Source organism: Microvirga sp. BSC39, assembly GCF_000739015.1.
Classification (GTDB): Bacteria; Pseudomonadota; Alphaproteobacteria; order Rhizobiales; family Beijerinckiaceae; genus Microvirga.
Genome location: NZ_JPUG01000073.1, coordinates 113,290 through 170,960 on the forward strand (window position 1 = coordinate 113,290; position 57,671 = coordinate 170,960).

46 protein-coding genes (2 of these 46 only partly in view) are annotated in these 57,671 nt (G+C 64.3%); 27 read left to right on the forward strand and 19 right to left on the reverse strand.

Going from position 1 to position 57,671, the window contains the following annotated elements:
* The 3 genes in view from MA07_RS20025 to MA07_RS20035 are tightly spaced (each overlapping or abutting the next) and all read right to left on the reverse strand, a layout consistent with a single transcriptional unit that may run on beyond the window.
* On the reverse strand, window positions 1–966 hold the 5' portion of the coding sequence (locus tag MA07_RS20025) for an HlyD family type I secretion periplasmic adaptor subunit (RefSeq protein ID WP_036355749.1). The gene continues 489 nt to the left of window position 1, outside the view; the window shows 966 of its 1,455 coding nt (coding positions 1–966); the start codon lies at window positions 964–966; the stop codon falls past the left edge of the window.
* Window positions 966–3,149, reverse strand: coding sequence for an ATP-binding cassette domain-containing protein (locus tag MA07_RS20030; RefSeq protein ID WP_052003357.1), 2,184 nt, complete (start codon window positions 3,147–3,149; stop codon window positions 966–968). Before MA07_RS20030 ends, MA07_RS20025 begins: the two co-directional genes overlap by 1 nt.
* On the reverse strand, window positions 3,146–4,843 hold the full coding sequence (locus MA07_RS20035) for an ATP-binding cassette domain-containing protein (RefSeq protein WP_160195462.1): 1,698 nt from the start codon (window positions 4,841–4,843) through the stop codon (window positions 3,146–3,148). The genes MA07_RS20030 and MA07_RS20035 overlap by 4 nt, the downstream gene beginning before the upstream one ends.
* A gap of 492 nt (window positions 4,844–5,335) precedes the next feature.
* On the opposite strand from MA07_RS20035, the gene MA07_RS20040 reads away from it, so the two are divergent.
* Window positions 5,336–6,226, forward strand: coding sequence for a LysR family transcriptional regulator (locus tag MA07_RS20040; RefSeq protein WP_036355752.1), 891 nt, complete (start codon window positions 5,336–5,338; stop codon window positions 6,224–6,226).
* Window positions 6,227–6,364: 138 nt separating this feature from the next.
* Window positions 6,365–6,565 (forward strand): hypothetical protein, encoded by a 201-nt coding sequence (locus MA07_RS20045; protein WP_036355753.1) that lies wholly within the window; start codon window positions 6,365–6,367, stop codon window positions 6,563–6,565.
* Window positions 6,566–6,664: 99 nt separating this feature from the next.
* Here the strand turns inward: MA07_RS20045 and MA07_RS20050 are convergent, their stop codons facing one another.
* From MA07_RS20050 to MA07_RS20070, 5 genes are all read right to left on the reverse strand, one after another.
* Entirely contained in the window at window positions 6,665–6,880 is a 216-nt protein-coding gene (locus MA07_RS20050) for a hypothetical protein (RefSeq protein ID WP_036355756.1), read from the reverse strand.
* Window positions 6,881–7,131: 251 nt separating this feature from the next.
* Entirely contained in the window at window positions 7,132–7,893 is a 762-nt protein-coding gene (locus MA07_RS30970; protein ID WP_036355758.1) for a response regulator transcription factor, read from the reverse strand.
* Window positions 7,894–8,167: 274 nt separating this feature from the next.
* The gene (locus tag MA07_RS20060; RefSeq protein WP_052003359.1) at window positions 8,168–10,462 is read right to left on the reverse strand and encodes an EAL domain-containing protein; all 2,295 of its coding nucleotides are present in this window, start codon (window positions 10,460–10,462) and stop codon (window positions 8,168–8,170) included.
* 371 nt (window positions 10,463–10,833) lie between these two features.
* A complete protein-coding gene (locus tag MA07_RS20065) occupies window positions 10,834–11,124 on the reverse strand; it encodes a hypothetical protein (protein WP_036355761.1) in 291 nt (96 codons plus the stop codon).
* Window positions 11,125–11,283: 159 nt separating this feature from the next.
* Window positions 11,284–11,703: a DoxX family protein gene (locus tag MA07_RS20070; protein ID WP_036355994.1), complete on the reverse strand. Its 420-nt coding sequence runs from the start codon at window positions 11,701–11,703 to the stop codon at window positions 11,284–11,286.
* Window positions 11,704–11,937: 234 nt separating this feature from the next.
* On the opposite strand from MA07_RS20070, the gene MA07_RS20075 reads away from it, so the two are divergent.
* Window positions 11,938–12,732: a DUF1194 domain-containing protein gene (locus MA07_RS20075; protein ID WP_036355765.1), complete on the forward strand. Its 795-nt coding sequence runs from the start codon at window positions 11,938–11,940 to the stop codon at window positions 12,730–12,732.
* A 25-nt stretch (window positions 12,733–12,757) separates the two neighbouring features.
* On the opposite strand, the gene MA07_RS20080 is transcribed toward MA07_RS20075, so the two are convergent.
* Window positions 12,758–13,744 carry a tripartite tricarboxylate transporter substrate binding protein gene (locus MA07_RS20080; protein ID WP_036355769.1) on the reverse strand — a complete coding sequence of 329 codons (987 nt, stop codon included), beginning with the start codon at window positions 13,742–13,744 and terminating at the stop codon, window positions 12,758–12,760.
* Window positions 13,745–13,949: 205 nt separating this feature from the next.
* Here MA07_RS20080 and MA07_RS20085 point away from each other — a divergent pair, with 205 nt between their 5' ends.
* On the forward strand, window positions 13,950–14,207 hold the full coding sequence (locus MA07_RS20085; protein WP_036355773.1) for a hypothetical protein: 258 nt from the start codon (window positions 13,950–13,952) through the stop codon (window positions 14,205–14,207).
* A 79-nt stretch (window positions 14,208–14,286) separates the two neighbouring features.
* Here the strand turns inward: MA07_RS20085 and MA07_RS20090 are convergent, their stop codons facing one another.
* Window positions 14,287–15,141 carry a cyanophycinase gene (locus MA07_RS20090; RefSeq protein ID WP_036355776.1) on the reverse strand — a complete coding sequence of 285 codons (855 nt, stop codon included), beginning with the start codon at window positions 15,139–15,141 and terminating at the stop codon, window positions 14,287–14,289.
* 78 nt (window positions 15,142–15,219) lie between these two features.
* On the reverse strand, window positions 15,220–18,096 hold the full coding sequence (cphA, locus tag MA07_RS20095; RefSeq protein ID WP_244445306.1) for a cyanophycin synthetase: 2,877 nt from the start codon (window positions 18,094–18,096) through the stop codon (window positions 15,220–15,222).
* 467 nt (window positions 18,097–18,563) lie between these two features.
* On the opposite strand from cphA, the gene MA07_RS20100 reads away from it, so the two are divergent.
* The gene (locus MA07_RS20100; protein ID WP_036355778.1) at window positions 18,564–20,195 is read left to right on the forward strand and encodes an alpha-D-glucose phosphate-specific phosphoglucomutase; all 1,632 of its coding nucleotides are present in this window, start codon (window positions 18,564–18,566) and stop codon (window positions 20,193–20,195) included.
* Between the two features lie 25 nt (window positions 20,196–20,220).
* Here MA07_RS20100 and MA07_RS20105 read toward each other — a convergent pair whose 3' ends face one another.
* Complete coding sequence (locus MA07_RS20105) at window positions 20,221–20,634, reverse strand: VOC family protein (protein WP_036355781.1); 414 nt, start codon at window positions 20,632–20,634, stop codon at window positions 20,221–20,223.
* 364 nt (window positions 20,635–20,998) lie between these two features.
* Here MA07_RS20105 and MA07_RS20110 point away from each other — a divergent pair, with 364 nt between their 5' ends.
* Window positions 20,999–21,385 carry a hypothetical protein gene (locus MA07_RS20110; protein ID WP_036355783.1) on the forward strand — a complete coding sequence of 129 codons (387 nt, stop codon included), beginning with the start codon at window positions 20,999–21,001 and terminating at the stop codon, window positions 21,383–21,385.
* Here MA07_RS20110 and MA07_RS20115 read toward each other — a convergent pair.
* Window positions 21,382–22,443: a LacI family DNA-binding transcriptional regulator gene (locus tag MA07_RS20115; protein ID WP_052003360.1), complete on the reverse strand. Its 1,062-nt coding sequence runs from the start codon at window positions 22,441–22,443 to the stop codon at window positions 21,382–21,384. The genes MA07_RS20110 and MA07_RS20115 overlap by 4 nt on opposite strands.
* Before the next feature lie 257 nt (window positions 22,444–22,700).
* Between MA07_RS20115 and MA07_RS20120 the strand changes: the two genes are divergently transcribed.
* The 7 genes from MA07_RS20120 to MA07_RS20150 all read left to right on the forward strand — a co-directional run bounded on the left by MA07_RS20120 (window position 22,701) and on the right by MA07_RS20150 (window position 29,798).
* Window positions 22,701–24,221, forward strand: coding sequence for a sugar ABC transporter ATP-binding protein (locus tag MA07_RS20120; RefSeq protein ID WP_036356002.1), 1,521 nt, complete (start codon window positions 22,701–22,703; stop codon window positions 24,219–24,221).
* Entirely contained in the window at window positions 24,218–25,216 is a 999-nt protein-coding gene (locus MA07_RS20125) for an ABC transporter permease (RefSeq protein WP_036355786.1), read from the forward strand. Before MA07_RS20120 ends, MA07_RS20125 begins: the two co-directional genes overlap by 4 nt.
* A gap of 64 nt (window positions 25,217–25,280) precedes the next feature.
* A complete protein-coding gene (locus tag MA07_RS20130; protein WP_036355788.1) occupies window positions 25,281–26,231 on the forward strand; it encodes a substrate-binding domain-containing protein in 951 nt (316 codons plus the stop codon).
* A gap of 123 nt (window positions 26,232–26,354) precedes the next feature.
* Entirely contained in the window at window positions 26,355–27,416 is a 1,062-nt protein-coding gene (locus tag MA07_RS20135) for a sugar phosphate isomerase/epimerase (RefSeq protein WP_036355791.1), read from the forward strand.
* Between the two features lie 18 nt (window positions 27,417–27,434).
* Window positions 27,435–28,610, forward strand: coding sequence for a Gfo/Idh/MocA family oxidoreductase (locus MA07_RS20140; RefSeq protein ID WP_036355794.1), 1,176 nt, complete (start codon window positions 27,435–27,437; stop codon window positions 28,608–28,610).
* Between the two features lie 127 nt (window positions 28,611–28,737).
* On the forward strand, window positions 28,738–29,148 hold the full coding sequence (locus MA07_RS20145) for a Fur family transcriptional regulator (RefSeq protein WP_036355796.1): 411 nt from the start codon (window positions 28,738–28,740) through the stop codon (window positions 29,146–29,148).
* A gap of 197 nt (window positions 29,149–29,345) precedes the next feature.
* Window positions 29,346–29,798, forward strand: a complete 453-nt coding sequence (locus tag MA07_RS20150; protein WP_052003362.1) for a Fur family transcriptional regulator — start codon at window positions 29,346–29,348, stop codon at window positions 29,796–29,798.
* Between the two features lie 81 nt (window positions 29,799–29,879).
* On the opposite strand, the gene MA07_RS20155 is transcribed toward MA07_RS20150, so the two are convergent.
* Together MA07_RS20155 and MA07_RS20160 are read right to left on the reverse strand one after the other, a co-directional pair.
* The gene (locus tag MA07_RS20155) at window positions 29,880–32,975 is read right to left on the reverse strand and encodes an efflux RND transporter permease subunit (protein ID WP_036355799.1); all 3,096 of its coding nucleotides are present in this window, start codon (window positions 32,973–32,975) and stop codon (window positions 29,880–29,882) included.
* A gap of 9 nt (window positions 32,976–32,984) precedes the next feature.
* Complete coding sequence (locus tag MA07_RS20160) at window positions 32,985–34,118, reverse strand: efflux RND transporter periplasmic adaptor subunit (RefSeq protein ID WP_036355801.1); 1,134 nt, start codon at window positions 34,116–34,118, stop codon at window positions 32,985–32,987.
* Between the two features lie 163 nt (window positions 34,119–34,281).
* On the opposite strand from MA07_RS20160, the gene MA07_RS20165 reads away from it, so the two are divergent.
* Window positions 34,282–34,854 carry a TetR/AcrR family transcriptional regulator gene (locus MA07_RS20165; RefSeq protein WP_081929075.1) on the forward strand — a complete coding sequence of 191 codons (573 nt, stop codon included), beginning with the start codon at window positions 34,282–34,284 and terminating at the stop codon, window positions 34,852–34,854.
* Window positions 34,855–34,866: 12 nt separating this feature from the next.
* On the opposite strand, the gene MA07_RS20170 is transcribed toward MA07_RS20165, so the two are convergent.
* From MA07_RS20170 to MA07_RS20180, 3 genes are read right to left on the reverse strand one after another with little or no spacing between them, the layout of a single operon-like run.
* Window positions 34,867–36,039 carry a CaiB/BaiF CoA-transferase family protein gene (locus tag MA07_RS20170; RefSeq protein ID WP_036355806.1) on the reverse strand — a complete coding sequence of 391 codons (1,173 nt, stop codon included), beginning with the start codon at window positions 36,037–36,039 and terminating at the stop codon, window positions 34,867–34,869.
* 5 nt (window positions 36,040–36,044) lie between these two features.
* The gene (gene dapB / locus MA07_RS20175; RefSeq protein WP_036355808.1) at window positions 36,045–36,851 is read right to left on the reverse strand and encodes a 4-hydroxy-tetrahydrodipicolinate reductase; all 807 of its coding nucleotides are present in this window, start codon (window positions 36,849–36,851) and stop codon (window positions 36,045–36,047) included.
* 14 nt (window positions 36,852–36,865) lie between these two features.
* The gene (locus MA07_RS20180) at window positions 36,866–38,065 is read right to left on the reverse strand and encodes an acyl-CoA dehydrogenase (RefSeq protein WP_152568945.1); all 1,200 of its coding nucleotides are present in this window, start codon (window positions 38,063–38,065) and stop codon (window positions 36,866–36,868) included.
* Between the two features lie 144 nt (window positions 38,066–38,209).
* Between MA07_RS20180 and MA07_RS20185 the strand changes: the two genes are divergently transcribed.
* Window positions 38,210–39,106: a LysR family transcriptional regulator gene (locus MA07_RS20185; protein ID WP_036355814.1), complete on the forward strand. Its 897-nt coding sequence runs from the start codon at window positions 38,210–38,212 to the stop codon at window positions 39,104–39,106.
* Here MA07_RS20185 and MA07_RS20190 read toward each other — a convergent pair.
* Window positions 39,097–40,284, reverse strand: coding sequence for a multidrug effflux MFS transporter (locus MA07_RS20190; RefSeq protein WP_036355817.1), 1,188 nt, complete (start codon window positions 40,282–40,284; stop codon window positions 39,097–39,099). The two genes, MA07_RS20185 and MA07_RS20190, sit on opposite strands and share 10 nt — an antisense overlap.
* Before the next feature lie 346 nt (window positions 40,285–40,630).
* Between MA07_RS20190 and bcsN the strand changes: the two genes are divergently transcribed.
* The 12 genes from bcsN to MA07_RS20250 form a co-directional block, all read left to right on the forward strand.
* Entirely contained in the window at window positions 40,631–41,605 is a 975-nt protein-coding gene (bcsN, locus tag MA07_RS20195; RefSeq protein ID WP_052003363.1) for a cellulose biosynthesis protein BcsN, read from the forward strand.
* Window positions 41,606–41,768: 163 nt separating this feature from the next.
* Window positions 41,769–43,964: a UDP-forming cellulose synthase catalytic subunit gene (gene bcsA / locus MA07_RS20200; RefSeq protein ID WP_036355820.1), complete on the forward strand. Its 2,196-nt coding sequence runs from the start codon at window positions 41,769–41,771 to the stop codon at window positions 43,962–43,964.
* Window positions 43,965–43,973: 9 nt separating this feature from the next.
* A complete protein-coding gene (locus MA07_RS20205; RefSeq protein ID WP_081929076.1) occupies window positions 43,974–46,529 on the forward strand; it encodes a cellulose biosynthesis cyclic di-GMP-binding regulatory protein BcsB in 2,556 nt (851 codons plus the stop codon).
* The gene (locus MA07_RS20210) at window positions 46,526–47,638 is read left to right on the forward strand and encodes a glycosyl hydrolase family 8 (RefSeq protein WP_052003364.1); all 1,113 of its coding nucleotides are present in this window, start codon (window positions 46,526–46,528) and stop codon (window positions 47,636–47,638) included. Before MA07_RS20205 ends, MA07_RS20210 begins: the two co-directional genes overlap by 4 nt.
* Window positions 47,614–49,707, forward strand: a complete 2,094-nt coding sequence (locus MA07_RS20215; RefSeq protein ID WP_052003365.1) for a tetratricopeptide repeat protein — start codon at window positions 47,614–47,616, stop codon at window positions 49,705–49,707. Before MA07_RS20210 ends, MA07_RS20215 begins: the two co-directional genes overlap by 25 nt.
* A gap of 94 nt (window positions 49,708–49,801) precedes the next feature.
* Entirely contained in the window at window positions 49,802–50,308 is a 507-nt protein-coding gene (locus MA07_RS20220; protein WP_036355829.1) for a chemotaxis protein CheW, read from the forward strand.
* A complete protein-coding gene (locus MA07_RS20225; protein WP_036356012.1) occupies window positions 50,308–51,750 on the forward strand; it encodes a protein-glutamate O-methyltransferase CheR in 1,443 nt (480 codons plus the stop codon). The genes MA07_RS20220 and MA07_RS20225 overlap by 1 nt, the downstream gene beginning before the upstream one ends.
* Window positions 51,747–52,352, forward strand: a complete 606-nt coding sequence (locus tag MA07_RS20230) for a chemotaxis protein CheW (protein ID WP_052003366.1) — start codon at window positions 51,747–51,749, stop codon at window positions 52,350–52,352. Before MA07_RS20225 ends, MA07_RS20230 begins: the two co-directional genes overlap by 4 nt.
* 1 nt (window position 52,353) lies before the next feature.
* On the forward strand, window positions 52,354–54,027 hold the full coding sequence (locus MA07_RS20235) for a methyl-accepting chemotaxis protein (protein ID WP_036355831.1): 1,674 nt from the start codon (window positions 52,354–52,356) through the stop codon (window positions 54,025–54,027).
* A 27-nt stretch (window positions 54,028–54,054) separates the two neighbouring features.
* Entirely contained in the window at window positions 54,055–56,271 is a 2,217-nt protein-coding gene (locus MA07_RS20240; RefSeq protein ID WP_036355835.1) for a response regulator, read from the forward strand.
* Window positions 56,272–56,281: 10 nt separating this feature from the next.
* Window positions 56,282–57,349: a chemotaxis-specific protein-glutamate methyltransferase CheB gene (gene cheB, locus MA07_RS20245; protein WP_036355838.1), complete on the forward strand. Its 1,068-nt coding sequence runs from the start codon at window positions 56,282–56,284 to the stop codon at window positions 57,347–57,349.
* On the forward strand, window positions 57,346–57,671 hold the start of the coding sequence (locus MA07_RS20250; protein ID WP_036355841.1) for a response regulator. 1,399 nt of this gene lie beyond the right edge of the window; 326 of the gene's 1,725 nt are visible here — the first part of the coding sequence; its start codon is at window positions 57,346–57,348; the stop codon falls past the right edge of the window. The genes cheB and MA07_RS20250 overlap by 4 nt, the downstream gene beginning before the upstream one ends.

Here is a 57,671-nt window from a genome sequence, read left to right on the forward strand (position 1 = left end):
TTCCGCCGTTTCGGCAATGTCCAGCGCCACGCGGGCGGCCTCCTGCCGGGCCTCGTCCACGGCGGCCGACTGCATCTCCGAAATGCGGGCCTCGGCCTCGGCGAGGCTGCGCAGGGCCGTGGCGTGCTGGCCGTTCAGCCGCTCATGCTCGGCCTTCGCGCTCATCAGCAGACGCTGCGCCTCCAGAACTGCGAGCCGCGTGGTCAGTCCGTTGCGGGCGAGCTCCTCGCGGATGCCGAGTTCCTTGGAATGCAGCGCCATCTGCTCCCGCACGGCGGAGATCTGTCCGGACAGGGTCGCCAGTTCGCTGCGCCGCTGCGCCACCTGTTCGTGCAGCACGGCGATCCGGTCGCTCAAGGACCGCAGGCGTGCATCCAGCGCCGCGCGCTGAGGTCCAACAAACAGACTGGTGGTCAGGGACGGCATGGCGCTGCCCTCCCCGCTCGCATCGGCAACGGCAATGCTCCCGGTGCCGTCGCGACCGCGCAGTTGCACCGCCGTGATGTTGCCCTCGGCCGCTGCCGTCAGGCGCTGAGACTGCAGCTGGAGCGACTCAAGGCGGAACCGCGCCTGGGACAGTTCGGCCTGGGCGGCCGCATCGTTCATGCGCAGCAAGGGCTGGCCCGCCTCGACCACGTCGCCTTCGTGAACCAGCACCTCCGTGACGATGCCGCCTTCGAAATGCTGCACGGGCGCCGGCGCGACCGTCGGCGCAAGATCACCGACGCCGATGGCCACCTCGGGCACATGGGTGAGCGCAGCCCAGGCGAGCGTCGTCGCCACCAGCAGGCCGGTTCCCAGAACGACGGCGCGCTCCAGACCGTAGATGCGCAGTTCCTCCAGCGCGAGCACATGGCTGTCGGGGCGCGGCTGACGGCTGGCGCGGGGCAGAGGCGCCATCGTGTGCCGATTGGTGGCCAGCGGCGGGCTCTCGACCTCGGGGGCGTGTTTTACGGCAGTGCTCATCAACCAACTCTGGGGCTGTTAGCGGCAGAAAGATTTGCGAAAGCCGCATTCGCCAGCGGCACGCCTACAGGCGTGCGTGTCGGACGTGGACCGGAGGGAGCAGGCTGATCAACCTCCTCGACCTGCCCGTCCCGCAGACGAAGGATGCGGTCGGAGAGCCGAATGTGGCTCGGCCTGTGCGTTGCCATGAGGATCGTGCAGCGCCCCCTTCGGGAGGCGATGACGTCCGTGAACGCCTTGGCGCAGGCATCGTCCAGCCCGGCGACGGGCTCATCGAGGAGCAGGATGGGCGCATCGCGCAGCAGGGCGCTGGCGAGCGCGATCCGCTGCAGGATGCTGCGCGGCAGGCGGCCGCTGTGATTGTCGCCGACCCGTGTATCGAAGCCGCGCGGCAGCGCTTCGATCGCTTCCAGCACGCCGGCCTCTTCGGCAGCCGCGCGCAGTTGCGCATCGGAGGCACTGGGCCGCGCCAGACGCAGGTTCTGGGCAATCGTGCCGTAGAGCAATCCCGGCGATTGCGGCACCCAGCCGATGCTGCGCCGGAGAACGGCAGGGTTGAAGGAACGCACATCGTGCCCGTCGATGCGCACGAGGCCGCCCTGCGGCCTGTACAGGCCCGCGGTGAGCAGCAGCAGGGTCGACTTGCCCGTGCCCTCCGCACCGGTGACGGCCACAACCTGGCCGGGCTGAATGGCGAAACTGGCGCCCGCCAGCACGGGCTCGGACTGCGGCAGATAGCGCAGGGTCACCCGGTGGAACACGATCGCGCCCTGCTCCGGCGGCGCCATGCGCGCCTCGAGCGGTGGCGGACGCTCCGTCTCGAGCGCCATCAATCCGTCCACCTGCCGGATGGAGGCCTGGGTTTGCTCCCAGCGCGAGAGCATGACGAAGCATGTCTGCATCGGGCCTAGAACGCGCCAGATCAGCATCATGCCGGCGATCAGCGCGCCTGCGGTCATCGCACCGGACAGGACCGAGAGGACGCCCAGGACCACTGCGGCCAGACCCGACAGAGTGACGAGCGCCTGGCTTGCGGCGAGCACCGAACCCGTCAAGGTGCCGACCCGTGCCGAGGCCACAGCGGCAGCAGCCGCAGCAGCCGCATAGCGGTCGATCCAGCGCTCTTCGGCTCCCCCGAGCTTCAGCGTGCGCACCGTTTCCAGCGCCTCGACGGCCAGGGCTTCCCGCGCCTGGTTGGCGCGGGCGGCCTGATCGATGGCCAGCCGCATGGACCCGCGGGAGATCCAGAACAGGAGAACGAAGCCGATGGCGGTCCCCACCGGCACGAGCGCGATCCATCCGCCGAGAACCACCATCAGCACCACGACGAGGATGGTGAACGGCAAGTCCAGAAGGGCAACGGCGAAACTGCCGGTGAGAAACTCGCGGATCGCCGCGAAATCCCGCAGGCGGGACACCTGTGACGCGGTGCCGGCCCGCTCCACGAGCGCGGTCGGCAAGGACAGCAGCTGGGTGAAGACGGCGCTCGGAACCAGCCGATCCAGGCGCTCCGCGATGCGCAGCAGAGCACGCTGGCGGATGACGCGGAAGAGGACCTCCAGCACCACCGCGGCGGCAACGCCGATGATGAGCATGGGCAGCGTTTCCGGGCTGTAACCGGCCACCACCGTGTCGAAAACCGCCATGGTGAAGATCGGGACCGCGAGCCCGAGTACGGCCATCAACCCGCTGATCGCGAGCAAGGGCGTCAGGGATCCCCGGAACCGTCGTGCGATGCCGCTGAACCAGTTCTGACGGGATGATCCGACATTCGCATCAGTGGTCAGGATCAAGGTGCCGCGCAGCTTCTCCGGCGCGCAGGGCTTCACATCGCCTGTGGCGCCGTCGAACACCAGAACCTGTCCAGCCTCGTCGCGGTAGACGACCGCGGCAGCCTTTCCCAGTGGCAGCAGGATCGCCGGCAGGCACCGCAGGTCGAGACCTCCCCGCTTCAGCCCCTGCATCCTGGTCGGGTAACCGAGAACGGCCAGCGTGTTGCGCAGATCCGTGAGATCGATGTCGGGCTTCGCGTGGGGAAGTGCCGAGAGCAGATCATCCGCGCTGCCCGACCACTCCATCAGCCATAGAAGAACCGGCAGGCAGCGGGCCAGATCGGAAGGAGTCAGAAGGTCTTCCGACACATGCACCGGAGCCGGAGGGCAACCATCCATCACGAGGCTCATGACACAGGCTCCAGTCTGCTGTCACGGATCGCGAAGACCCGGTCGGCGATCCCGAGCGTCGAGGGACGGTGCGTGACGATGATGACCGTGACCTTGCCGCGCAGACTGGCGAGGAGTTGGGCCAACCGCGCATCGCTGTCGCCGTCGATCTGGGACGTGATGTCGTCGAGCAGGAGGATGCGCGGCTCCTCGATCAGGGCGCGCACCACGCCGATGCGCTGCGCTGCGCCACGCGGCAGGGGCGTGGCCGCAACGCCGACGGGCGTATGCCAGTCACCCGGCAACGCGCTGGCTACCTGATCCAAACCCAGTTTCGTCGCCAGGCGCAGAGCCGCCGCCTCAAGGTGCGGCTGATGCATCGTGAGATTCTGCAGGAGCGTGCCGCGCACCAGGGCCGGATCCGGCGGCACCAGAGAAACGTGTCGGCGCGCCGGTCCCATCTCGACCTGTGCGAGGTCCTGTCCATCGATGGTGACCCTGCCTTCGGTGGGCTGCAGGTCGCCGGCGATCAGACGCAGCATGGCCGAACGCCCGGAGCCATTGGCGCCGGTGACGCCGATGATCTCGCCGGGCTTAATGTCCAGGGTCAAGCCGTCGAACAGCCAATCCGTGTGAGGAGGATTGCGCAGCCGAACGCTGTCGAGGACCACATGACCTTCTGAAACTTCGAGTGCCGGCCTGTCGAGATGCCGCTCCTGCGGGAGCAGGGCGATCTCCGCCACCCGCCGCCGGCTCTCCGCGAGCGACTGAAGACGCGACCAGAGAGCGACGCCGCCGAGCAACGGCTGCATCGTGCGCCCCACCAGCATGGTGCAGGCACCCAGGCCGCCGACGCTGAGTTGCCCGTTCAGCACCATATGACAGCCGAAGGCCGCCACGCCGATGGTGGCGGCCTGGGCCAGCAACTGCCCGCCCTCCTGCCCGGCCGAAATGGCTTGCGCCAGGGTCCGGCGCATCTGCGCGGAGCCGCCCTGCAGGCGCTCGTAGCGACGCTCGAGCAGGGGCTCGGCGCCGAGAACCTTCATGGGATGGATGCAGCTCAGGGTATCGAACAGAAAGTTGAACCGGCGCTCCTCGGCAAGCGCGAGGTTATGCGCCGCGCGGCGCACGCGCCGGCCCGTCAACGCCGCGAGCAGAGCGACACCGATCAGCAGGGCCAGCGGCACCAGCACGAGCGGGCCGGCAAGATACCAGATCCCGACGAGATAAAGCAGGGCGAAAGGCAGATCGAGCATCGCCTGCAGGGCCGGGCCCGACCAGGCCTCGCGCAGGGTGCCGATGGCGGAAAGGCGCTCCGCGTAATAGCCGTTGCCGTTGGCTTCCAGGGCCGAGAGAGGAGCATGAAGCAGGCACTGCATGGCCTGACGATGCGCCTGCGCCTCGGAGGTCGCCGCCATGCGGGCCAGAAGCCTGCCCCGCACGTGCCGAAGCAGCGCCTCCAGCATAATGGCCAGAGCCACCGTGATGGCGAGAACCACCAGGGTGCCGGTGGCCTTGTTCGGCAGGATCCGGTCGTAGACCTGCAGCAGGGCAGCGGGCAGCGCCAACGCCAGCAGGGTTATCAGCAGGGTCGCCTCGAGCACCGGCATGAAGAAGGCGATGCCGAAGCGGCCGATCAATCCCCTGAAGGGGCGTGTCAGCCATGGGCCCGAGGATGCCGCCAAGGCCTCGGATGCGGCAGCAGACCTGTTCATAGCGCGACCTTTGGCCATTCGGCCGTGGGGGTGCAAAAGCTTGGATTTTGGGGGAGCATACCGGGCTCTCACCGGTATGGCGGGGCGGCATCATGCCTTTGGACACGCATCGCTTAAGGTGCGCCGGCCAACCCGCCATGTCTGTGACGTATCGCTAGGTTGAATTTCCGCAATACGGCCGGGGAAGTCAATGAATGCCTTCGCTTGGCTCGAACTACCCTTGGGTAAAGTTAACGGAATATGCGTCCTTCTATTACCCGGACCTCATGAAATACCATGGCAGCATGAACCGCTCACCAACGGACACCGTCGCCTTTATTTGGAGAGGGCGCGATCGCCTTTCCTGTGGCGGGCACTGCCGATCTGGAATAATCCTTCGTGAGGCGCAGGAACGGATCGTATTTTGGAAGCGAAGCACTTGACCTGCTGCGCGCGCCGCCTTCCCATCTGACATCGGACACGGTGAACGCGCTTCCGTTTTGAGGATCTGTCTTGGACTGGGACAAAATCAGATTGTTCTACGAGGTGGTCGACGCCGGGAACTTCACCCGCGCCGGCGAGAAGCTCGGGGTCAACCAGTCATCAGTGAGCCGCCAGATCAGCGCCCTCGAGCACGACCTGAAGGTTCCTCTCTTTCATCGTCATCCCCGGGGCCTCATCCTGACCGAGCATGGAGAGGTGCTGTTCCGTGCCGCCCAGGACATCCGCCTGCGCCTGGACGAGACCCGTCAACGCCTCACGGAGACCAGCGAACGGCCGGCCGGCGACCTGAGGGTCACCGCGACGGTCGGCATCGGGGGGATCTGGCTCGCGCGGCGCATCAAGGAGTTTCTCGATCTGTATCCCGATGTGCGCGTTCAGCTGATCCTGACGAGCGGAGAGCTGGATCTCGCCATGCGCGAAGCCGACATCGCCATCCGGCTGCGTCGGCCGGCACAGCCGGACCTGATCCAGCGCCGCCTCTTCACGATCCAGTATCACGCCTATGCGGCCCATTCGTATCTCGAACGCTCCGGAGAGCCTGAGCGGATCGAGGATCTCGACAACCACTCCCTGCTCTGCCTGGGGGGCGACCAGCCGGCTTTCATCCTGGACCTGCACCGGCTGACCAGCATGGGACGCGATCCCAAGGATCCGCGTCCCAGTCGCCTTGTGGTGAATGACAGCCTTGCTCTCCGCACGGCTATCGAGAACGGAGCCGGCATCGGCATGGCGCCGGATTACGCCATGAGCGGCAACCCTCGCGTGAAGCAGGTTCTCCGCGACGTGCAGATGCCGGTCCTCGACAGCTACCTGGTCTACCCGGAGGAGCTGCGCTCCGTCGCCCGCGTTCAGGTCTTTCGCGACTTCCTCGTCGCGAAGGCGCAGCGCTGGGATTTCTAACTAGGCAACTCTTTCGGGTCACATTCACGAGGGAGTCTTGAGAGAGGCCGAGCCGAGGCGCAATCTCACTTTCTCCACGATTCGAAGGCTATTGAATTCCTTAAAATCTGTTTCTCAAAAATAAAGGGCGTCTATCCTATGCCACGGTCTTTTCTCGCCGTTCTCGCCATTGCCCTTGGGCTGCCCTTCCTGATCCTGCTGGCAATCGTCTCTGCTGGTTCAGGCGTCAGCGCGAGCGTTTTCACGAGCGCGCTCGGGCTCGTGATCATGTCGGTTGTTCTGATGCTGGTTGTCTATGAGATCAAGCGGATTGCAGATCTGCCACCGGACGCCCATTGATCACCGGCACTCCCGTGCCTGGACGCGTTGAAGCGGCGGCGGCTCGAGACGCCTGTCCGTGGTCAGGGATCTCAAGCCGCGTGATCAGAATGCAAATTTTCAGGCTGCGGCCCTGGACCGCTCAGGATGCTCCTCTGCCGTGGCACGCTGAAGCGCCAGCAGGAGAACGCTGATGTCTTCATCAAGGAGACTGATAGCATTGCGGGCATATTCGCGGAATTCTTCCCTAACCAATTCCGCTTCGCTGTCCCACAGGAAGTCCTCGTGCTCGGCCTCAAAGAACGCCCGAGCCACCAATTCCACTTGGTAATCCATGTTTGCCCCACCGCATTATTTAGGTGTTTGTTGTCAGTTCAAGCCTGGGGCGTCAGTACGCTATCACTGGAATTTTTATCCGGCGCACCATCAGGGTGCTGTCAGGCTTAGCGCTGGTGTCGACTGATCCGCAACTCGCCACTTGGGCTACCTCGAAAGAGGTAGGGCACGCGGGGCTTCCCCGCGTGCCCTACTCCCGATGATACGGTGCTTCTGGGAGGCTGGTCCCTTACGGGAACCCCAAGCTCTCCCTACTCGCCCGGAATGAGGGATCCGCTCTCCTGTGCCGAGGCGAAGTGGCCGGCGGCCCACATGGCTGCCTGGGTCCTGTTCACCGCCTTCACCTTTCGCAAGATCGCCTTGATGTGGACCTTGACGGTGGCTTCCGCCACTCCGAGTTCGCGGGCGATCAGCTTGTTCGAGGCCCCCTGAGTCAGGCAGCGCAAAATCTGCGCTTCGCGCTCCGACAGCTTGTTCAGGAGCAGAGCCGGATCGTTGGCAGGCATAAGGGAAACCGTCCGGCCCATACCGCCGGCTTGGCTGCCGCTGATTTGTTCGAGCAGGTCCAGACCGACCGATCCTGGAATGAAGGTTTCACCCAGCATGACGAGTTCCAAAGCCTTGATGATGGCATGGCGAGCCATCGTGGTCGTGCAGAACCCGTCCAGACCCTCTTTACAGATTTGAACGATCTCTTGCGGCGCCATGCTGTCGGCAAGGACCACCACCCGAGCATGAGGGTGCTGCTCCTTCAATTCCTTGACCGTCTGGGAATACTCGGAAGGGGAGCGCCCGTCGCAGATGAGGAAGAGCACCGGGACCCCTTCCGGAAACGCGGACAGGGTCGACAGGTCTCCGGCTTCCCCCGTGAGGTCGAAGCGGGTGCCCGAAAGGATATGACTGATACCGGTTCGGAGAAGGATGTTCTGGCAGATGAGAACCGTCGTGACGTTCTGAAAAGGATCCTGAGCAATGGGCAGGATCTGCTCTTTGTAGACGACGTTATGGCCCATGCTGGCTCTAGCCCCTTGGTGGTGTTCATCGAAGTCAAGGATCATGGCGTCGCCTATCCGAAATACGCAGGCTAGAACAAAAGAGGCGGGAACCATGTCCGGGGAGCTGATCCGATTAGATCAGGCGTGGCGATAACGATGGCTAGAAGATTTAGTTCCTCTTCCTGAACGTCACCAAAGAGGTAGTCCGTCGTGCTATAATGGTTTTGTGATAGCATCTCAAACTACCGTCGCCGAGAATAAGTGAAGCTTGGCCATACTCTGTCCCATAAGCTTATCCTATACTCCGGGCTGGGAAAGTATTCGCATAATGCACCGCCCGATTTGATGACGATCGACTGAGCAGTCGCACGATCTGCTCTTCCGATACGGCCTTGGAGAACAGAAAGCCCTGCATCTCGTTGCAGCCTGCGGTATCGAGAAAATTACGCTGTGTCTCTGTCTCAACGCCTTCGGCCGTCACGGTAATCGACATGGCATGGCCGAGGGCCACGATGGCTTTGATGACGGTGGCGGCTTTGCCGCCCTGTCCTAGGCTTTGGGTGAACGACCGGTCGATCTTGATCTTGTCGACTTCGAACCGATGGAGGTAACCCAAGCTCGAATAGCCGGTACCGAAGTCATCCAGGGCAATACGGAAACCCGCTTCCCGCAGCTTCCGAAGCGCATCGGTCGTCCTCCCATCCTCCTCAAGGAGGACCCCTTCCGTGACTTCGAGTTCGATGCGCTGAGGATGCCCGCCACATTCCCGGACAATGGCGATGAGTCGGCTGGCGAAGTCACCCAACCGGAATTGAACAGGGGATAGATTGACGGAGACGAAGAGATCGGGCCAGCGCCGGGAGGCCATGCAGGCTTGGCGCAGGATCCATTCCCCGAGCGGAACGATCAGGCCGGTCTGCTCGGCCACAGGGATGAACTGGCTGGGCTGGATGTATCCGCGTGTCGGATGATGCCAACGGGCAAGGGCCTCCACGCCGACAACGGTGCCGCCTTGAGAGATCTGCGGCTGATAGGCAACCTCGAGCCCCTCCCCTGTTGCAAGTGCCGCACGGAGATCTTCTTCGATGACTCTGGAGACGTTGATGGTTTCGTCCATCTCCGGCGTGAAGAGGCGGTAGCAGTTCCGCCCCTCTCCTTTGGCGCGGTAAAGCGCGATGTCGGCCTTGCGCAGGAGTTCGATGCGGTCCAGGCCCGCCTCTGGAGCCAGCACGAGCCCGATGCTGACGCCGACGAAGACCTGATTGCCGATGACATCATAGGGCTGCGTGGATGCCGCAAGAATACGCTCGCACAAGACCTGCGGCGCATCGCTTCCGGCCTCGGAGGTCTGTACGACGGCGAATTCGTCTCCGCCCAATCGGGTGATGGTGACTTCGCCATCTACGAGCTTCGACAGACGGGCTGCGAACTCCTGAATGAGACTGTCACCGGCATGGTGACCGAGGGTGTCGTTCACATGCTTGAAGCGATCCAGGTCGAGCATCATGACGGCAACCTGCTCGCCATTCTTCATCTGAGCGATAGCGTGGTCGAGCCGGTCTGCGAACAGAGCGCGATTGGGCAGACCTGTCAGCACATCATGGAACGCGAGATGGTGGGCCTGCGCCTCACTCGCTTTCAGCTCGAGAACCGTTCTCTCCAGGGTCTTCGTGGAGTGCCTCAGCCGACGGACCAGAGCACCGAGCAGCAGAAGGATCATGGCGGCAGCAGCGGCCATGACCGGGCCGATCGATCTGAGGACACGATCCCCCGGCAGCTCCGGGTTCCAGATGAAGTAGCCGATGCGGTGGCCGACATCCGATTTCACCGGCACAGAGACCTCACCCAGCTGGGGGGTGTCGGTGCTCGAGAAGCGCAGACCGTCGATCAGGTTCTGCTCGGACAAATGTGTGATGAAGCTTCCATCCAGGAAACGGATGCTGAGCAGAAGAAATTCTCTTCCGTGAGGATAGGGAACGTCCTCGGACTCGGGGATGATCTTCATCACACTGACGGCCGCCGGCCGGCCATTAAGCTCGAGCAGATGAGCGTCGTGAACAGCCTGGCCGGTCTTCAGGTAGGATGCCGTCGCAAGGTCCTCGACGTGAGCCCGGTGCAGAGACTCCGGAGCTCCCCTTATCCCTGCAATCAGATCGCTGACGCTCGCCCTGATCCGCTCGTATTCCTCAGCAGCCACGCGGCTGGACCCGACGGTCGCAACGAGCGGCTCGTTGCGCTCATCGAGGATGTAGATTTCGTCCTGTCCGAACGTCTTGTTGAGCCAGACGCCGAAATTCGCATCGACCCATTTGAGATCCAGTGGGCGCTTGTTGAGCTCCACCACGGCGTCATCCCAGATGGCGACCATTTCCTGCTGCTGGGCAAGCTCCTGAACGGCGGCGCGAATGCTCGCCTCCGTCGTCCGGAGCTGACGTTCGGCGGAGATGTCGTTGCTCCTGTTGACGGCCCACAGGATCGCCCCCGCGCCCATCGCCAACGTCGCGAAGGCAACCAGGACGACAGGCAACAGAACGCCGCGGATAAAGGGCCGTTCTGCGCGGTCGGACGACAGAAAGATACTCAACATGGCCGCACCGGAACGCCTCCGGACTTCGACCGAACGGCGGTGTGCCGAACGCTCGACCTCGGGCGAATGAATTTTGGGAACGAACCTGCCGGATTCTCACCGGCCTGGCAGAGGGGCATCATGCCTTTGAGCGGCGCATGGTCTCGGGCGCGAACTCAACCTGCCACAAGGGGTATGGTAGCGATGATCATTTCTATGATCGGCATCAAAAATCAACGAAAGAATTCGTCCGGCCGCATGCTTTGAGATCTACAGTTAACGGTTCTTGTCGAGGACCCAGTTCCGTAAAGGAAATAAAACAGACAGGCGATGTTCTGTTTGCTCGGAAAGCAGATCCCTGACGGCCCCGTCAGGTTCCGAGCTTTGGAACCTCATTCCGGCTGTGCGTGATCTTCCAAGGCCTGGATCAGCTCCAGGCATTTCTCGGCCACGACGGCCGATACCTTGGGGTCTCCGTGATGGTGGCGCATGGCCACCGCATTGGCTTGCTCGAACAGATCCGTAAGGTTGCCGGAGATGAAGGGGCGGGAACTCGGAAAATCGAAGCTCCTGCTCTCGGAGCGGGATCTGGATTTCGAAGGACGCTTGGGTTCGAAGAGGCCTAGCACCTCGCACCTGTCGGCGATCCTCTTGAGATCCTTGAAGGCGATGATCTCGGCCATGTTCAGACTCCTACGCAACGAACCTGCTGTGCTCTTAACGCTTATCCCGCGCAAAAGTCATGCGCCGTCCCCTGAAATTTATAGGGTTAACGGCAGCCGTTCCACTTCGGAGTCGCAGCCGTCGGTTATGTTACCCAACTCTTCCGGAGTAGGAACGGATCAACGCTCCCAGGAATGGCGCGGCCCGGCAGGCCGCCTTGCCGCATCGATGTTCAAGGCACCTGGACCGGTGAACACGAGCAGCAGGAAGACGAAGCAGAACAGGATGGATGCATCCCCGCCGTTCAGAACGGGATAGAAACTCCGGGGAGCATGGAACATCCAATAGGCGACGGCCATTTCGCCGGCGAGCACGAAGGCAACGGGTCTGGTGAACAGCCCCACCAGGATCAGCAGGCCGCCGACGAATTCCAGGATGGCTCCGATGCCGAAGAGCGACAAGAGGGGCGGCGTGCCGCTTTCAGGAGGCGCCGGGAAGCCGAAGAGCTTCTGCGTTCCATGCTCCATGAAGAGCAGCGCCGTGACGATCCTCAAGGCGGCCAAGGCATAAGGTGACCAGCGATCGAGCGTAGACGACATGTGCGGGAATTCCTTGTGAGCACCGCCATCCACGGCGGCTCGAACCTTGATGCCGCCCATATAAAGCATCAGACCCGGAGGAAAAGCCCGTCTTGCGTGAGGTTCCAGCTTTTGCAGCAGGCTGAGTGCAAGCACAGATGTTTCACATGGAATTCACGTTAAATTGACGGGTGTCGAACCTTGCCTGCCGGAGGTTTTCTGCCAGCTTCTTGCGTCTGGCAAACGGAGGCGGAGATGAATCGAAGGCTTCTTGGCGCTCTCGCGGCCGCCCTATCGGGCCTGTGGCTGTGCCCACCCGATGCCCGGGCGGAAACCGAGGTCGATGTCGCGCTGGTGCTGGCCGTGGACGTCTCGCGCTCCATGGATCCCGATGAGCAGGAACTCCAGCGTCAGGGTTTCATGGAGGCCTTCCGCTCCCCGCAGGTGCATGAGGCCATTCGCAACGGCATGGTGGGCCGGATCATCGTCACCTATGTGGAATGGTCGGGCGTGGAGTATCAGAACGTCATCGTGCCCTGGACGATCATCGAGAGCCCCGAAGGGGCGCTGAAATTCGCCGATGGCCTGAGCAGCAACCCCATCGGCCGTATCCGGAGAACCTCGATCTCCGGCGCCATCGATTTCAGCGTGAAGCTCCTGGAGCAGACCGGCGTCGAGCCGATGCGCAAGGTCATCGACATCTCCGGGGACGGGCCCAACAGCAGCGGACGAGGCGTCGTCGCGGCACGGGACGAGGCCATTGCCAAGGGCATCACCATCAACGGGCTTCCCATCATGCTCAAGCGTCCGAGCGGCTTCGGCGACATGGAGCATCTCGACCTCTACTACAAGAACTGCGTCATCGGCGGAGAAGGATCGTTCATCGTGCCGGTACGGGACCGCCAGCACTTCGCCGATGCCATCCGGACCAAGATCATCCGCGAGATCGCGGCCCTGCCGGCAAGCCCGATGATCCAGAAGGTCCAGGCCGAGCCGTCCGTGAGCTGTACCGAGGGCGAGCAGCGCATGTATCGCTGGGACCGCAACTGAGGCGGTCCCGAAACGGTACCTCGCGTCACTCCAGGGTGATGTTGGCCGTCCTGATCACCGTCTCCCATTTGGCGCCTTCTTCCTGCATGTAGGCGGCCATCTCGGCAGGCGAGCTCTGGAGCACGTCGATCCCGGCGCCGGTCAGCTTGTCGCGGATGTCCTGCTTGGCGACGACCTGCCGGTATGTCTCGTTGAGCTTGGCGATGATCTCGGGCGGCAGGCGTGCCGGGCCGACGAAGCCCTGCCAGGCCCAGGCCTCGAAGCCCGGGAAATCGGCCGCGACGGGCGGCACGCCCGGCAGGCCGGCGAACTCCTTCGGAGATGCCACAGCGATGGCCTTGATGGGACCGGAGAGCTGGGAGCGGGCAGTCGCGAAATCGATGAACATCATGTCCACCTGTCCCGCCACCAGATCCTGCACGGCAGGAGCGGCGCCCCGATACGGCACATGGGTGAGCTTGATGCCGGCACCCTGCGAAAGAAGTTCCGTCGCCAGGTGGAACGGGCTGCCCAGGCCAGGGGTCGCATAGGTGATCCGTCCGGGCGTCTTCTTCGCCTCGGCGACAAGTTCCTGAATGGAGTTCACCGGCAGCTTGTTCGTGTTGACGAGCAGCACGAGCGCGAAGCGGCCCGTTAGCGAAATCGGGCTGAAATCCTTGTACGGATCGAAGGAGAGCTTGCGATAGAGGGAGCGGTTCGTCGCGAAGGTGGCCGAATCCCCTAAGAGCAGCGAGTAGCCGTCGGACTCCGCCCGGGCGACGGCCTCGGCCCCAATATTGGTGCCGGCGCCCGGTTTGTTCTCGATCACGAACTGCTGCCCCAGTTGCTCCCCCATAGCGCCAAAGACGAGCCGCGCGAAGAAATCCGTTCCGCCGCCGGCCGCATAAGGGACGGTGACCCGGACCGGCCTCGCCGGATAGCCGGACTGGGCGAGAGCCCGCCATGGCGAGAGGACCGAGGCTGCTGAAGTTGCGGCCATCGTCGCGAGAAGGCTGCGGCGGGTCTGTCTCATGGCGTTCTCCCAGGATCGTGCTGTTGCGGTTCGGTGCATGGCTGGACATAGGGAGAGTGCTCGCGGCGACCAGAGCCACACCACGCAAGAGGCTGCACGGCCACTGCCGGCATCACCTAGATTATTTAACGCCACGCCTGAACATGCAGAGATCCCAGGCATTCCTCTGTGAGGAGCTGAGCATTCACAGGACGGGAGATGAAATATGGGCGCGAAGAAGGAAGAGGATGATCTGGTCGATGCCGGCTCGGAATACTCGTTCCCGGCCAGCGATCCGCCGTCCTACATGGGCGGGTCGGCGGTTGCAGGTCCGCCCCCACAGGACGAGCCCGCACGGGAGCCCGTCAATCAGGCTGTCTCGAACCCCGATGAGGTGAAGCCGGCAGAGGATGCGCCGCAGGGCACCGACCCGGCACGAACGGGCAAGGCGCCGAAGCAGGATCACGGGGGCAACAATCCCTAGCCGAGACCGCATGATCTTGATGCTCAATCTCAAGATACGACGGCTTGGAAAAATGACCGGCGATTTCGCGGCGAGCTGATCAGCTCGCCGCCTGCGCTTCGATGGCATGGCTCTTCTGCAGATCCGGCACCTCCGCAGGACGACGCTTCGCCAGGTCGAAGGCGTCACCCGAACTCAGCACATGCATGCGGATGTCGTACATGCAGAGGGAGCGTTCCGGCTCGGCCTCCGCGATGTTGGAATGAGTCACGCCGGCCCCATCGACCACATAGACGCAGCCGCTACCGATCACCTGGAACTGCTCGTTCTCAAGGACCAGAGCGGTGTCCTCGTCGATACCGATTCCAAGTTCGCGCGGGTTGTGCGCCACGGCTCCGAACAGGCGTCCGAACCGGCCGCGTTCCGCGAAATGCTGGTCGATGATGACATTGCGCACGAGGCCAAGGCCCGGCGCCATGTGCAGGTCGCCGATCTTGTAGGATTCCCCGCTGGTCCCTTTGACCAGCATGGTCTCGCTCATCACGGATGCACCGGCCGATGTCCCCGCCAGCAGCCCTCCGCGATCATGGATCTCGCGCACCCGCTGCTCGATGGGCGTATCGCCGATCTGACTCGAGATGCGCAACTGGTCGCCGCCCGAAAAGAACACGCCGGCCGCTCCGTCGAAGAGCCGGAGTTTTTCGGGATCGAGGGTCTCGGCCCTGTCCTTCACGTAGATCTCCACGAGATCCGTCACGCCGAGATCGGCGAAGGCTTTCTGATAGGCCTCGAAATAACCCTCAGGCTCATGGGAGGCGACGGTCGCGAGGACGAGCTTGCCGCCGTTCACATGCCTGGCGACCTCACGCAGGATGGTGCGCTCACCTTCCTTGTCCTCACCCCCACCGATGATGATCAGTGGCCCCCTAGATCTCTTCCTCGTGCGTTCCTGCATGATGGCGACAGGTCTCCCTTTCAGCAGCAACCCGCCCCAGACAAGGGACGGGCAACATTGAAGTTCCTTTGATCCCGCTCAAGCGGTACGGCGCCACTCCTTGGCTGGCTCTTCCGCCCGATGAACCTCCACCTCGAAGGAAGTCGACGGAGCAGCCCGGAAGTCGAGCACCTGCCGCCACATGGCCTCCACATCGGTGGGCGTGAGCACCACGAGATCGCCGGGCTGTGCCCTTCGCAGGCAGAGGTCGGCAGCCTCGTCCTCGTCCAGGATGCGGCAGATCCGCTCCTCGGAACAGCCTGCTGCCAGCGCACCTTCGGCCAGCAATGCGACGATCTCACCAGGCCTCCGACCCCGTCGGGCCGGATCCTCCCGGAAGATGATGTCGTCGAAGTAGCGGGTCGCGAGTGCTCCCATCTCCCGCATGTCTTCATCGCGGCGATCGCCCGGGATATTGATCATTCCGATGACGCGGCGATGGCGGGAGCGCATCTTGAGGATCAGATCGCCCAGGGCCTGCAGTCCCGCCGGATTGTGGGCATAGTCCAGGATGACCCGGAAGCCGTGACCATCGAACACGTTGAGGCGCCCGGGGCTCTGCTCGAAGGATGTGGTGAAGGTCGACAGGGCCATGCGGATGACGTTGACCGGCACGCCCTGGGCATACGCCATGGCGGCCGCCCCCAAGGCGTTCTGCACGTTGAACTCGGCCAATCCGTCGAGCGTGGCCGGGATCTCTGCAGCCCGCATCAGGTGAATGCTGTCACCGTCATCGTGGATCACGATTTCGCCGCCGTCAGCGGCACTCGGTTCGCGAACGACCGCGAAGCCGCCATCCTCGATGTGCTCGCGCAGGAAATCAGGCATGTCGGCGCCTCCGCGGAGGGAGAAATAACAGATGCGTCCCCCGGCGCGGCGGCGCATGCTCACGCACATCGGATCGTCTGCATTGAGGATGCTGGTGCCGTTGCGATGCACGGCTTCCACGACCACAGACTTGACCCAGGCCAGATCCTCGATGGTGTCGATTCCCTTGAGCCCGAGATGATCCGGCTGAATGTTGGTGACGAGACCAACGTCACAGTCGGTGAAGCCCATCCCCTCGCGCAGGATGCCGCCGCGGGCGGTTTCCAGAACCGCCACGTCCACCGTCGGGTCCTTGAGAACCACGCGGGCGCTCCAGGGGCCGGACGCGTCCGCATCCACCACTCGGCGGCCATTCATGTAGATGCCCGTCGTCGAGGTCAGGCCCACGCATAGTCCGTTGGCGCGCAGGATATGACCTACCATTCGCGAGGTTGTGGATTTGCCGTTGGTGCCTGTGATGGCGAGGATCGGAATACGCGTCGGTGTCCCGCGTGGGAACAGCATGTCGATGACGGGTCGCGCCACGTTGCGGGCACGTCCCTCCGAGGGCTGCAGGTGCATGCGAAAGCCCGGCGCGGCATTGACCTCGATGATGCCGCCGCCGGTTTCATGAACCGAGCGGGTGATATCCGGTGCGATGAAGTCGATTCCGGCCACATCGAGGCCGATCGCACGTGCAGCGCGGCGGGCGATCAGGGCATTGTCGGGATGGATATCGTCCGTGCGGTCAATGGCAGTCCCTCCGGTCGAGAGGTTCGCCGTGTCGGACAGGTGGATCACTTGCCCGAGAGCCGGCACGCTGTCCGGGTCGAGTCCGGCCTTCGCCAGAATCCCGAGGGCGTGATCGTTGATCTTGATCCGGGTCATGACGTTCTCATGGCCTTCGCCGCGACGCGGATCCCTGTTCACCTCATCGACCAGGGCTGCGATGCTGCGCTCCCCATCGCCAATGACATGAGCCGGCACGCGCTCCGCCACAGCCACGACTTCTCCATTGACCACGAGGATGCGATGGTCCCGGCCTTTGAAATAACTCTCGACGATAACCCGCCGGCCGTGGTTCACAGCCTCCCCGAAGGCACGGGTGACCTCCTCCGTCGTGGAAAGGTCGATGCTGACGCCACGCCCGTGATTGCCGTCGAGGGGTTTGACCACGACCGGGTAGCCGATCCGCTCGGCTGCGCGCACCGCATCGTCGGCGCTGCGGACGACCTCACCACGAGGAACCGGCAGACCTGCATCGGCAAGAAGGGTTTTCGTCAGATCCTTGTCGCCGGCCGCATCCGTTGCGATCGACGAGGTCATGCTCGTGATGCTGGCGCGGATGCGCTTCTGATAGCGTCCGGTGCCCAGTTGCACGAGACTCTGATCGTCGAGACGCAGGACCGGGATGCCGCGCCGCTCGGCCTCCTGCACAAGCGACATGGTTGTCGGGCCGAGCGCCGTGCGGCGATGCACATAGCGAAGGGCCTTGAGGGCAGCGGCAAGGTCGAAGGCACCTTGGAAGGCGGGTTCATCCTCGTCCTTGTAGACGCGGTCGAGCCCCTTGATACCCTGAAGCTCCGGGGGCAGCAGGGAATCCACGAGTTGGAGGGCCAAGCGCCCGGCCACGAGGCCCACATCCTCCTCCCGGTAGGCATACATCACATTGTAGACGCCGCATTCTCCCTTCACGGACCGGGTCTTGCCTCGGGTGACGCGCGAGCCGATGAGGGTCTGAAGCTCGAGGGCAATATGCTCGGCCACGTGACCGAGCCAAGTCCCCTCCTCGAGACGCCTGACGAAGCCGCCGCGCTCATGGAAACTGCAGCCATGCTCGTGCAACCCTGGCAAAAGGGCGAGAAGGCGCTCGGTGAAACTCGGCAGGCGATGGGATGGCCATTCCTCCAATGAACCGAGATCGAGCTTGATCCGGATCATCGGGGTGAGGCTGTAGAGATGCGGCCCACGATAGACCCCGCGCTCGATCACGCGCATGGGGCTCGCCGCCACCTCTTGCGATCCTGGGGCATCAACTTCGTTCGACGGATCCGACAGCGGGTTCACAGACTCTTTGGAGCCAGCCTGCGCTTGACGATCATCGCCCATTCTTGGGAACTCCTTACAACAGAAGACAAAAACCGCGCTGCGATACCCACGGACGGAATCCGTCCACGTCTCCGCTGCCGATTAAATGATGAAAGAGCGTGCAGAACGCACTCAAGGGTTGTTCAATTTCCAGGCGGCTTCTTTGGTTCCATGTAGAAAAGGCAGCGTGTACAATATTTTACGAGCAATAACATATGTTATGATGAGCCTATACTTCGCGGCTTGCCGTTGTTGCTTTTGAGTTTATGGCTTGGGCAAGCCAATGGTGCCTTTATCGACACCCCCGTTGACCAGCCTCGGCCTGAGCGGAGAAATGGACGCGCAAGCAGAAAGGTACTTCTTCATCTTACCTTCATCTCGACAGTGGCATGTCGCGGCCGCAACCCTAAAATGGTCGCACGCCCTTTCAGGGCAGGTATCAAGATTCGGCCCATGACGGGCCAATGTTAAGGAAGTGATCAGCCCCGATGGTGACGACCCGTACCCCGACGACACCGTTTTCCGATCAGCGCCCCGGCACATCGGGCCTGCGCAAGAAGGTCACCGTCTTCCAGCAGCCCCGGTATGTGGAAAACTTCATCCAGTCGATCCTCGACAATGTCGAGGGGGCTGAAGGTGCGACCCTGGTGATCGGCGGCGACGGGCGCTACTTCAACGATGTCGTGGTTCAGACCGCCATCAGGATGGCGGCCGCCCATGGCTTCGGCCGCGTCCTCGTCGGGCAGCGGGGGCTCCTGTCGACGCCGGCGGCTTCCTGCGTGATCCGCAAACACAAGGCCATCGGCGGGCTCGTTCTCTCGGCTAGTCATAACCCGGGCGGCCCCGACGGCGACTTCGGCATCAAGTTCAACATGGCCCATGGCGGGCCGGCGCCGGAATCCTTCACGGAATCCGTGTTCAAGCGGGCGGGCGCCATCACCGCGTACAAGATCGTCGACGCTCCCGACATCGATCTCAGCCGCATCGGCCCGACCAAAGTCGGCGACATGAATGTCGAGGTCATCGATCCGGTGGCCGACTATGCGGAGCTGATGGAGCAGCTGATCGATTTCGACAAGATCGCCGCTCTGTTCCGCTCAGGCTTTCGCATGCGCTTCGATGCCCTGAGCGCCATCACCGGCCCCTACGCGAAGGCCATTCTTGAGAACCGTCTCGGCGCGCCGGAAGGCACCGTCGTCAACGGAGAGCCGAAGCCCGATTTCGGCGGCCACCATCCCGATCCGAACCCGGTGCATGCCCATGACCTCATGGACCTGATGCTCGGCCCCGACGCGCCCGATTTCGGCGCAGCCTCCGACGGCGACGGCGACCGCAACATGATCGTGGCACGGGGCCTCTTCGTGACACCGAGCGACAGCCTCGCGATCCTCGCGAGCCATGCGCATCTCGCGCCCGGCTACGCCAAGGGCCTGGCGGGCGTCGCGCGCTCCATGCCGACGAGCCGCGCCGCCGACCGGGTGGCCAGAAAGCTCGGCATCAATTTCTTCGAGACCCCCACGGGCTGGAAATTCTTCGCCAATCTTCTCGATGCGGGGCTCATCACCCTCTGTGGCGAGGAGAGCGCGGGCACGGGCTCCAACCACATCCGCGAGAAGGACGGGCTCTGGGCCGTGCTGCTCTGGCTCAACATCCTGGCCGTCACGAAGAAGCCGGCGGACCAGATCGTGCGCGAGCACTGGGCCGCGTTCGGCCGCGACTACTATACGCGCCACGACTACGAGGAGCTCGAGACTGCGCCTGCCAACGAGCTCATGGACGCCCTGCGCAACAAGCTGCCGGCTCTTCCCGGGCAGCGCTTCGGCGGCCTCACGGTCCAGTCCTGCGACGACTTTGCCTACACGGATCCCGTGGATCAGTCCGTGACGCCCAAGCAGGGCATCCGCATCCTCTTCGAGGAGGACGCCCGCGCCGTGTTCCGCCTGTCGGGCACGGGCACCTCGGGCGCGACCCTGCGGGTCTATCTGGAACGCTTCGAGCCCAACGCGGACCGGCACGATCTGCCGACCGCCGACGTTCTGGCTCCCGTGGTGCAGGCGGCAAACGAGGTTGCGGAGATCGCAGCCCGCACGGGGCGCGATGCGCCCAGCGTCATCACCTGATCCCGACCTGCCCGGGCTTTGGCGCTCAATATGTCGCCCAGAGCCCGGGCGTCGCCAGTTCGAGAACGTGCCCGTCCGGATCCCGGAAATAAACGCTCGTACCACCCCGGGGCCAAGTCACCCGGCTCTCGATGGGAATCCCGCGCTCCTCCAGCCTCCGCTCCCACGCGGGGAGTTCCTCGGCCGCGACCGCAAAGCCGATATGCAGAGGCCCGTCTCCGTCATGGCCGGGGATCGTGCCGCCGGGCGTCGTCATGTCCGCGCTCGACCCGCCGCGGAGAAAGACGAGGAGGACGCTCCGGCCCCCGACATCGAATGCACACATGCGCTGGTTGGCCAGTAGCAGCGGCAAACCGAGGCTGCTCTCATAGAACTCCCTGGCACGGGACAGATCGTCGACGTAGAGAGCGGATTCGAGCACGGCATTCAGCTTCGGCATCCTGGACCTCATGCATTCCGATGCCGCCCATTTGGCCTCTGCCGGCGCTCTTCTGTCCAGACCTCCATGAAGCTCAAGTCCGGCAAGAGAGGTGAAAAATTGGGCAACGATGCTGACCTTTTAATCTTGAAACCCGCCGGCGCAGCTTTTAGTTATTGCAGTGCAACACGGCGATTGGCGTCGCTGCGTTGCAGCCCTTCTAGGGCGTTTCCTCCCTAAACTTCGGGCCGTTGGCAACAACGGCCTTTTTTCTTGCCTGCACAACAGGTTCCGGCCTGACCGCGCAGCCCGCACAGCGGGGGCGGAACAGGAACCTCGCACTCCTCCGGCGGTTTCCCCATCAGCGGATCCCAGGAGAGTTTTCATGTCCACCCGTTCAGACAACCCCAACCACACCGACATTCCTCGGACGCACACGATCAAGCCGATGGATGCCCCTCCCATGAACGAGGGCTCGACCACGGCGCAGCTGAAGGGCGACATCAACAGCGGCCGCACGGGGGACAAGAACGAGGTGTTCGACCCTGGCCTCTCTCCCCTTGGGACGGACGAGGAAGCCGGCGGCAGCCCGCTGACGCCGGAACAGGTCGACATCGCCCGTCATCAGGAATCCTCGGCCCGCTGGCAGAACGGCAATGAGAAAGACAGCTATGCCCACCAGCACTCGCGCAAAGCGCTTGCCGGCTATGTGGGCTTCATCGCACTCGTGCTGGTGCTGTTCGTCGGGGCGTTTTCGATGTTCGGGAACTAACCGGGCGGCGCAACGCTGTCCCGGATGACAAGCTCCGTCCCGAGCCGGATCTGCTTGGGAGTCGGGCGCCCCTGCAGCAGATCGATGAGAACCGTCGCGGCCGCCTGTCCGAGTTCCCGGCGTGGCTGATGAATCGTGGTCAGCGACGGCTCGGCCACGGCCGCGAATTCGATATCGTCGAACCCGGCAACCGAGATGTCCTGCGGCACCCGCAAACCGGCAGAGAGAAGGGTGCGCATGAGCCCGATGGCCATCTCGTCGCTGGTGCAGAAGACAGCCGTCGGGCGGGTGTTTCGGGCGACCAGGCCCTGGCCGGCCGCCACCCCGGATTCGATCGTGTAGTCGCCGGGGATCACGAGCGCCGGATCGAAGGGCAGGCCTGCGGCCTCCAATCCATCCTTGAAGCCTAAGAAGCGCTCACGCTCCAGGATGTTGTTCGCCGGTCCGCTCACATAGGCGATGCGCCGATGCCCGAGCGAGGCGAGATGCCGGGTCATGCGTGAGGCGGAGGCGCGGTTGTCGATCTCGATCTGCGGAATGTCGGCACCCGGGATCGCCTCGCACAAGGCCACGAGAGGAATCCCGATCCGGGCCGGCTGTCCCTCCCCTTCCCGGCTCTGCCCGAACAGGTGGCCGTTGAGCAGAATGGCGCCGTCGACCCGGCCCGCTGCCGTGAAGGCCGCGAAATGCGCCTCCTTCTCAGGGGAGCCGTCGAGATCGCTGATGATCATCCCGTAGCCGGCCTCGAAGAGCGTCTCCTCGATGCCGCGCAGGATCTTGGAAAAGAAGGTGTTCGACAGGTCCGGCAGAACGACCAGCACCATGAAGGTCTTCTGCGACCGGAGGGACCGGGCGGCAGGGTTGGGCACATAGCCGGTCTTGGCGATTGCCTCCAGAACCCTGGCGCGGGCTTCCGGGGACACCCGCTCCGGGGTGGCGAGCGCTCGGCTCACCGTGGCGGTCGAGACATCGGCAAGCCGGGCGACATCCTGGATCCGCGCGGCACGAACCCGCGTATCCTCGGGCTCAGCCCTGTCTGCCTGTCCCAGATCGTCCATGGCGCTCCCCCGACTATGGTTCTGTTTGACAGATGCCGCCATTTCGGTAAAGTTGCATGTAATCGATTACATAGGGTTGTTGTCGAGCTGTTCGACAGCCCTACTTCGAAAAGAGCCCCGTCAGAGGGCTGATCGACAAGCAGGAGGACATGAATGCCCGCTCCCGTGCCGTCCAGTTGATCCGCATCCGGTAGAAACGTCTTATGAGCGCCTTCACACCATCGAAGGCGAGCGATTTTGCTCATCCGGAGCAGGTGATGGATTCCGTTCTTCGCGCAGAGAACATCTCGAAATCCTTCGGACCCATCGAGGTCCTGAGCGGCATTTCGCTGGATCTGAGGCCTGGCGAGGTCCTCGCGGTCATCGGCGAGAACGGGGCCGGCAAATCGACCCTCATGCGCATCCTGTCGGGACATCTTCCGCCCACGAAGGGAAGTCTGCACCTCAACGGCCAGCCGATCACCTTCTCAGGGCCTGTGGATGCGGAGGCTCACGGCATCGTTCTGGTGCACCAGGAGATCCTCCTCGCTCCGGATCTGACGGTCGCGCAGAATCTGTTCCTCGGCCGCGAGATCAGGCGCTTCGGCTTCGTGGACGACAAGTCCATGCGGGAGCGCACGCGGGCCATCCTGCATGAGCTCGGCACCAACATCGATCCCGACCGCGAGGTCAGCCGCCTGTCCATCGCGGACCGGCAGCTGGTCCAAATCGCCCGCGCGCTTCTCGTGCCGCACACGGTGGTCGCCTTCGACGAGCCGACCGCGGTGCTCACGCCGATCGAGGCCGAGAGCCTGTTCGAGATCATCCGGAAGCTTCGGTCTCAGGGCGTGGCGGTGCTCTACATCTCCCATCGCCTCAACGAGGTGAAGGCGGTCGCCGACCGAGTCACTGTCCTGCGGGACGGGCGCCACATCGCCACCCGCGACATCGAAGGGCTCGAACCCCTGGAAATGGCGCGCCTCATGGTGGGCCGCGACATGTCCAAGCTTTACCCCGAGAAGCCGGAGACCGCCTCCGACCAGGTCGTGCTGACCGTGCGCGACATGGCCGTGCCGGGCTATGTGGAGAACGCCTCCTTCACGCTGCGTCGCGGCGAGATCCTGGGCTTCGGCGGCCTCATCGGGGCGGGCCGCACGGAGCTGTTCGAAGGCATCGTGGGCCTGCGCCCAGGCCAGGGTACCGTCACCCTCGACGACAGGAACGTCCACTTTCGCGATGCGCGGGAGGCGATGGCGGCCGGCATCGTCTATCTGTCGGAGGATCGGAAGGGCAAGGGCCTGCTTCTGCAGCAGAACCTACGGATCAATCTCTCCCTCGCAGCTTTGGACAAATTCGGCCGCGGATCGTTCATCGACAAGGGCGCCGAGGAGAAGGCGCTCGATCAGGCGATCAAGGACTTCGACATCCGCACCCGGAGCCGCGACCTGCTGGCAGGCCAGCTCTCCGGCGGCAACCAGCAGAAGCTCCTGCTTGCCAAGATGATGCTGCTGGAGCCGCGCATCGTCATCATCGACGAGCCGACGCGCGGCGTTGACATTGGCACGAAGGAGCAGATCTACCGCTTCATCGCGTCGCTCGCCGCCGAGGGCAAGGCCGTCGTCGTCATCTCGTCCGAGATGCAGGAGCTGATCGGCCTCTGCCACCGGGTCGTCGTGATGCGCAACGGACGCGTCGCCGGCGAAGTTGCGCAAGCCGATCTGTCGGAAGACGCTATCGTTTATCTCGCCACAGGCGTTCACGAGGAAAGGGCGGCGGAAATCGCCGCTGGCCACGCATGACCGAAACCGTGCTTCCCACCCGCGCCGAAAAGCGCAAGTTCAAGATGGACATGCGGGCTCTTTCGCCCTTCATCGCGCTGATCGTGCTCATCATTGCGGGCGCGCTGATCAATCCCGACTTCCTGACCGCCTCGAACCTGCTCAACGTGGTGACGCGCTCGGCCTTCATTGCCATCATCGCGGTGGGCGCCACCTTCGTGATCGCCGGCGGCGGACTCGATCTCTCCGTGGGTTCCATGGCGGCGCTCACGGCCGGCGTCATGATCCTGACCCTGAACAATCTGGGCGGGGGCGATGTGGGCACGCTGGCGATTGGACTGTTGGCTGCCATCGCGCTCGGTGCCGCCTGCGGGCTGGCCAATGGTCTCATCGTCACCTTCGGGCGAATCGAGCCCTTCATCGTGACACTGGGCACCATGGGCATCTTCCGCTCCCTGGTCATCTGGCTGGCGGCCGGCGGCACCATCACCATGCGCAATTTCGAACTGCGCGAACTCTATCGCCCGGTCTATTTCGGCAATATCTTCGGCATTCCGTATCCGATCATTGCCTTTCTCGTGGTGGCCGCCATCGGCGCCCTGATCCTCTACCGCACCTCCTTCGGCCGCCATGTGGTGGCGCTCGGCTCCAACGAGGATGTGGCGCGCTATTCGGGCGTGCCGATCTGGCGCGTGCGCACGCTCACCTACGTCATCCAGGGCATCTGCGTCGGCATCGCCGTGCTGGTCTACGTGCCGCGTCTCGGCTCCGCCACGCCGACCACGGGTCTGCTGTGGGAACTGCAGGCCATCACGGCCGTGGTCATCGGCGGCACGGCCCTCAAGGGAGGCATCGGCCGGGTCTGGGGCACCGTCGTCGGTGCGGTGATCCTCGAACTCGTCGCCAACATCATGGTGCTGTCGAACTTCGTCTCCGAGTTTCTCGTGGGCGCGGTTCAGGGTGCCATCATCATTATCGCCATGCTCGTGCAGCGGTCAGTTCACCGCGGGCGATGAAACCGGTGCGGGCCTGCCGGACAAGGGACAAAGGCCCCAAACCAACCCCCCAGGGAGGAATGAGATGAAAGCAACGGTACTTAAAATCGCAGTCGCGGCAGGCCTGATGGCCGGCGTTGCCACCGGCGCGATGGCCCAGCAGAAGAACGTGACGATCGGCGTCTCGATCCCGGCCGCCACTCACGGCTGGACCGGCGGCGTCGTCTATCACGCGCAGGAGACGGCCAAGCAGCTCGAGAAGGGCTATCCGGGCCTCAAGGTCGTGGTGAAGACCTCACCCGACGGCGCCGCGCAGGCGAATGCCATCGACGATCTGATGTCGCAGAAGGTGGACGCCCTCGTGGTGCTGCCCTTCAACTCCGACGAGCTGACGAACCCCATGCGCGAGGTCAAGAAGCGCGGAACCTTCGTGACCATCGTCGATCGCGGCCTCAAGGATCCGTCGATCCAGGACATCTATGTGGCCGGCAATAATCCGGAATTCGGCCGCGTGGCCGGCAAGTACTTCGTCGAGAACCTGAAGCAGGGCAACGTGGTGGTCTTCCGCGGCATCCCGACGGTGATCGACGAGGAGCGCGTGACGAATTTTGAGAAGGCTCTCGAAGGCTCGGGCGTGAAGGTGATCGACAAGCAGTACGCCAACTGGAACCGCGACGACGCGTTCAAGGTGATGCAGGACTACCTCGCCAAGCACCCGAAGATCGACGCGGTCTGGGCCTCCGACGACGACATGGCGCTCGGCGTCATGGAGGCGATCCGTCAGGCCAAGCGCGAGGACATCAAGTTCGTCCTTGGCGGCGCCGGCATGAAGGACATGGTCAAGAAGGTGATGGACGGCGACAAGATGGTTCCGGCCAACGTGTCCTATCCGCCGTCGATGATCTCGACCGCCATGGGCGTGACCGCAGCGCAGTTCTACACCAATGCGCCGATGCGCGGCACTTACACGTTGAATGCCGAGCTGATCACGAAGGACAACGCCAAGAACCATTACTTCCCGAACTCGCCGTTCTAAGGCGCGTGACGATCTCGTCCCTTCCTCCGGGAAGGGACGAGGCAACGGCAAGCTGTTCGACACTCGTGCGGCTTTCCCTTGCCGGTTTTCCCGCCTTTCTCACGCCACCTCGGGAGTTCACCCATGAAGACCATGAAGGGCCCCGGCCTTTTCCTTGCCCAGTTCGCAGGCGACGAGGCTCCGTTCAATTCGCTCGACGCGATCTGCCGCTGGGCGGCCTCCCTTGGCTATAAGGGCGTGCAGATTCCCACCTGGGATGCACGCCTCTTCGATCTCAAGAAGGCTGCAGAATCGGAGGCCTATTGCGACGAGGTGCAGGGCATCGTGCGCTCGCACGGCCTGGAGATCACGGAGCTCTCCACCCATCTGCAGGGCCAGCTCGTGGCGGTGCATCCGGCCTTCGACGAGGCCTTCGACGGATTCGCGGCGCCCGAAGTCAGAGGCAACCCGAAGGCCAGGCAGGAATGGGCCGTCAGCCAGATGCTGATGGCGGCCAAAGCCTCGAAGCGCCTAGGTCTGAACGTTAGCGTGTCGTTCTCCGGCGCGCTCGCTTGGCCCTTCGTCTATCCCTGGCCGCAACGCCCCGCAGGCCTCGTCGAGACCGCTTTCGAGGAGTTGGGCCGGCGCTGGCGGCCGATCCTCGATGCCTATGAGGATGCAGGCTGCGACGTGGCTTACGAGATCCATCCCGGCGAGGACATTCACGACGGCGCCACCTTCGAGCGCTTCGTCGACGCGGTGGGCGGACATGCGCGCGCCTGCATCAACTACGATCCGAGCCACTTCCTGCTGCAGCAGCTCGACTACATCGCCTTCATCGATCTCTACCACGAGCGCATCAAGGCGTTCCATGCCAAGGATGCGGAGTTCAACCCGTCCGGCCGCGTCGGCGTCTATGGCGGCTATGAGAGCTGGATCAACCGTGCGGGGCGCTTCCGCTCCCTCGGGGACGGGCAGGTGGATTTCGGCGCGATCTTCTCCAAGCTCGCGCAGTACGACTACGATTCCTGGGCCGTGCTGGAATGGGAATGCGCCCTCAAGCACCCCGAAGACGGCGCGCGCGAAGGCGCCGAGTTCATCAAGGCGCATATCATCCGCGTGACGGAGAAGGCCTTCGACGACTTCGCGTCCGGCGGAACGGACGAGGCGGCGAACCGCCGGATGCTCGGCATCGGCGCGGCATAAGCAACAAGGGGGCCGGACATGACGATTGCAGGATCTCCGGATCAGAAGCTGAACCGCCGCTTGCGCCTCGGCATGGTCGGAGGCGGGCGCGGCGCCTTCATCGGCGCGGTGCACCGCATCGCCGCCCGCATCGACGACCGCTGGGAGCTGGTGGCGGGCGCCCTTTCGTCCGATCCGGAGCGCGCAAAGGCCTCCGGCGAGGACCTCCTCCTGAAGCCCGACCGGATCTATGGCGACTTCAACGAGATGGCCCGGCGGGAGCGGCGGCTGAAGGACGGCATCGATGCGGTTGCCATCGTCACGCCGAACCACGCGCACGCCGCCGCCGCCCGTGCCTTCCTGAAGGCCGGCATTCATGTGATCTGCGACAAGCCTCTCACGACGACGCGGCGCGAGGCCGATCAGCTCGCCAAGCTCGCCCATGAGTCAGGCCTCATCTTCGCGGTGACGCACAACTACACCGGCTACCCGCTTGTGCGGCAGGCCCGCGCCATGATTCAGGCGGGAGAGCTGGGCGCCATTCGCGTCGTGCAGGTGGAATACGCGCAGGACTGGCTTGCCACCCGTATGGAGGAGACCGGCAGCAAGCAGGCCGAATGGCGCACGGACCCGGCGCGCTCAGGCCCTGCCGGCGCCGTGGGCGACATCGGCACGCATGCCTTCAACCTCGCCGAGTTCATCGTCGGCGACGAGGTCGCGTCCCTCTCCGCGGAGCTTCACACCTTCGTGGAAGGCCGCAGGCTCGACGACAATGCGCACATGATGCTGCGCTTTGCGTCGGGCGCGAAAGGCATGCTCTGGTGCAGCCAGGTGGCGGCCGGCCTCGAGAACGGTCTCAGGATCCGCGTCTATGGCGAGAAAGCGGGACTCGAGTGGCACCAGGAGAACCCGAACTACCTCACCTTCTCGCCCTTGGGCGAGCCGCCCCGCACCATCCGCCGCAACGGCTATGGGGCCGACGAGGCCTCCCGCGCCGCGTCGCGCATTCCGGGCGGACATCCGGAAGGCTATCTCGAGGGCTTCGCCCAGCTTTACACGGATGTGGCCGAGCAGATTACGGCGCGTATCGAGAAGCGCGAGCCCAGTCCCTTCTCGCTTCAGGTCCCCACGGTCGACCAAGGCGTCAGGGGCGTCCGCTTCATCGAAGCGGCGGTGCGCTCCTCGCAGCGCAAGGCAGCCTGGGTGGATCTGTAGAGCGGCCGACCAAACGAAAAGCCCTGTCGGAGCGGCTCCGACAGGGCAATCGGCGCAGGTGGCTTGAAATCGCTTTCGCAATCATGACGTATAGGGCGACCACCCCCGGCGGAACCGACGATATCAGATGGCTCATACGCATCACCACCACGGCATCGACGACCTGAACGAGACGCAGAAGCGGGTTCATCGGATCCTGTGTTCCGCCCAGAACCCGCTCTCGGCCTACGAGGTCCTCGACAAGATGCGTGGCAAGGGAGCCGTCACGCCACCGACGGTCTACCGATCGCTGGACAAGCTCATCGAGAAGGGCCTTGCCCATAGGCTCGAGAGCCTGAACGCCTACGTCGCTTGCAAGCATCCTCATGACCATCAGGACATGGCGGCCTTCGCGATCTGCGAGAGCTGCGGCCTGGTCAAGGAATTCACCGACTCTCATATCAGCGAGCGCCTGTCCCACTGGAGCGGCGATCACGCGTTCTCCGCCAAGAAGGTGACGGTGGAGATCCGGGGACTTTGCGAAATCTGTGCCAAGTAGTCCCGGGCGCTGGAACTTACCCAAATATATCACGTTATTACGTATTGCTTCCTCCGGAAGCATGTCTGATGCCCGCCATCAGCCTTCCGTTGAGGAAAAAAGTGTAATTCCAGCCCCTTTCGCAACGATAGCACATTGTCAGAGCCGTATTTTACCTATATGAATATATAGGTTCCGTAATAACAGGAGTGTGGCTCATGAGCACCAAGGCCCTCAGGAAGGAAGAAGAGGAAAACCTCCTCCGTCGTGCCGACGATCTGTGCCGGCAGAACAATCTCAGGCTCACGCCGATCCGGGAGCGTGTCTATCGCGAGCTGGTTCAGAGCGGCGGCCCGGTCGGGGCTTACGATCTGGTCGATCGCCTGAGCAACGAGAAGAAGCGTCTTGCTCCGGTGACCATCTATCGCGCCCTGGACTTCCTGCGCGACGCAGGTCTCGTCCATCGTCTGGCCACCCAGAACTCCTATGTGATCTCCCACGGTCAGCCGGACATGAACGCGATGAAGATCATGTTCGTGGATGCGAAGACCGGTGAAACCGTCGAGGTTCATTCGAGCGAGGTTGCCGAAGCCGTTCGCAAGGCCGCGGAGCAGGCCGGCTTCAAGTCGGTCTCCCCCTTCATGGAAGTCGAAGGCGAGATCGCCCAGTAATTCAAGAAGAGGCAGGATCGGCGTCGACCTGCCTCTCAGGACGTAACTGAAAAGGCCGGGCATTGCCCGGCCTTTTCGTTGTCACTCCGCCGCGACGGGCTGATGGTGATGGTGCCTCTCGGGTGTCCTGTCTACCGCCCGGTGGGCACGGACGGTCTCCCGTGAGATGAAGGTGTAGAACATCGGCACCACGAAGAGCGTGAAGATCGTGCCGATGGACATGCCGGACGCGATCACCAGACCCATCGAGAAGCGGGCAGCCGCACCGGCGCCGCTGGCATAGAGCAGAGGCGCAACGCCGAGCACCATGGCGGCCGTGGTCATCAGGATCGGGCGCAGACGGACGCGCGCCGCCTCCTCGATGGCCTCACGCTTGCTGACCCCGTGCTTTTCCTTCTGCTCGTTGGCGAACTCCACCATCAGAATGCCGTGCTTGGTGATCAGGCCCACAAGGGTGATCAGCCCCACCTGCGTGTAGATGTTGAGGGTCGCCAGACCCAAGTTCAGGAAGATCATGGCCCCGAACATGGAGAGCGGAACCGACATCATGATGATGAACGGATCCCGGAAGCTCTCGAACTGCGCCGCCAGCACCAGGTAGATCACGATGATGGCGAGCCCGAAGGCCAGGAAGATCGAGTTGCCTTCCTGAATTTCCAGGCGCGACTGACCGGCATAATCCTCATAGAAGCCCTGCGGCATGACTTCCTTGGCAATGGAACGCAAGGTCGCCAAACCCTCCGAGGTGGTCACTCCAGGCAGCGGCAAGGCCGACAGGGTCGCCGAATTGAGCTGGTTGAACTGCTCGATGACGGCCGGCGCCGCATCCGTCTTGATGCTGATGAGGGCGGACAACGGAACCATGGAGCCGTCGGACGCACGGACATAATACTCGGCGAGCCGCTCCGGGTTGAGACGGTCCTCCTGCCGGACCTGGCTGACGACGTCGTAGCTCCGGTTGTCGCGGTCGAACTTCGAGATCGGCGCACCGCCGACGAGAGCCCCGAGCGTGTTGCCGATCTCGGACACGGGCACGCCCAACGCTGCAGCCCGATCGCGGTCCACCGTGATGCGCGCCCGCGGCGTCTCATAGGAGATGGAGTTCTGGACAACGATGAACTTGCCCGACTTCATTGCCCGCTTGCGGATCTCATCCGCGGTCTCATAGGCCTGGGAGGAATCGCCGATGGTGCGCAACACATACTGGATCGGCAGGCCGTCACCGGCTCCGGGCAGGGATGGAGGCGCAAAGGCGAAAGCCTGGAGACCGGCATTCTCGTTCAGAAGGTTCTGAATGTCCTGCTTGGTCTGGGCTCCCTTCTTCTCACGCTCGCTCCATTCCTTCAGCTTGAAGCCGAAGAAGCCGCCGCCGCCGCCGTCGGTGCCGACAATCAGGAAGCTGTCGTCGATTTCCTTGATCTTCTCCGCCGCATTGGTGAACTGCTTGGAGAAGGCCTGGGTGTAATCGGCGGTCGCATATTTCGGCGCATTCAGGATGCCGAGATAGGCACCCTGATCCTCTTCCGGCGCGAGCTCGGAGGAGGTCTTGGTGAACATGAACGCCGTTGTGCCGAGAAGAACGGCCACGATGACGAGCGTCACGCCGCGATAGTCCAGTGAGCCCTTCAGGCGCCGGGCATACCAGTTCTCGAGCCGGGTGAAGACGCGGTCGACGAAAGCGGCAAACCGCCCCTGGCCACCGTGACCCTTCAGCAGCCGCGAGGACATCATGGGCGAGAGCGTCACGGCGACGATGCCCGAGATGATCACGGCGCCAGCCAGGGTAAAGGCAAACTCGCGGAAGAGCGAGCCTGTCAGGCCCTGCGTGAAGCCGATCGGGGCATAGACCGCCGCCAGGGTGACGGTCATGGACACGATGGGCAGGAAGATCTCCTTCATGCCCACGATGGCCGCATCGACCGGCTTGAGGCCTTCCTCGATGTGGCGGTGAATGTTCTCCAGCACCACGATGGCGTCGTCCACCACAAGGCCGATGGCCAGCACCATGGCCAGCAGCGTGAGCAGGTTGATCGAGTAGCCCAGCGCATAGAGGAAGAAGCACACGCCCACGAGCGAGAGCGGGATGGTCACGATGGGGATCAGCACCGAGCGGAAAGACCCCAGGAACAGCAGGATCACCACCACGACGATGAGCGCCGCCTCGCCGATGGTCGTGAACACCTCCTCGATCGAAGCCGAGATGAAGTTCGACGCATCGTAGACGATCTCGACATTCATGCCCTGAGGCAGGGTCGAGCGGATGCCCTCGATGGCTCTCGTCACCTCGTCGGCGACGGTCAGAGGATTGGCCGACGGTGTCGGCGTGATGCCGATGAAGGTGCCCTGGCTGCCGTTGAAGCTGACGATGGTGTCCGTGCTCTCGGGCCCGAGTTCCACATCCGCCACATCGCGCAGGCGCACGACCTGGTCGCCGTTCGAGCGGATCGGCAGCGTGCCGAATGTCTCAGGTGTCTGCAGGGTGGTCTGCATGTCGAGCCTGTAGGCCACGTACTCGCTCTGCGTCTTGCCCGGTGCCGCGAGGAAGTTGTTGGCCCGGATCGCCTGGACCACGTCGCCGGCGGTCACGCCACGGGAAGCCAGACGCACGGGATCGATCCAGACGCGCATCGAGAAGTCGCGCCCGCCGAGGATCTCGGCGTTGCCGACGCCTTCGAGCGTCGCAAAGCGCGGCTGCACCACACGGGTCAGGAATTCGGACACCTGCTCCGGGTTCATCTCCGTGCTGCCGAAGGTAATGTACATGAGGGCGAAGCTCTGCCCCGTACCCTTCATGATCACCGGATCCTCAGCCTCGGAGGGAAGCTGCGCGCGGATCTGCTGGACCTTGGAGGTAACTTCGGTGAGCGCCGCATTCGGATCCGTGTTGAGGCGCATGCGCACGGACACCGTGCTCACGCCCAGGCGGCTCTGCGTCGTCACGTAGTCGACGCCTTCCGCGCTCGACACGGATTTGGCGATGGGCGTGCTGATGAAGCCCTGGATCAGGTCGGCGCTGGCGCCCGTATAGACCGTCGTGATCGTGATGGTGGTTTCCTCGACCTCCGGATACTGGCGCACCTGGAGATTCATCAGACCCTGCGCACCCAGCAGCAGGATCAGGAGGCTCACCACCATCGACAGGACGGGGCGGCGGATGAAAAGTTCTGTGAAACTCATGGCTGATGCCTATTGCCCGCTTGCGAGCTTCGTCGTGTCGAGCTTGGTCACATCGATGGTGTTGTCGATCTTGACGGTCGAGCCGGCCTGCAGTTTGTTCTGCCCCGAGGCAGCCACCTGCTGACCGGGATTGAGGCCGGAGAGGATCTCGAGAGCCCCGCCGCGGCGACGGCCGGTCTTCACGAAGACCTGCTTGGCGACCTGAACCTGCTGGCCTGCCCGCTCTTCCTGCTCGATCGTATAGACGTAATCCCCGTAGAGGCTGGTGATAACCGCCGTCTGTGGCAGGGTCATGACGTTTGGCTGCTCCGGCAGGATCGCCTCCACGTGGAGGAACTGACCGGGGAGAATGGCCCCGTCCTTGTTGTCCTCGATGAGCGCCTGAACGGAGACCAGGCGGGTTGCCGGATCGACCCGAGGGTCCTTGCCGATGACGCGCCCCTTGAAGGGCAGGTCCGCCTCGGTCACACCGACACGGACTTCCTGGCCGAGCTTGATCTCGCTGGCCCGTTGCTCCGGAACCGTGAAATCGACCTTCATCGACGACAGGTCCTGGAAGCTCGCCACCACAGTGCCGGGCTGAAGGTACTGCCCCACGTCGATTCTCGAGATGCCAGGGACGCCGCCGAAGGGAGCCTTGAGCGCCTTCTGGTCGATGACAGCCCGGGTGCGGGCCTCCTGGGCACGAGCCGTGGCCAGGGAAGCCTCATTCTGCTCGAAGGTCGCCTCGGCCGTGATGCCGCGAGCGGACAGGGCCCGGGAACGGGCGAAGCTCGCCTCGGCGAGCTTCACCTGGGCCTGCACATTGGCCAGATCCGCCCGGTCGACCGCATCATCGAGTTGGACCAGCACCTTGCCCTGGGGGACGCGCTCGTTCGGCTTGAAGTTGATCTCCGTCACCACGCCGCCGACCTGCACGGCCAGCTCAACACCGTTGGCTGCCTTCGCCGTGCCGATGGCGCTGATCGCCGGTGTCCAGGTCTTCGCCTCGACCTTGGCAGCCGACACCGTCTGCGCCGGCTGCTGCATGGTGGCAAAGAACTGCGTGATCATCTTGTCGCGGAAGAAGTTGAACCAGATCAGGCCGCCGCAGAGGCCAACCGCGAGGACGAACACAAGACCGACTACAAGGCGCCGTTTCATAGGCTTCTTCCGAGATTGTGAACCCACGTCAGGGGGCCCATCTAAGACTAAGGAGGTGCGGCATTAACGGGACTTTTCCTTGACGCCAATGCCGTGGAACAATTTATATACCGTCTGGACGGTTTAGTCGCAAGTGCGGTAGCGCACAAAACAAGAGTGATGGATGCTGTTTCCCTGTACCAGAGGCCGTAAGAGTTCCCGAGAAAAAATTCTTGATGCGGCCGCAGAACTTGTCGGAGAAATCGGCGCCGGCCGGCTGACCCTTGAGGCTGTGGCGGACAAGGCCGGCCTCAGCAAGGGCGGGCTGCTCTACAACTTTCCGACCAAGGATGCGCTGCTGCAGGCGATGATCCAGCGCATGATCGACCAGGTTGCCTCTGAAAAGGAGGCGCTGCGCGAGAAGGCCCAACCTGGACCCAATCTGGAGGCCCGGGTCGTCACCAAGACTCTGCTGAATATCTGCTGCGGCGGCAAGATGCAGGACATGGCCACCGGAATGATGGCGGCCACCGCAGAGAATCCGCGCCTTCTCGACCCCGTGCGTCAGGTGATCCGCACCACTCTGGAGCAGTTGAAGGCGACCTCCGACGACCTCGACTCAGCCCTGCTGGCATGGCTGGCAACCGAAGGCCTGAGCAGCCTCGAGATGCACAATCTCAGCCCGTTCTCGGATGAGGACCGCCAGCGCATCGTGCAGGCCATCGAGCGCCTCGTGACCAAGGGCATCGCCGACTAGAAGGACGTGTGTTCAGGCCATCCAGGACGGGTCGCTCAGGACCTCGTCCGTGTGCTCGCCGAGCCGCGGCGAAGGGCGTTGGGCCGCCATCGGCTCCCCGTTCATCACGATCGGCGAGCGGACGGACGGGATCGCCCCACCCTGGGCTGCGGGTGAAGGCAGGTCGATCCTCATGCCGCGGGCGATGACCTGCGGATCGGCGAACACATCCGCCACCGTATTGATAGGGCCTGCCGGAACACCCTGCTTTTCGAGCGCCGACAGCAGCGCATCGCGGCTGGTCTTCAAGGTGAGCTCGGTGAGAATCGGCACGAGTTCGGCCCGGCGGCCCACCCGTCCCGCATTGCTCCTGAAGCGCTCATCCTGCGCCAGTTCGGGCTGGCCCAACACCGCAACGAAGCGGGCGAACTGCCCGTCGTTGCCCACCGCCACGATCACGTGACCGTCCGCCACCGGGAAAACCTGGTAGGGCACGATATTGGGATGGGCATTGCCCATGCGCCGGGGCGACTTGCCGGAGGCCAGATAATTCATGGCCTGGTTTGCCAGCACGCTCGTCTGCACGTCGAGGAGCGCCATGTCGAGATGCGCCCCCTCCCCCGTGGCATCGCGCTGGCGAAGGGCGGCCAGGATGCCGACGACAGAATAGACGCCGGTGAAGATGTCCACATAGGCGACGCCGATCTTCTGCGGTTCGCCCTCCGGATCGCCTGTCAGGTCCATGATCCCGCCCATGCCCTGGATCATGAAATCGTAGCCGGCGCGGGACGCGTAAGGTCCGTCCTGCCCGAAGCCCGTGATCGAGCAATAGACCAGGCGCGGGTTGACCTTTTTCAGGCTCTCGTAGTCGAGGCCGTATTTCTTCAGGCCACCGACCTTGAAGTTCTCGATCACCACATCCGCGTGCGCTGCAAGCTTACGCACGAGCTCCTGCCCCTCAGGCGTCTCGAAATCCGCCGCGATGGAGCGCTTGCCGCGGTTGCAGGAATGAAAGTAAGCCGCCGACAGATCCTCACCCTGGGCGCCCTCAATGAAGGGAGGCCCCCAGCCGCGGGTATCGTCGCCCGCACCTGGCCGCTCCACCTTCACCACATCGGCACCGAGATCGGCGAGCAGCTGACCGACCCAGGGGCCTGCCAGAATGCGCGCGAGTTCAAGGACCTTGAGACCTTCAAGTGGCTTCATGAGGATCAATCCATGATGGCGTCGAGACCGCGCCGCAGGCCGGTGAACGAGCCGACGCGACGGGCGGCCAGCAGCGTGCCGGCCACATAGGGAGCGGCCGACGAACCTGCATCGTGGCGGATCACGAGCCGCTCGTTGTCGGCACCGAACACCGCCTCGCAGGACAGGACGAAGGACGGCATGCGCAGGGAATGGACCTGCACCGGCTCCCTGGCGCCAAGAGCGCCGCCACGGGTTTCGCGAACGCCGGTCAGTTCATCCACGGGCTTCGACGTCGCGCTCTGGCGGACATCGCTCAGAAGCTCCGCCAGTTCGCGGGCGGTGCCCGACGGCGTATCGGGCTTCTTCGCCGAGGCGTAATCGATGACTTCCACGTCCGGGACAAAGCGGGCCGCCTCAAGGGCGAAACGGCGCAGCAGGGTCGCGGTGATCGAGAAATTGCCGGCCGCGAGCACGCCGCGACCTGCCGTCTGTGCTTGTGCGTCGATCTCGGCATAGTCTTCGGCGCCCAAGCCCGACGTGCCGACGACCACATGCTGGCCTTGTGCCAGAGCCGTGAGCGCATGAGCCTTCACGGCGCCGGGCTTGGTGTAGTCGATCACCACATCGGATGGCTCACGCAGCGCCTCCTCGAGGGTTGCGCTGATCGGAACACCGAGGCGGGCGAGACCAGCGGCCTCGCCGGCATCCTGCCCCGCCGCGCTGCGGCTGACGGCACCTGCCAGCTGCAGATCGTCGGAAGCCACAATCGCGGCGACGAGGGCCTTGCCGACCCAGCCGGTGGATCCCGCCAGGGTGATCCGAAGCGCCATGGGTGTGCCCCTTCTTAAAAGAACGCCTGCAGGCCGGTCTGGGCGCGGCCCAGGATGAGAGCATGCACATCGTGGGTGCCCTCATAGGTGTTCACGGTCTCCAGGTTCTGCGCGTGGCGCATCACATGGTATTCCTCCTGAATGCCGTTGCCGCCGTGCATGTCGCGGGCGATGCGGGCGATATCCAGGGCCTTGCCGACATTGTTGCGCTTGACCAGGGAGATCATCTCCGGCGCCACGCGACCCTCGTCGAAGAGGCGGCCGACGCGCAGGCTGGCGTGGAGGCCGAGCGTGATCTCGGTCATCATGTCGGCAAGCTTCTTCTGCACGAGCTGGGTGGCGGCGAGCGGCCGGTCGAACTGCTTGCGGTCGAGGGTGTACTGACGCGCGCGGTGCCAGCAATCCTCCGCCGCACCCAGCGCTCCCCAGGAGATGCCGTAGCGGGCCCGGTTGAGGCAGCCGAAGGGACCTCTTAAACCCGATACGTTGGGCAGCAGGGCGTCCTCACTGACCTCGACGTTGTCCATGACGATCTCGCCCGTGATGGAAGCGCGCAATGAGAGCTTGCCGCCGATCTTCGGAGCGGAGAGACCCTTCATGCCCTTGTCCAGCACGAAGCCGCGGATCTGGTTGTCGTGGGCTTCGGACTTGGCCCACACCACGAACACGTCCGCGATGGGAGAGTTGGAGATCCACATCTTGGAGCCGCTGATCCGATAGCCGCCATCGGTCTTCACCGCGCGGGTCTTCATGCCGGCCGGATCGGAGCCGGCATCCGGCTCGGTGAGGCCGAAGCAGCCGACGAACTCGCCCGAGGCAAGCTTGGGCAGGTACTTCCGGCGCTGCTCCTCGGAGCCATAGGCATAGATCGGGTACATGACGAGAGAGGACTGCACGCTCATCATGGAGCGGTAGCCGGAATCGACCCGCTCCACCTCGCGGGCCACGAGGCCGTAGGCCACGTAGGACGCGCCGGCGCAGCCGTAATCCTCCGGCAGGGTCACGCCGAGGAGGCCGAGTTCGCCCATCTCGTTGAAGATCGCCCGGTCGGTCTTCTCCTCACGGTAGGCCTCGATCACGCGGGGCAGGAGCCTGTCCTGAGCGTAGGCCCGGGCCGTGTCGCGGATCATGCGCTCGTCGTCGGTGAGAAGGTCGTCGAGGAGGAGCGGGTCTTCCCATTTGAGCTTCGCGAGTTCCTGTTGAGCACCGGCCATGATGATCATCCTTCCCATACAAGGAGTTCGGGCGCCGGCGTCAGGCCAGCAAAACCCATTGGATTTGAGTGGCAAAATCGCCCTGGACAGGCCAAAAGTAAATCGACATCTTCGCAGCAGGTTATTCTTAATTGGAATGAACGGGTGTTTCGTCGCGGCTTCCTGCCCAATGTGGGCAATCTCCTGGCCTTCGAGGCCACGGCCCGCCATGGCAGCGTGTCGCGCGCGGCCGAGGAGCTGAACCTGACGCAGAGCGCCGTCTCGCGCCAGATCCAGCAGCTGGAGGAATCGCTCGGCGTCTCCCTGTTCAGCCGCTCCCGGCAGCGGGTGGTGCTCACGGATGTGGGGCGCCTCTATGCGTCCCAGGTGCGCAGCACCCTGTCCGAGCTGTCCGACGCCACTCATCAGGCCATTGCCCTGTCAGGCACGACCGGCGTGCTCAACCTCGCAACCCTGCCGACCTTCGGCACCCGCTGGCTCATTCCGCGCATTCCCGGCTTCTTCGCCCAGCACCCGGGCGCCATGGTGAATTTCGGCGTGAGGCTCGTGCCCTTCGACTTTGCCGCCGAGCCCTTCGACGCCGCCATTCATTTCGGCGAGCCGCACTGGCCCGGGGCCGTGTGCGAGCTGCTGCGGACGGAGGAGGCGGTGCCCGTCTGCAGCCCGGCCTACCGGGAGCGCGAGAACCTGCGCTCACCGCAGGATCTGGCCCGGGCCACGCTGCTGCAGCAGAGCACGCGCCCCACAGCCTGGGCGGAGTGGTTCGCCAGTGTCGACGTGGAGGCGAGCAATCCGCTTCGCGGCCCACGCTTCGAGCAATTCGCCATGGTGGCCCAGGCGGCCGCCGCGGGCCTGGGCGCCGCCCTCATCCCGCATTTCCTGATCGCCGACGAGCTGGCATCGGGACGTCTGGAGATCCTCTTTCCGAACAGTCTCGTCAGCGGCGGTGCCTATTACCTGGTCTATCCGGAGCACAAGGCGGAGACGCCGCTGCTGCGCTCGTTTCGCGACTGGATCCTCGACCAGACCCGTCAGGGATAGGCGCGCTTCGGCTTCATGGCCCTGAAGCTCAGTGTGAGGGCCACGAGCGCGCAGACGAAGATGGCGCTCACCATCGAGACGGACGTGCCGTCGTAGAAGGCGCTGACCAGCGCAATCATCACAGCACCGGTGCTGAGCTGAAGCGTGCCCATGAGAGCCGAGGCCGTGCCGGCCACGGGACCGTGCTCCTCAAGGGCCAGCACCGCCGTGGACGGAATGACGAATCCGAGGCAGCCGAAGGACACGAACAGGAGACCCCACAGGACGAAGGCATTGTCGACGCCGGAGACGGTCAACAGGAAGAGCAGCGTCACGAGGCTGGCAAAGCATGAGATTGCGATGCGCACCACCCGCTCGGCGCCGAAGCGGCGCATGAAGGTGCTGTTGAACTGGGCGCTGCCGATGAAGGCAATGGCGTTCGACGCGAAGATCATGCTGTAGGCTGACGGCGTCATGCCGAAATGCTCGATGAAGATGACGGACGAGCCGGCGAGATAGGCAAAGAAGCTCGCTTGGCTGAACCCACCGATGAAGGCAAGGCCGAGGAAGCGCCGATCCTTGAGCAGGCTTCCATAGGTTTTGAAGGCCTGAGCGATGCCTCCCCTGCCCCGATCCGCCTTGTGAGTCTCGGGCAGGAGGAAGAGCACGACGGCAAGGCCGCCGATGCCGATGAGGCCGATGGCCCAGAAGATCACGCGCCAGCTGAAGAACGCCGTCAGGGCGCTCCCTGCCAGCGGCGCCAGGATCGGGGAGACGCTGAAAACCAGCATGCTGGTCGCCATCAGGCGGGCCGCCTCATGCCCGGTATGCAGATCGCGAATGATCGCCCGGGGGATCACCATGGTGGCGCAGGAGCCAACGCCCTGCAGGAACCGGAAGGCGATGAGGGTCTCCACGTTGGGGGCGAAGCTGCAGCCGATGCTGGCCAGGACGAACAGCCCCAGCCCTGCATATAGCGGCGGCTTGCGGCCGAATCGGTCCGAGAGCGGCCCATAGGCGATCTGACAGATGGCAACCGCCAGGAAGAAGCTCATCAGGCTCATCTGCACGCCGCTCACATCGACCTGAAGCTCCCGGGCGATGGCCGGAAAGGCTGGCAGGTACATGTCGATGGCGAACGGCCCGACGGCGGAGAGCATGCCTAGAACAAGCGCGTTGCGCAAAAAGGCGGATTGCATCGAAAAGGCTTTCTTCAAACCGGCCCGAGGGCCGGAACCGACAATCGGCCTGCCCGCCTCAGCAGACGGGCCAAGCAATGTCATCGGGAGACCCGGGAGGCGCCCTAGGACCAATTGCCCTGAGAGCGGCGCGCCGTTTGTATGCCGTCCGGCCGGCAGGTCAAGGCGAAGCGCCCATCCCGGCGGGATTAAAATCCGCCCCAGGGCGATGCTTACTCTTCGTTAACCATGAATGGTCATAGCTGGTTAAACCATCCAGCTGAATGGGCCCATCCGCTCCAGGGGCATCCCTCCAGCGAGCAAGCCTGCCCCCAGCTGCCCGGCCACGAGAGTTTTCACGTTCCGCATGACCGCTTCGACGCACAGGACTCAGACGCACTTCGGCGCTGCGGCAGCCGAAGCGGTCGTTGCCTGTGACCACGGGCAGACGGACGGTCCCGGCAAGGTCCTGAAGTGGCTCGCCGCCGCAGCCGTTCTGATGAGCGTTGCCGCCTGCGCGGGCCGGTCCGATCTCGGCTATGCGACGCTGAATTCCGAAGTGCCGGCAACCCGCGCGATCGTCGTCCCCCCGCCGGGCGGACCCTCCATCGTGGCTGTTCTGCAGCAGACCTACCAGAACGGGATCTCGCAGGAGATCGCCCTGTCGACGGCCTCGCTGACAGCCGGGCAGAATGCCTTCTATGTGAGCCTGCTCAACAACACCGCGAGCAACATGGAGATTCCGGAGACGCTCTCCCTGTCTCCTCTGACCCCGGATCGGATCGAGAGGGAGATGGAGGAGCGGATTCCCGGGGTCGCGATGCAGACCTCCCTCGTCTACGTCCAGAACAAATTCGGCCCCTTCGGCTTTGCCACGGGGCGCTCCTCGCAGGGCGACCTTTGCCTTTATGCCTGGCAGCAGATCGAACCCGACAAGCCCGCCATCCTGGTGCCCGGTGGAGCGATTTCGGTGCGCCTGCGCCTGTGCGATGCCGATGCCAGTGTCGATCAGCTCCTGCGAGTCATGTACGGCTACACGGTCGCGGCTTATTACCGCCAGGAATCGTGGAACCCCTATGGGGATCCGCCGCCGCCGCCCGCCGGCTTCGGGCAGACCGACGCGCCGATGTACCCGTTGGGCCTCAGCGGAAGGGAGGATGCCACCGTGATCCGCCGGCGCGCCCTGTCGTCGGAAAGTCGCCGCGCGGTCGTGTCCGATGAACCGTCGGGACGCCTCATCGACAAGGATACGGTGAGTCCACCCATTCCTGCACCGTCCATACCGCGGAGTACATTGCCTCTGGGCGGCTATCCTGTGGTGCCGCCCCCACCGACCGAGTAAAGCCAAGTCTAATTATCTATATGTAATAACATTATACACGGTTCTATTTGGCGATGTGACAATAGGCCTAAGCAACGATAAAGATATATTAATAGACCTGCCCGCAGTGTTGAACTAAGCGTGCACACTCTCACGCGAACACTCAGACCGAGAATCCGGACAAATGCGAGCAGGTCTTATCGTGGCCCTTTGGGCAGTGGCGGCGATCCTGATTGTCTCGCTTGTCGTTCTTCCCATCAGTCTTCAGGCGCATCTCGTGGCGGGCCTCACGGTCGTCGCCTGCATGATCATCATCAAGTTCTTCCGGGCTCAGGGTATCTGGCGCCAGATAGCCTTGGCGCTGGGTACCGCCATCGTCCTGCGCTACGTCTTCTGGCGGACTACCAGCACCATCCCGCCGATCACCGAGGTGGCGAACTTCATCCCTGGCTTCCTGCTGTATCTGGCCGAGATGTACAGCGTCATGATGCTGTTCTTGAGCCTCTTCGTGGTCTCCAGCCCGATGCCGTCGCGCAAGGCACCCCAGATCGACCCGCACAACCTGCCCACCGTCGATGTCTTCGTTCCAAGCTACAACGAGGGCGCCGATCTGCTAGCCACCACCCTGGCGGCAGCCAAGGCGATGACCTATCCGGAGGACAAGCTGACAGTCTGGCTTCTGGACGACGGAGGTACGGACGAGAAATGCAGCTCGCAGAATGCCCTCGCCGCCCTGCAGGCCCGGGAACGCCGTGCGGAACTGCAGGCCCTGTGCGCCGCGCTCGACGTCCGCTACCTGACCCGCGCCCGCAACCTGCATGCCAAGGCCGGCAACCTCAATAACGGTCTCGAGCACTCCACGGGCGATCTCGTTGCCGTCTTCGACGCCGACCACGCCCCGGCGCGCAACTTCCTGACCGAGACCGTCGGCTACTTCACCGCAGACAAGAACCTGTTTCTGGTCCAGACGCCTCACTTCTTCATCAATCCGGACCCGCTGGAGCGCAACCTCGGCACCTTCCAGACCATGCCGTCGGAGAACGAGATGTTCTACGGGGTCATCCAGCGCGGCCTCGACAAGTGGGATGCTTCCTTCTTCTGCGGCTCGGCCGCCGTGCTCCGGCGCGAAGCGCTTCAGGAGACCAATGGCTTCAGCGGCGTCAGCATCACGGAAGACTGCGAAACCGCCCTTGAGCTCCATTCCCGAGGCTGGAAAAGCGCCTATGTGGACAAGCCTCTGATCGCGGGCCTGCAGCCGGACAGCTTTTCCAGCTTCATCGGCCAGCGCTCGCGCTGGGCGCAGGGGATGATGCAGATCCTGCGCTACAAGTTTCCGCCTTTGAAGCGCGGGCTGAAGCTGTCGCAGCGCCTGTGCTACATGTCGAGCAGCATGTTCTGGCTGTTCCCGTTCTCGCGGTTCTGCTTTCTCGTCTCGCCGCTCTGCTATCTCTTCTTCTCGCTGGAAATCTTCACTGCGTCCGGAGGCGAGTTCTTCGCCTATACGTTCACCTACATGATGGTGAACTTCATGATGCAGAACTATCTCTATGGCCGCTATCGCTGGCCGTGGATTTCGGATCTCTACGAGTATGTGCAGACGATCTATCTTCTGCCCGCCGTTCTCTCGGTGATCGCCAATCCGAGCAAGCCCACCTTCAAGGTCACGTCGAAGAACGAGACCATGGACGAGAGCCGGGTGTCGGAATTGGGAACTCCCTATTTCATCATCTTCGGAATCCTGCTCCTCGGCGTCGTGGCCACGGGGGTACGGGTGTGGGCAGAGCCCTACAAAGCCGACCTGACCCTTGTCACGGGAGCCTGGAACATCCTCAACCTGATCATCGCGGGCTGCGCCCTGGGCGTGGTGTCGGAGCGGGCGACGCGCCGGCAGAGCCACCGGGTCCGCGTCGAGCGCCCCTGCCGCTTTGTCATGGGCGATGAAGTCATTGACGCTGTTCTGAAGGACGTCTCCGTTGGCGGTGCAAGACTTCACGTGCCTCCCTCCGTCGAGCCCAGGCTGAAGAAGGGAGCCGCAGGCACCCTCGAATTCCAGCCTTTCGCCAACCTCCCCATTCAGCATCTGCCGGTGGAGATCCGCAAGGTCGGAATGAACGACGACGGGCTGCTGCTGGGATGCCGCTTCATGATCGAGAAGGCCGAGCACCGGAAGATGATCGCGGACCTTGTCTTCGCCAATGCGGATCAGTGGAGCGACTTCCAGAGGAACCGGCACTACGACATCGGCGTGCTGCGCGGAACGCTCTGGTTTTTCATGGTTGCCTTCTACCAGACCGGCCGTGGCCTCTCCTATTTCCTGGGCCTGCAGCGGATCGGCAGCTCCTCCCCTCGGGCTCCGTCCATAGCCGCAGCCGTCAAGTAGAGGTGTGTCGTGCGCCGCGTTCTGATCCCCTTCCTGCTGGGCCTGCAAGCGATCGGTGCACCAAGCGCACTCGCTCAGGCGACGCCATTCAACATGGCTCCTGGCGGCTCAAGCGGGCAACAGACGAGCCCGGCGCCGGCGCCAAATCAGGCGGCGCCTGCTTCCCCCTTCGACATGCGCCAGCCCGGCTCGCCACCGGCTGCAGCACCAACTCCACGACCGGCAGATCCGACGCCGTCAGCCGGCACAGCCGCGCCCTTCAGCATGGGACCGCGCAATGCAGCTCCCTCGGCAGGGGCGGTTGGAAACGCTCCCTCGCCCGTCCGTGCGCCGGTTGCCACCACTGCTCCGGCGGCGCGCAGCGTTGCGCGCATCGAGCGGCCGATCCTTCCCTTCGAGACGCTCCGCTTCGAGGGTGAAACAGACGCCAGATCCTGGACCTTCCATCTCACGCAGGACGAGGCCGCGAGCGGCGCGACCTTCTCCATGGGATACAAGAATGCCGTCGTGGTCATGCCCGAGGGCTCTCGCCTGAGGATCGCGATCAACGGAGAATCCGTGCTCGACACGCCGATCTCCTCGTCGAACGACATCAAGCGCGTGACGTCGTCGATCCGCCCCGGCCTTCTCCGCCCGGGGCAGAACATCATCCGCATGGAAGCCCTTCAGCGCCATCGGACGGACTGCACCATTGCGGCCACCTATGAGCTCTGGACCGACGTGGATTCAGCCTCCACGCGCCTCATCTTCGCCGAGGGGGCGACCAAGACTCTTCGCGGCTTGGACGATCTGCCAGCCGTGGGGGTGGACAACACGGGTGTCACGACGATCCGGGTGGTTGCACCCAAGATCTACAGGCCCGAGATGCGGGACCGGCTGCTGCGTCTCGTGCAGACGGTGGCCCTGCGTGGACGCTATGCCCATCCCGTGATCCAGGTGATGGAATCCGATCCGGGTCCCTCGCCTGTCGGGACCATCAAGGTCGCCATGGGCCTGGCCGGCGAGTTGCGCGGCCTCGTGTCCGGCATTCCGGACGCTGCTTCGGTGCAGCCCCTGACCATGATGATGCAGGAGCCGGGCTCCAGCGGCTCGACCCTGGTGGTCGCAGGCCCCACCTGGCAGGATCTCGACACGGCGATCGGAATCGTCAGGACTCAGACCCTCAACCCGCTCAATGCCGATCGCGGGATGATCGACACGGCCTCCTGGCACTGGCCCGAGGTTCCGACAGCCTTCGGTGATCAGTCCTTCCGCTTTGCCGAGCTTGGCGTGCCGACGCAGGAATTTTCCGGCCGGCGCCTGAAGACGGATCTCGCCATCAATCTTCCATCGGACTTCTATGCCACCGAATACGGGGAAGCGATCCTGCACCTCGATGCAGCCTATACGTCGGCGGTCCGACCCGGCAGCCACGTGAACGTATTCGTCAACGGCATGATCAGCACGCAGATGACGATCACCACGCAAGGCGACATCGTGCGGCGGCATACCGTCCGTGTCCCGCTCAAGAACTTCAGGTCCGGGCTCAACCGCATTTCCCTCGAAGCGGCCTTGAACACGGACGCAGACGCACGCTGCGCACCGGGAGAAACCCTCTCCGAGACGAACCGCTTCGTGCTGTTCGACACCACGACCCTCGAGTTTCCGAAGTTCGGCCGGATCGGCCGCCTGCCCGATCTGGCGGTTCTCGGGGCCGGTCGCTTCTCCGACGAAGACCTGCCCACCACCGTCGTCCTCGCGCGGCCCGACCCGTTGAACCTTTCCGCTGCCGGAACCCTGCTGGCCCGCATGGCGCGCAGCGCCGGCCAGCCGGTTCGGGCGCAGTTCGCCAATGCGGCTTCAGCCGATACCGAATCCGTTCTGTTCATCGGCGCGGTCGACCAGATCCCACCCGGCATGCTCAACCGCGTGCGGGTGACGGAGCACCTGCGCATGCTCTGGCCCTCGACGCCGGTTGCCGGCGACAAAGGAGCGGCCCAGACCGCCAGCGCGGATTTCACCATGCCTCTGAGCCAGGCATCGCCCAATCAAACGGCCTCGACCGACGAGGTCCGCCGGCGCTGGTCCGACACGTTCCAGCGCCGCGGCGTCATTCAGCAGACGATCGGGGCCGTGCAGGACTGGCTGGAGAAAACCTTCAGCCTCTCCCTCTCGTCGTTGCGGCTGGAGGAGCGCACCGACGCGCCCTACGAACCGCCGCAGCGGGCCTCCCTGCTCATGGCCCAGAGCCGAACGGAAGATGCGGGCGTCTGGACGCTCGTGACGGCCCGCACGGACCGCGCCCTGGCGGACGAGATGGCTCGCCTGGCCAACCCCCTGCTCTGGTCGCAGGTCTCGGGACGCGCGATCGCCCTGGAGCCGCGGGAGATGAAGCTGCAGATCGAGCCCATCAACGATTACCGCTTCGTGCAGACCCAGCCGCTTTCGGTGACGAATCTTCGCCTCGTCGCGGCGAACTGGATGTCCGCCAACATCCTCCAGTATGCACTCGTCATGCTGGTATGCTGCACGTTCCTCGGCGTCGCCACCGCCCTGCTCCTGAGCCGGCTGGGACGACGCTCATGACGCTGCAGGTGTCTCGCCGCGCGCCGTTCCTGCCATGGCTTGTCGCCATATTCTCCCTCGTCATGGTGATGAGCGCATCGTCCCAGAACCTCTCCGTTCAGCCGCTGAAGATCGTGGGAACCGTCTCGGCGGCCGATTGGGAGGCGTACCGCTCCCGGTTCGTCGAGGACAGCGGCCGGGTGGTCGATACAGCCAACGGCAACATCAGCCACAGCGAAGGCCAGGGCTACGGCCTGCTTCTGGCGCTCGCGGCCTCAGACCGGCGCTCCTTCGAGCAGATCTGGAGCTTCACCTTCACCGAGCTCCTCATCCGGGACGACGGTCTGGCAGTGTGGAAGTGGGACCCTGAGGCGAAGCCCCGGGTGACGGACCGCAACAACGCCACGGATGGCGATCTTCTCATCGCCTACGCGCTGGCAAAGGCCGGGGAGGTCTGGCAGGAACCCCGCTATACCGCTGCAGCCCGGAAGCTCGCCAAGGCCATCGGCAAGAACACCTTTGCCCGAAGCGGGCGCTCCCTCCTTCTCCTGCCCGGCGCCGACGGCTTTGGAGCCGGGGACCGTCCAGACGGCCCGGTGGTCAACCTTTCCTACTGGGTCTTCGAGGCCTTTCCCGTGATGGCGGCGCTCGCGCCGGAATACGAATGGAATCGCGTCTGGCGCGACGGGGTGCTGCTTCTTCAGCAGGCCGCCTCGGGCCGCGTGCGGCTTCCGGCGGACTGGCTCTCCCTTGAGAACGGATTGCAGCCCAAGCCGGCAGACGGCTTCCCGCCGGAGTTTGGTTACAACTCCTTAAGGATACCGCTTTACCTGTTGAGAGCAGGGATGACGGATATGGAGTGGCTGAGAGCCCTCAAGCAGCGCTGGTCTGCGGAGAACGAAGGCGTTGCCGTGGTCAACGTGGTGACCGGACAGATCCGGGAACGGCTGGCGGACCAGGGTTATGCCATTCTTCACGCGGCTCTGGCCTGTGCGCTCGACGGAACGCCTGTTCCGGCAGCGCTGAGAACCTTCGAGCCAAGCCTCTATTACCCGTCGACCCTGTACCTTTTGGCGAAATCCCTGCTGGGTGAGAAATATCCGCAATGCGTCTCGTCGGCAGCGCCATAACGACTGCGATCCTGATTCTGGGATTTGCAGCCATTGCGCAGCAGACCGGCCCCGGCGCCCAGCCGCCCGCCGGACCGCAGCCGTCCGAGTCACCTCCCGTCAATGGATCTCAGCCGCAGGTCGACGAATCCGCTCTGCGCTATTTCGCATCCCAGGGCGATACCCGAAGGGTGAACGCCGAGATCGCTCGGCTTCGCGCTCTTTATCCCAACTGGACCCCGCCTAGCGATCTGTCGCAACTCTCCGCAGGTGGCAACGCGGCACCCGACCCGATTATCGAGCGCCTGTGGAACCTCTACCGCGAAGACCGGATCGCCGAAGTCCGCGCCGCGATTGCCGAACGCCAGGCCGCGGACTCGAACTGGAAGCCGCCGGAGGAACTGGTCACGGCTCTCGAAACGGTGGAGGCGCGCCGCCGTCTGGTGAATGCTTCCGATTCCGGCCAATGGCAGACCGTGCTGTCCGTGGCGACGGAATCCCCCGGCCTTCTCACCTGCACGAATGTGGACGTGCTCTGGCGCGTGGCGGAGGCGTTCGCCCGGACGGATCAGCCCACCCGGACCCGGGATGTCTACACCTATCTCCTGATGAACTGCGCCAATCCGGCCGAACGCCTCGCGACATTGCAGAAAGCCCTCACCCTGCTGCCGGAACAGCAGGTCACGGATCTGCTCCAGTTCGAGGGCCGGACCGGCGAGACCCCGGACGATTTCGGCTCCATCCGCGACGAGCTGGCCCGCCGCAGGGTCGAGCGCGCTTCCCTCGACAGCAAGATGACCGCGTCGGCCGAGGATCTCGCGGCGGTCGAGCGGCTGATCCGGAACACGAACGAGGCCGGCCCGGTGCTGGTCCTCGGCTGGTACAACTACCACCATGGCAATCCGGCACGGGCGCTCGAGCTGTTCAAGACGGCCCTCGACCGCAACGGCGCCGCCAAGGCGGCCGAAGGCTATGCCATGTCCTTGAGGGCGCTCGAACGGCTCGCGGAGGCCGAGGCCTTTGCCTATGAGTGGCGCGAGCGCGCTCCCGAGAACATGAAGATCTACCTGGACATCGCCACGGCGCTCCTCAGCCAGGATCCGCCGCCGCGGCTCGATGCTCAAGTGGTTGGCCGGATCGTTCCGGCCGTGACGGCACAGCGCTTCCCCGACGCCGCTCAGGCTCTCGGCTGGTATTCCTACAACACGGAGCAGATCCGCACTGCGCGGGACTGGTTCCGCACGGCTCTCGGCTGGAAGCCCGAGGATGAACCCTCGGCCTACGGCCTTGCCTTGTCCACGCAGCGCCTGAACGAGCGGGCGGCGTTCAACGCCGTTGTCGCCCGGTGGCGGAACCGTTCAGAACGCATCGCCGATCTCGCGGATGGCACCAATGCCCGCTCCGGGCAGCGATCCGCTCCGGTCCAGCCGCGGGTCGAGGTGGATGCCACGCCTCGCCCTGCCGTGTCCCGTCAGGTCACGGTGGAGCGTGTCGAGGTTGAACAGCCTCTCGTCCGGACCGAGGAGGGTGTGCGGGTCCGCCAGACCCAGGCCCGTTCCGTCCTGGGGCGCAGCTGCGCCATGACGCGCAACCCCGCGGGCCTCTCCGGCGACGCGGCTCTCACCCGGGGCTGGTGCCTGATGGAGATCAACCGGCCTCTGGAGGCCGTCGCCGCCTTCGACCAGGCGATCGCCACCGGCAGCAGCCGGTCCCGCGAAGAAGCCGCCTATGGCAAGTCCCTGGCCTATCTGCGCAAGAACCTGACCTCCGAGGCCGCCGTCGCGGCCGCCGAGGCGCCCCAGACCCGCTCGCGCCAGGTGGAGCTCGGAGCGTCGATCCTGACCCAGCGGGCCCTGGCAGCCTATCGCGACAAGCGCTACGTCGAGACCCTTCTTGCCTTGAGCGAGCGGGCGCGGCTCGTGCCGGAGCAGAACGATCTGCTGCTGATTCGCGGCTGGTCCTATTTCAATCTCGGGCGCTACAAAGACGCCGAGCAGGTCTTCCGGGCCGTCCAGCGGACCGGTCATTCGGAAGAGGCCAGCGTCGGACTGAACGCTATCCGCGAGGCCACCGATCAGGTGGCCCAGTAGCAGCCTGACCGTGCGGTTGCCTGGGGCGGCCCGGTGCCTATCTAATGTTCACCAAGACCTTCACCCCCCGAACCGGCGTCCAGCGATCTGATCCATGGCGAGCCTGCAGATCATAATCTTCGATGTGTGCGGCACCGCCTGTGCCCTGCACCGGAGCGCCGTGCGCGAGTTCCTGCCCCTGCCCCGCCTGTGGCGCCCCCCGGCCATGCCCCGGCCGGTCGCCGGCTTCTTCAATCTCGGCGGAGACGCGGTTCCGGTCCTTCGGCTCGACGTGCTGTTCGGCCTTCAGAAGGCTGAGGACGCTCCGGAGGCCGATCTCTACCGGCACCTGATCCTGATCGGAGCCGGTGGCTCGGCCGGCCCCAGCGCACTCCTTGTCGACCGGGTTCTGGATGTGGCGACGGTGAATGCCGCGCAGCTCTCGGACGTCAAACAGGCCGAGACCCTGAACGGCTGCGTCGAAGCCGAAGTCACCTGGGGTGACCGGCTCGTGCATCTCCTTTCCGCCGAGCGGATCCTGCTTAGGGAAGAACAGCAGGCCCTGGCGGAACTCGGACGCCAGGCTCAAAGCCGCCTTGACGAATGGGCGGTGTCGGCCTGATGGCCGCACGGACCAATCCTGTTCCGCAGCTCGACGCCGGCTTTCCCCACCTGAAAAGCCGTGTGATCGAGCGTACGGGGCATTTCTACTATCAGGACAAGGACGACCTCCTGTGGGAGCGCGTGCGCAAGCGCCTGCGCGCCACGGGCCTGCCCGATTCCAGCGCCTATCTGACTCTGCTCGACGACCTGATCTCGGGCCCGGCGGAATGGGGAAAGCTAGAGGCCGAGATCACCATCGGCGAAACTTTCTTCTTCCGCTACGCGGAGCAGTTCGCCGCCCTGCGCGAGACCATCCTGCCCGAGATCATCGCCAGGAAAGCCGCCACGCGGCGGCTGCGGATCTGGAGCGCCGGATGCTCGACCGGAGCCGAGCCTTACTCCCTGGCCATTCTGGCCAATGAGATCCTCGGCGAGAGCCTGGGAGCGTGGCGCGTCAGCATTGTCGGAACCGACATCAACGACAGCTTCCTGAAAGCGGCCCGGCAGGCGCGATTCGGCAAATGGGCGCTTCGCTCCATGCCCGAGGAGCAGCGGCAGCGCTATTTCGTCGGCACTGGCAAGGAGCAGTGGGAGGTGCGGCGGGAGTTCCGCGCCCTGGTGCGTTTCGAGCGGCACAACCTGCTGAGCCTGCTCGATGGCACCTCGCCGCTTGAAATCACCGACTTCGACCTGATCCTGTGCAGGAACGTCCTCATCTACTTCCATCCCGACACGGTCACCCGGATCGTCGAGGCCCTGCGCGACCGACTGGGCGACGATGGCTGGATGCTGCTGGGCCACGCCGAGCCCAACCCTGCGTTCTCCACGATGATGCAGATTCTGAACCTGCCTGGGACTGTCGCCTACCGGCGTGGCGCCGGCACTGCGCCACTGCCAGTGCCTGTCCCGTCGCAACCCAGGGCCACCCTGCAGGAGTGGAAACCCCTTCTGCCTGAACCGGGACTTGAAGCGCCACCTCGCACACCGGCCCTCCCGCGCCTCACGAAGACCCAGCAGAAGGCACCACCTCTTCCCGTACCCCAGGCGGCCGGCGATCTTCTCGGCGATATCAAGACGCGCGCGAATGCGGGCGACTTTGCAGCGGCCGCGGAACTCTGCCGGAGGGCTCTCGTCACCGAGCCCCTGAATGCCGCGCTGTATTTTTACCAAGGCCTCATTCTTCGGGCACTGGGGCGCCCTGACGAGGCTGAGAAAAGCTTCCTTAAGAGCCTTTATCTCGATAAGAACTTCGCCATGGCTCACTACCATCTCGGACTCCTGCTGCTCGCCGAGGGACGGTCGGCCCCTGGGCGTCGCTCCCTGACCCATGCGGCTCAGAGCGTCGCAGCGGTGGCAGACGATTGCCCGCTCGACGAAGGGGACGGGGTGACCGCGAGGGAATTGCGTGACCTGGTGCGCATCCACCTCGATGCGGCAAGGCCGTCGAGACGGAAGGCATGACCATGGCGGAATCGGTGCGCCGCAAGCTGAGGCAGATCGAAAGAGGCAGGATCCGCTCGGCCGAGGAGCGGGTGCAGCATATCCTGGATGAGAGAACCGAGAGCCTCGCATCGCGGCGCAAGGATGGGGCATCTCCGGCACAGGCCCTGCCGCGCGCCCTTGTCTGCGGCTCCGGCCGCGAGCGCTTCGGGATTCCGATCGAGACCGTCGCCGAGGTGCTGCCCCCACAGAAATACATGCCCATTCCGGATGGACCGCCGGCCCTGGTCGGCCTGTTCGGCCGGAACGGGCGACTGGTGAGCGTGATCGACCTTGCGCTCGCGCTCGGCATCGAGCCATCCTCCACGGAGGATGAAGACCACCATTTCGTGCTTCTCCGTCGCGATCAGCCGCAGGTAGCCCTCAGGGTCGACCGTGCCTATGCGGTCGCCGACATCCGTCCGCTGACGGGCGAGGACGCCGCGGGCTTCCGGAGCGATGCGGTGGCCGGCTATGCCCGCGTGCAGGACATCGCTGCCGAGCGGCCCGAAATCCTTTCACTTCTGGATACCGAGCGTCTTCTGCGCCCGTTCCTGCCCTCCTTCTCTGCTTCTGGAGCCTGACGTGACGATCTCGATCGCCAACCGCATTCTTCTCGGCTTTGCCGCCATCGTCACCCTCATGGTCGGGCTGAGCGTTTACTCCATCAACCGTCTCGACGACGTTCGCCAGACAACGGAACGGATCGTGTCGCGGGACATCACGCTGATGCGACAGCTGGAGGTCATCGACGACGATCAGAACATCATGCGCAATCTGCGGCAGCAGATCATGGCGGGTTATTTGCTTCGCGCTCTCGGCCAGCAGGTTTCCTTTGAGGACCGCATCCAGGAGTGGACAAGGCAGGCCGCAAAGGCGGAGGCGGATATCGCCCAGGCAACGTCCATGGCGAGCGGCTTTGCCGCGCAATCGATCACTCCGGAACGTGGGGCTGCCTGGCAGCGGGTTGCGGAACTGCTCAGGGAGGCGAGTGAAGGCCTACGCCAGCTGCGAGCCGCCAGTGAACGGCAATTCGCGGAACTGCAGAGCGGCGACCTCGCGACCATGCAAAGAACTCAGGCGATCCTGGACGAGCGACGCAGCGAATGGATCCGGACCCTCGACAACGCCAGAGCCGTTCTGGCCGAGGCCAACGCAATCGGGCAGCGGCAGGCCGGCGAGATCTACGAGAGAAGCCGAACCTCGATCATCGTCGCCCTCGCGGGCACCGCGCTGCTCAGCCTGATCATCAGCTATTTCCTGCGATCCTCCATCGTGACGCCGCTCAACGCCTTCATGAACTTCGTCGAGCGGGTGGGACGCGGCGAGCTGGGCGGCCAGATGGCCGTGACCGGCAAGGATGAAATCGGGCATCTCGGCGTCACGCTCAATTCCATGGTCGAGGGCTTGCGTCAGCTTGCCCGGCAGAGCCGCGAGGCGACGGAGAACCTGAACGCCGCCGCGGCGGAAATCCGCGCATCGACCCAGGAGCAGGCGGCCTCCGTCGAGGAGCAGCTTGCGGCCGTTCAGGAGACCGCCGCGACCGTCGACGAGATCACTCATTCGGGCGCCCAGATCGGCAAGCGAGCCCAGGAGGTCATCGCCTCCGCCCAGGCCGCAGCGCAGACCAGCATGTCCGGCCTGCAGGCCGTCGACGACACCGCGCGCGCCATGGATGCGATCCGTGAGCAGGCCGAAGCGGTGGCGGAAAACATCGTGGCGCTCAGCGAGAAGACCCAGGCCGTCGGCGAGATCATCGCGTCCGTCAACGACATTTCGGAGCGCACGCATCTTCTGGCGCTCAACGCGGCCATCGAGGCGGCCGCGGCCGGCGAGAACGGCCGCAGCTTCGCGGTCGTGGCGTCCGAGATGAAGACGCTTGCCGATCAGGCAAAGGACGCGACCACGCAGGTGCGCTCGATCCTGGGCGACATCCAGCGCGGCATCAACTCGTCCGTGATGCTGACCGAGGAGGCCGTCAAGCGCGTGACCGCCGGCAAGGAACGCACCGACATTACGCAGCAGACGATCACCGGCATCTCGGGCCAGATTCAGGAAAGCGTGCAGACCTTCCAGCAGATCGTGGCCTCGACGAACCAGCAGCAGCTCGGCATCGAGCAGGTGATGAGCGCCCTGCAGAACATCCGTCAGGCGAGCCAGCAGACGGCCGCCGGCACCCGCCAGCTCGACACGGCGGCGGCGAACCTGTCCCAGCTCTCGCAGCAGCTCCTCGGCTTGGCCGAACGCTACCGTCTCTAGGGCGTCGGACAAGGAGATGCGCGCATCGTGACGGATATCCGCAAACAGCTTCTGGTGGCCTTCGAGGTGGAACATCGGGAGCATCTCGATGCGATCCGATCCGCGCTCGATCATGCCGGCCGGGGCGAGATCGACCTGACGGATGTCTTTCGCCGGGCGCATAGCCTGAAAGGAGCGGCCCGGGCCGTCGATCTGCCTGCGGTGGAAGACGTCGCGCACCAGCTCGAAGCCGTGTTCTGGCAGGTTCTGGAAGGGCAGCAATCCCTTGACGAGCCGACGCTCGCCACGGTGCGGCGGAACCTGGACACGATCGAGGACCTCGTTGCCGATGTCCTGAAGCCGCCCGCTGTGCGGGCGCCTGTGCAGTCCGCGCCGGCATCGCCGACGGCACCTCGCGAGTCGGAGCCCTCGCTTGCACAAGCCGACACGATCGTCGACTCCGGCGGCGGCTCGTACCTGCGCGTATCGGCCGAGCAGATGGAGGAACTCTCTACCTCCATGCACCAGCTTCTGACAGTGCTGCAGGCGAACGAAAGCCTGGACGATGACTTGCGGCAGATCGAGATCGATAGCCGTGGCTTGAGGCGGAACTGGGATCACCTGCAAGAGCAGATGAACGCCTTGGGCGCGAACGCACAGCACGGATACAATGCCACCCAGCGCAGCACCGCGTCGTTCGCCCCGCGCCTGCGCGATTTCGACCAGAGCTTGAAGACTTTGCTCCGCAAGGTCTCCGCCCTGACCCGCGAACGCCGGCAGTCGAGCTGGTCCATCGATCAAGCCGCCCGGCAGGTTCGCGAGAACATCGACCGGGTGTCGCTCGTCTCGGCAGAGACGGTATTCGGCGGCTTCGGGCAGATGGTGCGCGAGATCGCCCGCAAGGCCGGTCGCGACGTGCATGTGCGCAGCATCGGGCTCGACATCCAAGTCGACCGGCAGGTGCTTCAGGCCCTCAAGGATCCGGTGATGCATCTCCTGCGCAATGCGGTGAGCCATGGCGCGGAACCGCCTGACGAACGGATCACCAAGGGCAAGCCCGAGCGGGCCGAGGTCACCCTGGAGCTGGCCTCGCGCGGCGGTCGTCTCGTCATCGGCATCCGCGACGACGGGCGCGGCCCCGATCTCGCTCGCATCGAGCAGGTCGCCATCGAGCGCGGGCTGCTCCAGCCCAGGGCTCCAGGCCACCCGCCGCCCATGATGGATCAGCTGCTCGCCCTCGTCTTCACGCCGGGCTTCTCGACGGCGGGCGAGGTCGACAGGCTGTCCGGCCGCGGCATGGGCCTATCCGTCGTGGCGGAAGCGGTTCGCAAGCTGCAAGGATCCGCTCTGCTCCGGCCTCGCTATCCGCATGGCACGGAGGTTGTGCTGAACGTGCCGTTCACGGCCGCCCGTCAGCCCCTGCTGCTGCTGGAGGCTGAGGGCCGCATGTACGGACTGCCCGCCCATGCGGTGGAGCGCCTCCTGCGACTGCGTGCGAACGCCCTGGAAAGCGTGGAGGGCCGTCCGGCAGCCCGGATCGAGATCGGTGGGCAGGACGCTGTCGTTCCCCTTGTCGCCCTCGCGGCCCTGACAGGATCTCCCAATGCTCCCCTCCCTACCGAGGCTGGACACGTGAAAGCCGTTCTCGTCCGCCATGGCTCCCGGACCTGCGCCCTCGCGGTCAATGCCGTCCATGACGTGCGGACGATGCTCGTCAGCGACGTGCAGGCCATCGGGCTGAACGATCTGGTCTCGGGCACCGTGCTTCTGGAAGACGAAATGCCGGGTCTCGTGCTCAGCCCGGACAGGCTGATCGAGCATTGGATCAGAAACGAGGGTCGCCTCGCGGCCGGCGGCCTCGGCCTCACAGGATGGGCTCCGGAGGAGGAGCGCCAAGCCAGGACGATTCTCGTGGTTGACGATTCCATCACCACCCGCACCCTGGAGAAGAGCATCCTGGAGGCGCAGGGCTACGAGGTTCTCCTCAGCGTCGACGGCATCGACGCCCTTCATGTGCTGCGCTCGGGCGAGGCCATGATCGATCTCGTGATCGCCGACGTGGAAATGCCGCGCATGGACGGCTTCGGCCTGCTGCAGGCGATCAAGAACGACCCGAGGCTCTCCACCCTGCCGGTGATCCTGATGACGTCCCGGGCCGATCCGGAGGACGTGCGCAAGGGTCTCGATCTCGGCGCGAGCGCCTATATTACCAAGCAGAAGTTCGATCAGCGCGATTTGCTGGCCACGATCGGACAGGTGTTGTGAGTTTCATGCGATGAGTATGGCGCCTCAGTTGCAGGTTCGGGTGATGGTCGTCGAGGACTCCCTCGTTGTCCGTCAGCTGCTCGTCCATATCATCGCCAGCGACCCGCGCCTTGTGGTGGCCGCCGCCGTCGGCTCGGCCGAGGAGGCGCTGCGGGAGATCGGCCGCATTCGACCGGACGTGATCTCCATGGACATCCGTCTGCCGGGAATGGACGGATTGGAGGCGACGCGCCGGATCATGTCGGAGCACCCGACGCCCATCGTGGTCATTGCCGACAGCATCGAGGACTCGTCGCTCAAGATTTCCATGAACGCCCTGCGGGCCGGTGCGCTCACGGTGGTGGAGAAGCCTGTCGGCCTCTCCAGCGACGGCTATGCCGCCATCGCCAGCACCATTTGCACCCAGCTCTACATCATGAGCCAGGTGCCCGTGGTTCGGCAGCGCTCGATCACGCCGTGGCGTGACACCAGCGCGCCCCGGCGCGAACCGGAATGGAGCATGATGCGGCCGAGCCTCATGGGGATTGCCGCGTCGACCGGTGGACCTCCTGCGCTCGCAAAGGTTCTCGGCGCCTTGCCCACGGACTTTCCGCTGCCGATCCTGCTCGTCCAGCACATGGGGGCTCCCTTCATGGAAGGCTTCGCCTCCTGGTTGAACGGGTTGACCCCCCTCGAGGTACGCCTCGCCCAAGACCAGGAAGTCCCCGTCGCCGGCCGTGTCTATGTCGCGCCCGGCGACCGGCACCTGCTCGTCTCCCCGGCCGGCACATTGAAGCTGAGCGCCGAGCCCCCGCTCGGCAACCAGCGTCCCTCGGCCACCATGCTGTTCCAGTCGATGGCGCGCTCGCTCGGCCGCAGGGGCCTGGGGGTGATCCTCACCGGCATGGGGGAGGACGGCGCCCAGGGCCTCGTCGAGCTGCGCCAGGCCGGCGGCTATGCGGTGGCGGAGGACGAAAGCACCGCCGTCGTCTATGGCATGCCGGCAGCGGCGGCGCGCATGGGCGGCGTCAATGTCAGCCTGCCCCTCGACATGATCGCACCCCGTATCCTGCGCCTGGCCCGAGGAGAGGTCGAATGAGTGCGGAGGCCATGACGCAGGCTGCCGAAATCCTTCTTGTCGAGGATTCGGAGACCCAGGCGCTGCAGCTGCGCCACATGCTGGAGACGAACGGCTTTCATGTGTCCTGGCGTTCGACCGCGGAGGCCGCCCTCGACGGGCTGAACGAGAAGCTTCCCGACCTCGTCATCGCCGATTTTCACCTGCCGGGCATGAACGGGGATGAGCTGACCCGGCAGATGCGCCTGAACGTTCGCACGCGCGCCATTCCCGTCATCATGCTCACGGAGGCCCGGGAGCGCACCGTCGAACGGCAGGGGCTGGAGAGCGGGGCCGACGCGTA

Bases quoted from the DNA above. Each gene is read 5' to 3' on its own strand.
- MA07_RS20110 (WP_036355783.1), top strand. From the start codon at position 20,999: ATGTCCACCCGTTCAGACAACCCCAACCACACCGACATTCCTCGGACG.
- bcsN (WP_052003363.1), top strand. From the start codon at position 40,631: ATGACCGCTTCGACGCACAGGACTCAGACGCACTTCGGCGCTGCGGCA.
- MA07_RS20160 (WP_036355801.1), bottom strand. From the start codon at position 34,118: ATGAAACGGCGCCTTGTAGTCGGTCTTGTGTTCGTCCTCGCGGTTGGC.
- MA07_RS20190 (WP_036355817.1), bottom strand. From the start codon at position 40,284: ATGCAATCCGCCTTTTTGCGCAACGCGCTTGTTCTAGGCATGCTCTCC.
- MA07_RS30970 (WP_036355758.1), bottom strand. From the start codon at position 7,893: ATGGGCCATAACGTCGTCTACAAAGAGCAGATCCTGCCCATTGCTCAG.
- MA07_RS20050 (WP_036355756.1), bottom strand. From the start codon at position 6,880: ATGGATTACCAAGTGGAATTGGTGGCTCGGGCGTTCTTTGAGGCCGAG.
- MA07_RS20120 (WP_036356002.1), top strand. From the start codon at position 22,701: ATGGATTCCGTTCTTCGCGCAGAGAACATCTCGAAATCCTTCGGACCC.
- MA07_RS20215 (WP_052003365.1), top strand. From the start codon at position 47,614: ATGCGTCTCGTCGGCAGCGCCATAACGACTGCGATCCTGATTCTGGGA.
- cphA (WP_244445306.1), bottom strand. From the start codon at position 18,096: ATGGGCGATGATCGTCAAGCGCAGGCTGGCTCCAAAGAGTCTGTGAAC.
- MA07_RS20115 (WP_052003360.1), bottom strand. From the start codon at position 22,443: ATGGACGATCTGGGACAGGCAGACAGGGCTGAGCCCGAGGATACGCGG.
- MA07_RS20155 (WP_036355799.1), bottom strand. From the start codon at position 32,975: ATGAGTTTCACAGAACTTTTCATCCGCCGCCCCGTCCTGTCGATGGTG.
- MA07_RS20060 (WP_052003359.1), bottom strand. From the start codon at position 10,462: ATGTTGAGTATCTTTCTGTCGTCCGACCGCGCAGAACGGCCCTTTATC.
- MA07_RS20100 (WP_036355778.1), top strand. From the start codon at position 18,564: ATGGTGACGACCCGTACCCCGACGACACCGTTTTCCGATCAGCGCCCC.
- MA07_RS20045 (WP_036355753.1), top strand. From the start codon at position 6,365: ATGCCACGGTCTTTTCTCGCCGTTCTCGCCATTGCCCTTGGGCTGCCC.
- cheB (WP_036355838.1), top strand. From the start codon at position 56,282: ATGAGTATGGCGCCTCAGTTGCAGGTTCGGGTGATGGTCGTCGAGGAC.
- MA07_RS20145 (WP_036355796.1), top strand. From the start codon at position 28,738: ATGGCTCATACGCATCACCACCACGGCATCGACGACCTGAACGAGACG.
- MA07_RS20030 (WP_052003357.1), bottom strand. From the start codon at position 3,149: ATGAGCCTCGTGATGGATGGTTGCCCTCCGGCTCCGGTGCATGTGTCG.
- MA07_RS20035 (WP_160195462.1), bottom strand. From the start codon at position 4,843: ATGAACAGGTCTGCTGCCGCATCCGAGGCCTTGGCGGCATCCTCGGGC.
- MA07_RS20170 (WP_036355806.1), bottom strand. From the start codon at position 36,039: ATGAAGCCACTTGAAGGTCTCAAGGTCCTTGAACTCGCGCGCATTCTG.
- MA07_RS20225 (WP_036356012.1), top strand. From the start codon at position 50,308: ATGGCCGCACGGACCAATCCTGTTCCGCAGCTCGACGCCGGCTTTCCC.
- MA07_RS20105 (WP_036355781.1), bottom strand. From the start codon at position 20,634: ATGCCGAAGCTGAATGCCGTGCTCGAATCCGCTCTCTACGTCGACGAT.
- MA07_RS20075 (WP_036355765.1), top strand. From the start codon at position 11,938: ATGAATCGAAGGCTTCTTGGCGCTCTCGCGGCCGCCCTATCGGGCCTG.
- MA07_RS20230 (WP_052003366.1), top strand. From the start codon at position 51,747: ATGACCATGGCGGAATCGGTGCGCCGCAAGCTGAGGCAGATCGAAAGA.
- MA07_RS20080 (WP_036355769.1), bottom strand. From the start codon at position 13,744: ATGAGACAGACCCGCCGCAGCCTTCTCGCGACGATGGCCGCAACTTCA.
- MA07_RS20165 (WP_081929075.1), top strand. From the start codon at position 34,282: ATGCTGTTTCCCTGTACCAGAGGCCGTAAGAGTTCCCGAGAAAAAATT.
- MA07_RS20125 (WP_036355786.1), top strand. From the start codon at position 24,218: ATGACCGAAACCGTGCTTCCCACCCGCGCCGAAAAGCGCAAGTTCAAG.
- MA07_RS20135 (WP_036355791.1), top strand. From the start codon at position 26,355: ATGAAGACCATGAAGGGCCCCGGCCTTTTCCTTGCCCAGTTCGCAGGC.
- MA07_RS20130 (WP_036355788.1), top strand. From the start codon at position 25,281: ATGAAAGCAACGGTACTTAAAATCGCAGTCGCGGCAGGCCTGATGGCC.
- MA07_RS20180 (WP_152568945.1), bottom strand. From the start codon at position 38,065: ATGGCCGGTGCTCAACAGGAACTCGCGAAGCTCAAATGGGAAGACCCG.
- MA07_RS20150 (WP_052003362.1), top strand. From the start codon at position 29,346: ATGAGCACCAAGGCCCTCAGGAAGGAAGAAGAGGAAAACCTCCTCCGT.
- MA07_RS20065 (WP_036355761.1), bottom strand. From the start codon at position 11,124: ATGGCCGAGATCATCGCCTTCAAGGATCTCAAGAGGATCGCCGACAGG.
- MA07_RS20140 (WP_036355794.1), top strand. From the start codon at position 27,435: ATGACGATTGCAGGATCTCCGGATCAGAAGCTGAACCGCCGCTTGCGC.
- MA07_RS20220 (WP_036355829.1), top strand. From the start codon at position 49,802: ATGGCGAGCCTGCAGATCATAATCTTCGATGTGTGCGGCACCGCCTGT.
- MA07_RS20070 (WP_036355994.1), bottom strand. From the start codon at position 11,703: ATGTCGTCTACGCTCGATCGCTGGTCACCTTATGCCTTGGCCGCCTTG.
- MA07_RS20090 (WP_036355776.1), bottom strand. From the start codon at position 15,141: ATGCAGGAACGCACGAGGAAGAGATCTAGGGGGCCACTGATCATCATC.
- MA07_RS20210 (WP_052003364.1), top strand. From the start codon at position 46,526: ATGACGCTGCAGGTGTCTCGCCGCGCGCCGTTCCTGCCATGGCTTGTC.
- MA07_RS20085 (WP_036355773.1), top strand. From the start codon at position 13,950: ATGGGCGCGAAGAAGGAAGAGGATGATCTGGTCGATGCCGGCTCGGAA.
- dapB (WP_036355808.1), bottom strand. From the start codon at position 36,851: ATGGCGCTTCGGATCACCCTGGCGGGATCCACCGGCTGGGTCGGCAAG.
- bcsA (WP_036355820.1), top strand. From the start codon at position 41,769: ATGCGAGCAGGTCTTATCGTGGCCCTTTGGGCAGTGGCGGCGATCCTG.